Source organism: Pseudomonas sp. 58 R 12 (assembly GCF_900005865.1).
GTDB lineage: Bacteria > Pseudomonadota > Gammaproteobacteria > Pseudomonadales > Pseudomonadaceae > Aquipseudomonas > Aquipseudomonas tritici.
Genome location: NZ_CVTP01000021.1, coordinates 170,268 through 226,508, shown reverse-complemented (window position 1 = coordinate 226,508; position 56,241 = coordinate 170,268). Strand labels below are relative to the sequence as shown.

The following is a 56,241-nucleotide window of genomic DNA, read 5'->3' as shown; positions in this document are numbered from 1 at the left end:
CGCTTGGTCCCACGACGTTTTTCCGCTGGCAAGTCCTTCGGCCAATCATCCGGAATCAACAACTCCACCGGATTGATGCGCTCCAACTCCGCCAGCAGATTCTCCCAGCCCTTGATCTCCAGCACAGTGAAGTTGCCACTGGTGATATCCAGCACCGAAAGCCCGAACAGACGCTCATCACCCAGCACCGCGGCGATCAGGTTATCGCGACGCTCATCCAGCAGCGCTTCATCACTCACCGTCCCCGGCGTAATAATGCGCACCACCTGACGCTCAACCGGCCCTTTACTGGTGGCCGGATCGCCGATCTGCTCACAGATCACCACCGACTCGCCCAGCTTCACCAGCTTGACCAGGTAGCCTTCCAACGAATGGTAAGGAATCCCACACATCGGAATCGACTGCCCCGCCGACTGCCCACGCGCGGTCAGGGTGATGTCCAGCAACTTGGCGGCCTTCTTCGCGTCTTCGTAGAAGATCTCGTAGAAGTCGCCCATGCGATAGAACATCAACTGATCAGGGTGCTGGTTTTTGAGGCGCCAGTACTGCTGCATCATCGGGGTGTGGGAGGACAGATCGGAGGTGTTTTTACTCATTGGGTAATAGGCAAATTCGTTGAAAGTGATGGGGCAAACGTGGGGCACTCGGCCCAGCTGATTTTGCAATGGGCGCAAGGTTAACACGCGAGGTTGGGGGTTCGCAGTCCACATCAATATAGGTAGGTCGGCCCGGTAAATGCACGATTTATGCATAAGAATGCAAATTAGCATTTGCCAACCCCAAAAACTCTCGTCACTATCCCCGTTATGCAAAAACGCAACGTTTCTATCGTCTTAAGAGAACTGCTGGACCGCGACCGGATCTCCCCCACGGAGCTTCACCGGCGCACTGGCGTGCCTCAATCCACTTTATCCCGGATCCTCAGCGGCAAGATCGTTGATCCGTCGGACAAGCACATCTCGCGCATCGCCGAGTACTTCCGCGTGAGCACCGACCAATTGCGCGGGCGTGCGGCAGTGGGGGCTTTGCGCGATGATGGGCGCGACCCGATGCACTCGGAACTCAAGGACATAAGCCTGTGGGACGACGACACGCCCGTTAATGATGACGAGGTGTCGATCCCCTTTCTGCGCGAGGTTGAATTGGCTGCTGGATCAGGAAGATTCGTCATCGAGGAAAGCGAGAAGGCCAGCCTGCGATTTGGCAAGCGCAGCCTGCGGCATAACGGTGTGCAGTTCGACCAGGCCAAGTGTGTGACGGTGCGCGGCAACAGTATGTTGCCGGTGTTGCGTGATGGCGCGACGGTTGGTGTGAATGCGGGCAAGAGTGGCATTGGTGACATCGTCGATGGCGACCTGTACGCCATCAATCACAATGGCCAATTGCGCGTGAAACAGCTCTATCGCCTGCCTTCCGGGATTCGCCTACGCAGTTTCAACCGTGATGAGCATCCGGATGAGGACTACAGTTTTCAGGATATCCAGGATGAGCAGATCAGCATCCTCGGTCATGTATTCTGGTGGGGCATGTACGCCCGTTAACCGTCCTCTGTAAGACAAAGCCCACCAACGAGTGGGCTTTTTTTCGTCTGAAAAACGACAAAGCCTTTGCCTGCAGGGCTTCAAATGCATCTGTGCATTTTATGCGCAGAAATAAATGCATTTATGCATTGACTGTATATGCATACATGCATATTCTCCATCTCAAGCCAGCCAACATGGTCTGGTGGAGGCGGCAAGGATGCTGCCAAGGAAGACAAGGAAGGCACGCAACATCGGCAAGGATGCCATCTGAGCGATGGCAGGGACGCCAAGTAACACCGGCAAGGATGCCGACGCTCTTTAGTTTCATCACGTTACAAGAACAGGCAGCGATGAACCGGCCTTAACGGTTCAGAGGGTTGGCAACTGACCCGGGTGTGCAGCGTAAAGCACCAGAAGCAGTTATCCGGCAGACAGGGATCGTGGTCGGAAAAACATTGAGGAAAGAACCGTACCGCGCCAGTAGCGCCGACAGTTCGAAGCGGGACCGCATTACTGAAAAGCCCGGGCAACCGGGCTTTTTGGAATGCCTACCTATAAATGGATTTACCCAGATACCGGCCCCTTGCCGGCATGCTCAGCCAGGAGGCGTGACATGACAAACGAGCAGCAAGTGTTAGCGGAAATGCCTGTCTGGCTGGTGATCGCACTGGCCCTGGTGGGTGGGGTGTCCGGCGAAATGTGGCGTGCCGACAAGGAGGGCGCTCGCGGTTGGTCGCTGATCCGGCGCCTGGCGCTGCGGTCCGGGGCGTGCATGGTCTGCGGGGTATCGGCGTTGATGCTGTGCTACGCCGCCGGCATGTCGATCTGGACCGCCGGCGCCATAGGTTGCCTGACCGCCATGGCCGGCGCGGACGTGGCCATCGGCCTCTATGAACGCTGGGCGGCCAAGCGCATTGGGGTCAACGAGCCCCCGAACTCTCGCCCGGATCAGCAGTAACCGCTGCAAGGATGCAAGCAGATGACACTTCTCGAAAAACCTTCCCAACTGCCCGTGGCGATTGCGGACGCGCTGAAAAGCGCTTTCCCACAACTGCTAGTAGGCAACCACCAGGACTTCTCCGGAACAGGAGATAAAACCGGGATTTTGATCAGCGTGGAGCGCAACGGCCCGGGCGTTCGCTCCCTTGCCGGGCGCAAGGCACACGCTTTGTCAGTTTCACTCAAGGCCATGGTCGCCAGCGGGGCTGCGCCCTTTGACGCCTGCGACCTGGCCAGCCAATTGATGGACTTGGCCCTGGATAACCGTTGGGGCCTGCCGCCCGATCAGTGCGATTTGCCCACCGCGATTGTCGCGGCACCTTCCGCACTCACCGGCGCGGAAACGGACTACGACACCTGGAGCGTGTCTTTCACCCAAAACCTCTATCTCGGCCCGTCACTGCTCGAAGATCCCACAGGTAAACCGCTGTTTGCCCGCACCTGGGAAGTCACGAATATCGACGATCCGGATCAATACCGCCCGTTGCAGGAGTAGTCCATGCATTGCTACGGGATAGCCTCGGCCTGGTCTCGATACTGCCAGATCGCAACAGTAGCTTCCAAGCCAGCCAAGGCCCCCACTGCTCGCACGAGCGGGAGGGGGCTTGGCAGATAAATAAACGGACTTGCAGATGTTGAACGAATTCAGATGCGGTAACTGCAAAAGACTTCTCGCCCGTACGGGTGGGTTTACAGAGCTCCAGATCAAATGTTCCCGATGTGGGACGCTGAATCATGTGAAGGCCACGAGCCTCGAGCAATCGCCCATGAGCGCCATACGCCCAATACAGAGGCCTGAACTTAAATCAGCTAAGTAACGGAGTTTAAAATGGAAAACGCAAATTCGGCGTCTCAAACCTTGCAAGATCTTTGGACCCAAGTGCAACCGGTGGATAACACCGGCATGCTTAGGCGCGTGGTTTTTGGGGACGGCAAGTTTTATGCGGCTGGTGGCAACGGTCTTCCCACAACCACTCAGCTTGTCAGCGGAGGCGCGACTGGTACAGCTTGGACCAAGCTTAAGGACGTCGTCACCTCTGATAGCGGAAAGGTCCTCAACGACCTGTACTGGAACGGTCTTGGGACACAGCTTCAAGCCCTTTCTCAATCCGGCAGTGTGGTCTACGGCAGCACAGCACGCCCTGAAAGGGCTTGGACAGACATTACGGCAACTGTTCGCGCGTCCGGAGACTTGCAAGGCGTTGTGTATTATCAGCCAATTAACGGCAGCAACACGACCTGGATACTGGTTGGGTCTAACGGTAAAGTCTTTTCCCGTTATGGTGATTGGTCAGGCCAGGTGGAGCGCACTACGACCTTCACTTCTAGCGAGACTGTGTACTGCGTCAACGTCATTGGCGTTTTTGTGTTGGTTGCGGGATCGAATGGGAAGCTGCTTAGCGCTGTGAAGATGGCGACAAATGATTCGCAATCATTCTCGACCGTAACCAGCACCTTCGGCACTAGCACTATCCTTTCCATGAAGCTTTGCAACGGGAAAATGTTTATCGTTGGTGCGGATGGCAAGATGGCATATTCATCCGATGGGCTTAACTGGACTGCTGTTGAAGATACCAGTTTCGGTGGAACCATCATCCGCGACATTGCTTACGGTAATGGCAAGTATGTAGCTGTCGGCGACGGCGGCAAGACAGCCGTTTCCGAGGATGGGATCGGCTGGGTTCAGCAAGTCAACACTTTCGCAGGAACCGATATCCGGAGCGTCGCCTACGGCAACGGCAATTTTGTAGCTGTTGGTGCAGGCGGCAAGATTGCTTACTGGACTCCATGATCTTCTATCTCCTTGCGTAATAGAGCCCAGCCGTCGCGCTGGGCTTTTCTCGTTATGAGGCAAGGAAAATGTCCGGCACTATCCAGTCCAGCAACTGCGTGCCGGGCGTTTCCGGCTGGAAGCTCAATACCGTCACCGGTGAGTTCGAGATTAACTCTTGCACCCGCGGCAGCGCGGCCAATGCGCCAGAGCGTCAGATGGTGTCGGTCGAAGTGGCCAGCTGGAGCAAGTACGACCTGCCCAAGAATACCGCCAACCTGCTCCAGTTCATGCAGGCCGAGCTGCAGAAGCTCCCCGAGCGGTATCGCCATGTCGCCGAATTCGAAGAGCTCGATGCGAGCTACGGCGATGAGTCGTTCAATTCCCGCCTCTTCCTAACCTACGCCCGACTCGAAACAGAAGAAGAGCTGGCCGATCGCCTGGAGAAGGCTAAGGTTGCCGGTACACGGGTCAGCATCAAGAACGGCTTGACGACTGTCATCCACGATGGTGTTGTACGGTACATGATCGGCAAGCTGGACCAGCCAGATCCTGAACCGCCTGATCCCTTCAAGGTTGATGACGCAAGGGCCTATATCAACGAGGCCACCATCTCTGACGCAACAATCGACAACAGTCTCGCAGCGAATTGGTCTATTCGAGTTAAGTTAGGCTCATATGGCCGACCATACGCAGCCGGTTTTGGCATGGGCGAGCTTGAGGGCTTCGAGTTTAACCTGGACTAACAGGTCAAAGAGGTGATCCGCTCCGAGCTTCGCCAGGGCGGACTGCTCTGGCGTTCACGCTAATTCACGGCCTGCCACTGAGCGAGCCTTTTCGTTTTCGACTCCACCACACCCATTGCTCCGAGCTGGGAGTTCTGCTGGAGCTGACTTATTTGTACAGGTCGTACCTCGGCCACTTTTCTCTATGAAGTGGCGATGGTGGTACCGGCACTGTGTTGCTGGTGGTCTGTGGTGTTGCTCCACGGCCACGCAGATGCACACACCCGCCAGATGGTGTGCCAATGACGACCATTGCCTACAAAGATGGCGTGATCACCAAGAGTCAAACCCATGCTCATGACGCTTCCCCAACTGCTTCAGGTGATGCCTGGCGCCCGTGCGCGTGCGGGCCTGTTTTTAACCGCCCTGAATGCAGCGTTCGTTCGCTACGAGATCGACCGCCCACTACGCATCGCCGCCTTCCTCGCCCAGGTCGGCCACGAATCCGCCGAGTTGCGCCATGTGCGCGAACTGGGCAGTGATGCGTACCTGAGCAGGTACGACACCGGCCCGTTGGCCGCGCGCCTGGGCAATACCCCGCAAGCCGATGGCGACGGCCAGGCATACCGGGGCAGGGGGCTGATCCAGATTACCGGTAGTCACAATTATCTGGCCTGCAGCCGGGCATTGTTCGGCGATGACCGTTTGTTGCGCGAGCCGATGCTGCTCGAGTTGCCCCAATGGGCCGCCGCCTCGGCCGGCTGGTTCTGGCAGAGCAATGGCCTGAACGAGCTGGCTGACAAGGGGCAGTTCACCACCATCACGCGGCGCATCAACGGCGGGCTCAATGGGCTGGAGGATCGCCTGCGGCTGTGGGCGCGGGCGAAGGCGGTGTTATGCGTTTCCTAAATGTGTGCCGGCTGATAGGCGTGGGCCTGCTGGTGGCGGTTGTCTGGCAGGTGCAGGCATGGCGGTACTCGGCGCGGATTGAACATTTGTCGGCAACACAGATCCAGGCCGCTCTGCACCAGCAACAGTTTGAGCACGAGCAACGGCTGGCCCTGGAGCAACAACTCAGCGCCAGCGACACACAACATGCTCGGGAGTTGAGCGATGCGCACCATCACCAGGCTGTTCTGCGCGATCGGCTGGCCACTGCTGATGTGCGGTTGTCAGTCCTTCTCGACGCTTCCAGTGACTGTTCAGTGCCAGCCACCACCCCCCCCCGGCGGCGTGGTTCATGCAGCCCCGCGAGCCCGACTTGACCCGGCGCATGCTCAGCGAATTATCGGGATCACCGACGACGGTGATAACGCCCTGATCGCCTTGCGCGCCTGTCAGGCGTACGTGCGCGCCGTCGCCCGCTAGCTTCTTGAGACAGTCCGTCACTTGCGCGTGCGATTGGCTCCTGTAGGGTAGGCAAACCCCCGCCTACGTCTGGAGACGACCGTGAAGGAAATCACTCAACTGGCTGCTGAACTGGGTCGCCGTCTACAGGTGCTCAACGCCCATGTCACCACTGCCGAGTCCTGCACCGGCGGCGGTATCGCGGAAGCTATCACGCGGATTCCGGGGAGTTCTGCCTGGTTCGAGGCGGGTTATGTCACCTATTCCAATCGACAGAAGACGCGGCAATTGAATGTGCCGGAAACGTTGTTTCCAAAAGTTGGCGCCGTCAGCCAGGAAGTGGTGGAAGCCATGGTGCGTGGCGCACAGGAAAAGAGCCTGGCGCGATTTGCCGTCGCGGTCAGCGGTGTGGCGGGGCCGGATGGCGGTTCCCGGGACAAACCGGTGGGCACTGTCTGGCTGGCCTTTGGCGTGGGCGAGGACGTCACGGCCGAACTTGAACACTTCACTGGCAACCGCGATGAGGTCCGCCGACAAACGGTAAAAGCCGCGCTAGAGGGCTTGTTGCGACGAGCTGCAGCAGAAATAGAAAATCAGGGGTAGGCGATCTCCGATCTTTGTGGAACAATACTGTCTACTTATACAGGTGTTGGCCGCCCCGGCCTTATTGATTACGTGAGGACTTTAATGGACGACAACAAGAAGAAAGCCTTGGCTGCGGCCCTGGGTCAGATCGAACGTCAATTCGGCAAGGGTGCCGTAATGCGTATGGGCGATCACGACCGTCAGGCGATCCCGGCTATTTCCACTGGCTCTCTGGGTCTGGACATCGCGCTCGGCATTGGCGGCCTGCCAAAAGGCCGTATCGTTGAAATCTACGGTCCTGAATCTTCCGGTAAAACTACCCTGACCCTGTCGGTGATTGCCCAAGCGCAGAAAATGGGCGCCACCTGCGCGTTCGTCGACGCCGAGCACGCATTGGACCCTGAATACGCCGGCAAGCTGGGCGTCAACGTTGACGACCTGCTGGTTTCCCAGCCGGACACGGGTGAGCAAGCCCTGGAAATCACCGACATGCTGGTGCGCTCCAACGCCATCGACGTGATCGTGGTCGACTCCGTGGCTGCCCTGGTTCCCAAGGCTGAAATCGAAGGCGAAATGGGCGACATGCACGTGGGCCTGCAAGCCCGTCTGATGTCCCAAGCGCTGCGTAAAATCACCGGTAACATCAAGAACGCCAACTGCCTGGTGATCTTCATCAACCAGATCCGTATGAAGATCGGCGTGATGTTCGGCAGCCCGGAAACCACCACCGGTGGTAACGCGTTGAAGTTCTACGCTTCGGTCCGTCTGGATATCCGCCGTACCGGCGCGGTGAAAGAAGGTGACGAGGTTGTGGGTAGCGAAACCCGCGTTAAAGTCGTGAAGAACAAAGTGGCCCCGCCTTTCCGTCAGGCTGAATTCCAGATTCTCTACGGCAAGGGTATCTACCTGAACGGCGAGATGATCGACCTGGGCGTGCTGCATGGTTTCGTCGAAAAATCCGGTGCCTGGTATGCCTACAATGGCAGCAAGATCGGTCAGGGCAAGGCCAACTCGGCCAAGTTCCTGGCAGACAACCCGGACATCGCCGCCACGCTTGAGAAGCAGATCCGCGACAAGCTGCTGACCCCAGCGCCAGACGTGAAAGCTGCCGCCAACCGTGAGCCGGTTGAAGAAGTGGAAGAAGCCGACACTGATATCTGAAGCAAACGATGACAGTTGTACTGGATACACTCGTCGCCGTTCGGCGCACCGCGATGGACCTGCTCGCTCGACGCGAGCATGGTCGAGTCGAGCTGACGCGTAAATTGCGTCAGCGCGGCGCGGAACCCGAGATGATCGAAACTGCCCTCGACCGTTTGACGGAAGAGGGGCTGCTTTCAGAAGCCCGTTACCTCGAAAGTTTTGTCTCCTATCGAGCCCGCTCCGGCTATGGCCCGGCGCGTATTCGCGAAGAACTGAGCCAACGTGGATTGCAGCGTGCGGATATCGATCTTGCCCTGCGTGAGTGCGGTATCAGCTGGCAGGCACAGTTGGAAGACACCTGGCGGCGCAAGTTTTCTGGCCATCTTCCGATTGATGCCAGAGAGCGTGCGAAGCAGGGACGCTTCCTGAGTTATCGCGGGTTTTCGATGGAGATGATCAGTCGCTTGTTGAGCGGTCGGGATATGGACGACTGAACACAGTTGGTGTAGTGAGCGGGCTTGTCCCGCGCTGGGTGGCGAAGCCGCCCCAAACCAGGCGACTTGGTTTTATCTGGAACTTGGCAGTGTCTTTATTGGGGTGGCTTTGCCACCCAGCGCGGGACAAGCCCGCTCACTACAATATTGTGTAGATACCTAAGCCGCCATAAGAAAGGCCCACTATGAAAATAGTGGGCCTTTTTTTTTGCTTAAAAAATCACGCCGGCTCCGGCGCCACCCGCTGCTGAGCCTTCCCCTGAGCCTGTGCCCAGTTCTCCGGCAAATTGATGTAATCCACCAGTTCCCGCAGCCGGCCCTGATCGCGCCCGTTGAAGTTGAATACCAGTCGCGTCAAGTGGCTGAACCTCGGCTCATCATGTTCCTCGCCGGTATACCCGAGCTGCTGGAAGTCCCCACTCAGCCGCAAGCTGGCAAACTCGCTCTGCAAATGGGCCAATGCCCGCTCACTGAGCGGATGATTCATGCGTACCACAAACTCACGTTTCAACCAGCGCGTGGAGTGGAAGTTGGCATAAAACTGGTTGATCTCTTCCACTGCCTCTTCGGCGCTGTACACCAGGCGTACCAGCTTGAGGTCGGTAGGCAGGATATAGCGGTTGGCTTCCAACTGACTGCGGATGAAGTCCAGGGCACCTTGCCAGAACCCGCCGCCTGGGGCGTCCAACAGCACTACCGGTACCAGCGGGCTCTTGCCGGTCTGAATCAGGGTCAACACTTCCAACGCTTCATCCAGCGTGCCGAAACCGCCTGGGCACAACACCAATGCGTCGGCTTCCTTGACGAAGAACAGCTTGCGGGTAAAGAAGAAGTGGAAGGACAGCAGGTTCTCAGTGCCATCAATGGTCGGGTTGGCATGCTGTTCAAACGGCAGGGTGATGTTGAACCCCAGGCTGTGTTCCAAGCCGGCGCCTTCATGGGCGGCGGCCATGATGCCGCCGCCACCGCCGGTGATCACCATCAGGTCCGAGCGTGCCAGCGCTGCGCCGACTTCGCGGGCCAGGGCGTACAGCGGGCTTTCCACCGGGGTGCGTGCCGAGCCGAACACTGTCACTTTGCGGCGGCCCTTGAACTGTTCGAGCACGCGGAAGGCATGGTCCAATTCGCGGATGGCTTGGAGGGTGATCTTGGCGTTCCAGCGGTTGCGGTCGTCCTGAGCCATGCGCAGCACGGTGAGGATCATGTCGCGATACAGGGGGATATTCGGGCTGTTGGGAGCGATCAGTTGGAGTTGAGCTTCGACCTGCTGCGTGAGGTCGGCCCCATTCTCTTCAAAATGTCGAAGCAGGCGGTCATTCGGTTCGTAAGGCATTCAACGTCTCCTTCTTGCAGGGCCCGGGTGGCCGACGAGAGGTTCGCCGGAGGCTACGACACTGCATGTGTCGCTGCTTGCCGCAGGGGGCAACCTTCTTTTGCCCTGAAAATGTTACAGAACAGCATGAAAAGTGCTGAGAATAAATGGCTGGAATGACTTGATCATGGGCCGAAAAACCCTTGGCTGGCAACCACTTATTGGTCGCTCAATAGGGCACTTGGTTGCCTGGAAGGAGTTGACGCGGGGGGAGTGCGCGCTGCCGGGCAGCAGCGCGCGAAGGTAAAACAGTTACTTTTTCTTTTTCGCCGCAGCCGGTGCCGGGCAATCTGCTTCAACGAATTTGACCGACGCCACGGGACGGTTGGTCTTGTTCTCGGTGATTTCGTAGCGCATCACTGCACCTTTGGCCATCAGCTCGCGGTAGCCTTTGTTCAGGCATACGCTTTGGCCAAGCTGGAAGTACACAGCCTTGGGGTTGGCGCGCATCTGTTCGGCGCGGTCGGACATCACGCTCAGGTGATCGATCAGTTGCATGCCTTCAACGGTGTAGGCCACTTCCAGGGTTTTTTCGTCGATTTCCCGGGGCAGGTCCTTATTGCTCTCAGCCGCGACGCTTTGCAGCTTCCTGTTCATTTGGGCCTCCAGCAGCGAGGCCGCCTGGGCGCACACGGGCAATACCAGCGCGAGGGCGACGGATGGGGCGACAAGACGCAGCATGGAACGCAGCATGAAACTCTCCTGATTCGGTTACTGGTGCATAGACCAGCCACTGGGCTGTGCGTTCAGTGGCGCGCAATTATAGGTGAGCCCTTGCCACTACAGCCAGGCGTATCGCTGGTAAACTGCGGCCACTTCAGCCTTCCACGAGTTTCCACCGTGTCGATTTACCCGTTTTACCGGCGCATCCGATGAGCCACGCCGTCTCCCGCCTGCGTACCCAACGTCTGGCTCGCGCCGTGCGGCCGTTCCTCAATCGTGGCTCGCGTGCCGAACGCTGCCCCGGTTGCCGGGTTATCCCGCAATACTGTCTGTGTGCCTGGCGCCCCAAGGTCGAGGCCCGATCTGCCATGTGTCTACTGATGCATGACGTGGAACCGATGAAGCCCAGCAACACCGGCTGGCTGATCGCCGACGTAATCGAGGACACCACCGCATTCGCTTGGTCGCGCACCGAAGTCGATCCGGACTTGCTCACCTTGTTGGCCGACCCGCAGTGGCAGCCCTACATCGTGTTCCCCGGTGAATTTGTGGCGCCCGAGCGCGTGGTCAGCGAAGTAAAGGTGGAGAAGGGCAAGCGCCCGTTGTTCATCTTGCTGGATGGCACTTGGAGTGAAGCACGCAAGATGTTCCGCAAAAGCCCCTACCTTGAGCATTTGCCGGTACTCAGCCTGGCGCCGGAGCAACTGTCGCGCTACAAACTGCGCCGGTCCAAGCGTGATGATCATTTTTGCACCGCCGAAGTCGCCGCCCTGTGCCTTGAACTGGCCGATGACCAGGCTGCCTGCGAAGTACTCGATGCCTACCTCGACGTGTTCAGCACGCATTACCTGGCGGCCAAATTCCAGTTACCCCTGGACCCGACGGACATCGTCCATACTCGTCTTGCGCCCTATATACACGCGGGATAGCCACACGACGTTTGCATGATGGCCCCCTAAACCCGCACGTCGCTAAAATGCCCGTGGGCGTAGTGCTTGACCCCCCAGGCTACGCTGGGCATGCTGAGCGCCGATTGGGGTGCAACCGTGAATTTTCGACGTCGTTTCAGGTGCTTTTGACGTTGAGCGTGCCCTGTGGCGACAGCTGCCTGGCTGCCGCCTTGTGTACTGGCGAGCCCTGAACCCATCAGGACTCCCATAAAAAACAGGATCATTTAATCAATGGCCACATACGAAATCCTGATAGCCGATGACCACCCGCTGTTTCGCAGTGCGCTGCATCAAGCCGTGACCCTAGGCCTTGGCCCGGACGTGCGCCTGGTCGAGGTGGCCAGCATTGCCGAACTGGAAGCCCGCCTTGCCGAAAAGTCCGACTGGGACTTGGTGCTGCTCGACCTGAACATGCCCGGCGCCTATGGTTTTTCCGGGCTGGTGCTGTTGCGCGGGCAATACCCGCAGATCCCCGTGGTGATGGTTTCGGCCCAGGAAGACGCCGATGTGGTGGTGCGCTCCAAGGAGTTTGGCGCCAGCGGTTTCATCCCCAAGTCCAGTGCCATGGAAGATATCCAGAAAGCCGTGCGCACCGTGCTGGATGGCGATGTGTCCTGGCCGCCGCAAGCGTTTGAAGAAATTAACGTGTCCGACGAAGCCAAGGCCGCCCGCGATGGACTGGCCAGCCTGACGCCGCAGCAGTTTCGTGTGCTGACCATGGTTTGCGAAGGTTTGTTGAACAAGCAGATTGCCTACGAGCTGAGCGTATCGGAAGCGACCATCAAGGCCCATGTCACGGCGATCTTCCGCAAGCTGGGCGTGCGTACGCGCACCCAGGCGGCATTGCTCCTGCAACAACTTGAGTCAATTTCGCAGCATTAAGCGTTCAGCGGTTCACGCTTTTTTGACTTGGCGTGATCTAGTTTCCCCACTTCTTTGGTTCAGTTGCCTACGTCTATGTCGCCTTTCAAGGGTCAAACCGGTATCAAACGTATCTTTAACGCAGGTGGCTATTCCCTGGATGGCCTGCGCGCGGCTTTCACGGGCGAGGCAGCATTCCGCCAATTGGTGTTGCTGAACGTCATCCTGATCCCGCTGAGCTTTTTCCTGAATGTCAGCCGCGTCGAACGCGCGTTGTTGATAGCCGTGTGCCTGCTCGCCCTGATCGTCGAGCTGCTCAACTCGGCGGTTGAAGCCGCCATCGACCGCATCTCCCTGGACCGCCACCCGCTGTCGAAGAACGCCAAGGACATGGGTAGCGCTGCGCAGTTTGTCGCGCTGACCATGATCACGCTGGTGTGGGCTGTGATCCTGATCTAAGGCTCAGGCAATGCTCGGCAGCACGATCTCGTCGCTGCGCTGGACCCCAGCGGTAAAGGCGCGGCAAAGCTCCAGGAACTCGCGCATCGCTGAGGTCTGGTACTTCTGTTTATGCCAGATGAAGTAGAACTGCCGGGCCAGGTCAAGGTCCGGGGTTTCCACGGGTACCAAACTGCCACGGCGGAACGCGTCACGCAGCGCCAGCCGGGAAATACAGCCAATCCCCAACCCTGACTCCACCGCCCGTTTGATGGCCTCAGTGTGTTCCAGCTCCAGGCGGATATTCAGCGCGCTGCGGTGATGGCGCATGGCCTGGTCAAACGTCAAGCGCGTGCCTGAGCCTTGTTCGCGCAAAATCCAGGCTTCATGAGTCAACTCTGCCATGGTCGCCACGCCACGCTTGGCCAGGTGATGCTGCGGCGCACAAAACACCACCAGCTCATCTTCCACCCAGGTTTGCACCTCGATGTCCGGGTGGCTGCAGTCGCCTTCGATTAGACCCAAGTCAATTTCGTAGTGCGCGACTTGGTGCACGATATGTGCAGTGTTCTGCACATGCAGCTTCACCTGGCTCTCGGGATGTTGCTGCATGAAGCTGCCGATCAGCAGCGTGGCGAGGTAATTTCCGATGGTCAGGGTGGCGCCGACCGCCAGGGAGCCAAACCCGGACTTGCCGTTGAGCAGGTCCTCGATCTCCTTGGCCTGGTCCAAAAGCGCCACGGCCTGGGGCAACAGCTGATGACCGAGGGCGTTGAGGCTCAGGCGCTTGCCCGCGCGGTCGAACAATTGGCAGCTGGATTGACGCTCCAGCTCGGTGATCGATGTGCTGGCGGCGGATTGAGATAAGGCCAGAAGGCCAGCAGCGCGTGAGACGCTTTCCTGCTGGGCGACGGCGACGAAGACTTGCAGTTGACGGAGAGTAAATCGCATATCGATATAACCGATAACCCTTATCTTAATAATCCAGTTAACAGATATTGTCGCCGCCATTAGAATGCTGTGCAATTGCGCATCTACACCTTTGGCGCAGACCCATTTCCAGGAGTTCCCCGTACATGAGCAACATGAACCACGAGCGTGTCCTCAGTGTTCATCACTGGAACGACACTCTGTTCAGCTTCAAGTGCACCCGTGATCCGGGCCTGCGCTTCGAGAACGGTCAGTTCGTGATGATCGGCCTGCAACAGCCCAACGGCCGCCCGCTCATGCGCGCTTACTCCATTGCCAGCCCGAACTGGGAAGAGCATCTGGAGTTCTTCAGTATCAAGGTGCCAGATGGCCCGCTGACTTCCCAATTGCAGCACTTGAAGGAAGGCGACGAGATCATCATCAGCAAAAAACCGACAGGCACCCTCGTGCTTGACGATTTGAAGCCGGGCAAACACCTGTACCTGCTCAGCACCGGTACCGGCCTTGCTCCGTTCATGAGCGTGATCCAGGACCCGGAAACCTACGAGCGCTTTGAAAAAGTGATCCTGTGCCACGGCGTGCGTTACGTCAACGAAGTCGCTTACCGCGAATTCATCACCGAGCACCTGCCGCAGAACGAATTCTTCGGCGAGGCCCTGCGTGACAAGTTGATCTACTACCCAACCGTTACCCGCGAGCCGTTCGAAAACGAAGGCCGCCTGACCGACCTGATGCGCAGCGGTAAGTTGTTCAGCGACATCGGTCTGCCACCGATCAACCCCGAGGACGACCGCGCCATGCTGTGCGGCAGCCCGAGCATGCTGGATGAAACCAGTGAAGTGTTGAACAGCTTCGGCCTGAAAGTGTCGCCACGCATGCGTGAGCCGGGTGATTACCTGATCGAGCGAGCGTTCGTCGAGAAATAAACACAGATCAAAAAATGTGGGAGCTGGTTTCTGTGGGAGCTGGCTTGCCTGCGATAGCATCACCTCGGTTCAAATGAATGACCGAGGCGTCTGCATCGCAGGCAAGCCAGCTCCCACAGAAGCAGCTCCCACAGTTGTTTTCGGCGTTTAGCTGGCTGGAAGCACTTCCAACACACAAATCAGCCCAGCCTCGGGATAGTGCCAACGCACATCCACGTCCCAGAACTGCGCGCCATACTCTCGCTCCGGCCCCGGCGTTTGATACGCCGGCCGTGGGTCCTGCGCCAGGCACTGCTCAATCAACGCCACCAACGGCTCATCCAAGCGCTGAGCATGGCTTTGCGCCTGATGCAACGCAGTCTTCAGCCATTGCACGGGAATCAGCTGCGGCGCAGCGCTGGCGATCCCGTTGGTGGCCGTGTCGACAATGTCGGCATACGGCACATATGGCTTGATATCCAGCACCGGCGTGCCGTCGAGCAGGTCTATCCCGGAAATCCACAACCGTCCTGGCTCGACCTTGTCCAGTTTCACCACCGACTGGCCAATACCATTGGGGCGATGGGTCGCGCGGGTAGCAAACACGCCCATGGAGGTGTTGCCACCCAAGCGCGGCGGGCGCACTTTCAGGCGTGGCTTGTCTTCCAGGGCCTGGTGGAACAGAAACAGCAGCCACACATGACTGACCTGCTCCAGGCCCTGCACCGCCTCACCCCCGTCGAACGGCGCCACCAATTCCAGCACGCCCCGAGCGGCGGGTGCCAGCTGCGGTTGGCGCGGGATCGCGAACTTCTCCTTGAAGCAGGAGCGCACGAAACCGACGGGCGAGACATGGTAATTCATGGCTTACGCACGAACCCGCAGCGTCAGGCCCTTGAGGAAGTTGCGCAGCAACTGGTCACCGCAGGTCCGGTAGTTGGTGTGGCCGAACTTGCGGAACAGCGCGCTCAACTCAGGCTTGGACACCGGGAACTCGGCCGCCTTGAGGATGGCGTGCATGTCGTCTTCCTTCAGTTCAAAGGCCACGCGCAGCTTCTTGAGGATGATGTTGTTGGTGATCGGGGTTTCGATCGGCTGCGGCGGACGGCTTTCGTCCTTGCCGCGCTTGAAGATCACCAGGCCATCAAGGAAGTGCGCCATGACTTCATCCGGGCAGAACACGAAGCCTTCTTCCTCATCTTTCTTGAGGTAGGTCAGCAGGTCTTCCTTGGTTACGTCCATGCCGCCGAGCTTGGTGATCTCGACCATTTTGTTGTCGCTGATGTCGAGCATGTAGCGCACGCTGCGCAGTACGTCATTGTGAATCATGGTGGGCAATCCTGGTTTTCAACGGTGGACACCGCCCAGGCAGGCGGTGTCGATAATAGGGGAGCGGCTTAGAACTTCTCTTTGCCGGACAGGTAACGCCATTGGCCAACCGGCACTTTGCCGATGGACACGCCGCCGATGCGGATACGACGAATGGCGATGACCTTGAGGCCAACCGCTTCGCAAAACAGTGCAATCACGCCCGGCTGCGGGTTTTTCATTGCAAAACGCAGGCGGTTTTCGTTCTGCCAGCTGGCTTTGACGGCCGGCAGCTCCTTGCCTTTGTAGGTCAGGCCGTGGTTCAGGCGGTTGAGGCCGTGGGCAACCATGTCACCCTCGACTTCCACCACGTATTCCTGCTCGATCTTGGCGGCATCGGCGGTCAGCTTGCGCAGGATCTTCCAATCCTGCGTGAACACCAGAAGGCCGCTGGCCTTGGCTTGCAGGTCGGCGCTGGCGGTCAGGCGCAGGAAGTGGCCCTTGAGCGGGCGCTTGCTGAAGCGATGTTCTTCCGAGAGTGTTTCGGCGCTGATCGACGCCATGGCCGTTTCGGCATCCACGCCGACAGGGGCGTGCAGCAGGATGGTCACCGGCTCGGGCACGGTGGCCTTGGCCTCGGGGTCGAGTTCGACCTTCTGGGTGGTGACCTTGAACTGCGGCTCGTCGATCACTTCACCGTCCACCGAGACCCAGCCGCCTTCAATGAACAGCTCAGCCTCCCGACGGGAGCAACCGACCAGTTCGATAAGGCGTTTGGAGAGGCGTATGGGGTCAGTCATGACAAGGGCCGTAACAAAAGGGGGCGGCTATTGTACCTGCCTGGAGCCGGTTAATCCCGGCCCCATTTCATTTAACCCTGGCGGGACTGCTGTTGCGCCTGGCGCAAACGCAGACGCAGCAACGGATAAGGCTGGCCCAGGCCATCATGCTCCGTGCGTCCGACCACCTCGAAGCCTTGCTTGAGGTAAAAGCCCAGGGCCTGGGGGTTCTGTTCGTTCACCTCGAGTTCGTCGGCGTTCATGCGTTCAATGGCATAGCGCAGCAATTGCCGGCCAAGGCCCTGGCCCCGGTGCTGCGGGTCGATAAACAGCATTTCGACCTTGCCCGCGGCCACGCCAGCGAACCCGGTGATGCATTGATGCGAGTCCCTGGTGCAGATCAGCATCACTGTGTCCAAATAGTGCGTCAGCACCAGATGCCTCAGTCGCTCGATGTAGCTCTCCGGCAAAAAATCGTGGGTGGCCCGCACTGAGGACTCCCAGATTTCAGTCAGTTTTTGATAATCGCTGGTTTTGGGGGTATGGATAACCGAATGCTGACGCATGCCGCTGCTTCCTGCCAGTGAGGGGCGATGGGCAAACGATAGACCTAAAAAAGCCCCACATCTTGATCAGATGCAGGGCTTTTGATTTTGTCGCCGATCAGTCGCGCTTTTCAGCCCACAAATCGTACTCGTCGGCGTCCGTCACGGTGCACCAGACCTTGTCACCCGGCTTCAAGCCGCTGGCATCGTCGATAAACACGTTACCGTCGATTTCCGGTGCATCGAAGAAGCAGCGGCCAACCGCGCCTTGCTCGTCGACTTCGTCGATCAGCACTTCGATTTCCTTGCCGATGCGCAGTTGCAGGCGCGCCGAGCTGATAGCCTGCTGGTGCGCCATGAAACGCTCCCAACGGTCCTGCTTGACGTCGTCCGGCACTACGGCCAGGTCCAGCAGGTTGGCCGGGGCGCCTTCAACCGGTGAGTACTGGAAGCAGCCGACGCGATCCAGTTGGGCTTCTGTCAGCCAGTCCAGCAGGTACTGGAAGTCTTCTTCGGTTTCGCCGGGGAAGCCGACGATGAAGGTCGAACGGATGATCAGCTCCGGGCAGATCTCGCGCCAGTTCTTGATGCGCGCCAGGGTCTTGTCTTCGAATGCCGGGCGTTTCATGGCCTTGAGCACTTTCGGGCTGGCGTGCTGGAACGGGATGTCCAGGTACGGCAGGATCTTGCCGGCGGCCATCAGCGGGATCAGCTCGTCCACGTGCGGGTACGGGTAAACGTAGTGTAGGCGCACCCACACACCCAGGCTGCTCAAGGCTTCGCAGAGTTCGGTCATGCGGGTTTTCACCGGCGCGCCGTTCCAGAAGCCGGTGCGGTATTTCACGTCGACGCCGTAGGCGCTGGTGTCCTGGGAGATCACCAGCAGCTCTTTCACGCCGGATTTGACCAGGCGCTGGGCCTCGTCCAGTACGTCACCCACCGGGCGGCTGACCAGCTTGCCGCGCATCGACGGGATGATGCAGAAGCTGCAGCTGTGGTTGCAGCCTTCGGAGATCTTCAGGTACGCGTAGTGGCGCGGGGTCAGCTTGATGCCTTGCGGCGGCACCAGGTCAATCAGCGGGTTGTGGTCCTGGCGTGGCGGCACCACCTGGTGCACGGCGTTGACCACCTGCTCGTACTGCTGCGGGCCGGTCACCGCGAGCACGCTTGGGTGCACATTGCGGATATTGCCTTCTTCCACACCCATGCAGCCGGTCACGATGACCTTGCCGTTTTCCTTGATCGCTTCGCCGATCACTTCCAGCGACTCTGCCTTGGCCGAGTCAATGAAGCCGCAGGTGTTGACCACCACCACGTCAGCGTCCTGGTAGGTGGACACAACGTCATAGCCTTCCATGCGCAGTTGCGTGAGGATGCGCTCGGAGTCAACCAGAGCCTTCGGGCAACCCAGGGAAACAAAGCCAACCTTGGGGTTGGCTTTTGCGATGGTGGTGGACATGTCTAACCTCGGTATTGAATGACGCTGCCGATCGTGCACGACGAGACAACGGATGGGCACTTGAAGTGTGCCTCTGATCAAAAAGTGCGCAATTCTAGCGACGGGCAGCGCACTTGACCAGCTTTATGCAGCGAAAAGCGACGAGTGCTGCGCTATGCTTCGCGCCGTTGCGCGTAGGTAAAATCCTAAGGTCAATAAAACGTCTGTTACGAGAAGTAAAACAGCGCATGCTAGGGTCAGCTTAGAGGCGTTGTTTATAAAGACCGCAGGTCATAAGGGCAGGAGTGGTTGATGGGTCAGGCAAGTAGTCCGGCGGCAGGCGCCGAGCATTCCACCGCAAAGCCGATTGGCATGCTGGTGGCAGCGGTCGGGGTGGTTTACGGCGATATCGGGACCAGCCCGCTCTACACCCTTAAAGAGGTGTTCAACGGCGGCTATGGGGTTCAGGTCAACCATGACGGTGTGCTGGGGATCCTGGCGCTGATCTTCTGGTCGCTGATTTGGGTCGTCTCGATCAAATACATGCTGTTTGTGCTGCGCGCCGACAACCAGGGCGAGGGCGGCATCATGGCTCTGACTGCACTGGCGCGACGGGCGGCGGGGGAGCGCAAGAAGCTGCGCAGCTTCCTGGTGGTGTGTGGCCTGTGCGGCGCGGCGCTGTTCTACGGCGACAGCATGATCACCCCGGCGATTTCCGTGTTATCGGCGGTTGAAGGCCTGGAGCTGGCGTTCGACGGTTTGGAAAAATGGGTCGTGCCCATCGCCCTTGTTGTGCTGGTGGCCTTGTTCCTGATCCAAAAGCACGGCACTGACCACATCGGCAAGCTGTTCGGACCTGTGATGGTGACCTGGTTCCTGGTCCTGGGCGGTCTCGGTGTGTATGGCATCACCCTGCATCCTGAGGTACTCAGTGCCATGAACCCGATGTGGGCGGTGCGCTTCTTCGAGGCTCACCCGGGCATTGGCGTGGCTATCCTTGGCGCGGTGGTGCTGGCACTGACCGGCGCCGAAGCACTGTATGCCGACATGGGCCACTTCGGCCGCAAACCCATTGCCCGCGCCTGGTTCATCCTGGTGCTGCCGGCGCTGGTACTCAATTATTTCGGCCAAGGCGCGATGCTGCTGGGTGACCCGGAAGCCGCGCGCAACCCGTTCTACCTGCTGGCACCCAGCTGGGCGTTGATCCCGCTGGTGGTGTTGTCCACCCTGGCCACGGTGATTGCGTCCCAGGCGGTGATTTCCGGTGCGTTCTCGTTGACGCGCCAGGCGATCCAACTGGGCTACATCCCGCGCATGCATATCCAGCACACCTCCAGTGCCGAGCAGGGCCAGATCTACATCGGCGCGGTGAACTGGTCGCTGATGGTGGGCGTGATCCTGCTGGTGCTGGGGTTCGAATCCTCCAACGCATTGGCGTCGGCCTACGGCGTGGCGGTAACCGGCACCATGCTGATGACGACCATCCTGGTGTCGGCGGTGATGTTGTTGCTGTGGAAATGGCCGCCGATCCTGGCAGTACCGGTCTTGGTCTGCTGCCTGCTGGTGGACGGGCTCTACTTCGCCGCCAACGTGCCGAAGATCATCCAGGGCGGCGCCTTCCCGGTTTTGGCGGGGATCGTGTTGTTCGTGCTGATGACCACCTGGAAGCGCGGCAAACAATTGCTGGTGGAGCGTCTCGACGAAGGCGGCCTGCCGCTGCCGATCTTTATCAGCAGTATCCGCGTGCAGCCACCCCATCGGGTCCAGGGCACCGCCGTGTTCCTCACCGCGCGCCCGGACGCTGTGCCCCACGCGCTGTTGCACAACCTGCTGCATAACCAGGTGTTGCATGAGCAAGTGGTGTTGCTGACGGTGGTCTATGAGGACATTCCTCGCGTACCGGCGGCACGGCGCTTCGAAGTGGATGCCTACGGCGAAGGCTTCTTCCGGGTGATCCTGCACTTTGGTTTTACCGACGAGCCGGACGTGCCTGAAGCGCTGAAGTTGTGTCACTTGGATGACCTGGACTTCAGCCCGATGCGCACCACGTACTTCCTCAGCCGCGAGACGGTGATCGCCTCTCGCATCAAGGGCATGGCGCGCTGGCGCGAGGCGTTGTTCGCGTTCATGTTGAAGAATGCCAACGGCAACCTGCGCTTCTTCAAACTCCCGGTAAACCGGGTGATCGAGCTGGGTACCCAGGTCGAAATGTAAGCTTTTGCAACACGGGAGCCGGCAATCGGCTCCCGCTTCTCTTTCTGAACCCTGTGCATTCCACCGTTGTCGACTAGGCTCTAAGCACTGTTGAACAGTGCCCATAGAACCCAGAAGAGGTGCGCCATGAGTCAACTGCTCGAACCCTATACCCTGCGCCAATTGACCCTGCTCAATCGCATCGCGGTCTCGCCGATGTGCCAGTATTCGGCGGTCGACGGCCTGGCCAATGATTGGCACTTGGTACACCTTGGCAGCCGTGCGGTCGGCGGTGCGGGGCTGATTTTTACCGAAGCCACCGCTGTCACCGCTGATGGCCGCATCACCGCTCAGGACCTGGGCTTGTGGAACGACGCACAGATCGAACCGTTGCGACGCATCACGCGCTTTATTGCGGCACAGGGCGCTGTGGCCGGCATTCAATTGGCTCACGCCGGTCGCAAGGCCAGCACCCATCGGCCCTGGATCGGCAAGCACGGCAGTGTCAAGGCGGAGGAGGGCGGCTGGGTGCCGGTAGGGCCCTCGCCGATTGCCTTCGATCCTCAGCACACTCAACCCAAGCAGTTGGATGAGGGGCAGATCCAACAAGTGATCGCCGATTTTGTCGCCGCCGCCAAGCGTGCGTTGACCGCGGGTTTTGAAGTGGTGGAAATCCACGCAGCGCATGGTTACCTGTTGCATCAATTCCTGTCGCCGATCAGCAATCAGCGTCAGGACAGGTACGGCGGCTCGTTTGAAAACCGTATCCGCCTGGTGCTGCAGGTCACAGAGGCCGTGCGTGAAGCCTGGCCCCAGGAGCTGCCGTTGTTTGTGCGGGTGTCGGCCACCGACTGGGTGGAAGATGGCTGGAACCCTGACGAAACCGTGGAACTGGCGCGACGCCTGAAAGACCTTGGCGTGGACCTGATTGACGTATCGTCCGGTGGCACGGCCGCTAACGCCGAGATCCCTACCGGCCCGGGCTACCAGACCCGTTTCGCCGAGCGGGTGCGCAAAGAGTCGGGCATGGCTACCGGCACCGTTGGCATGATCACCGAGCCGGCCCAGGCCGAGCACATCCTGCGCACCTGCCAGGCCGACATCATCTTCCTGGCGCGTGAACTGCTGCGTGACCCTTACTGGCCGCTGCATGCCGACGACGACCTGGGCGGTCGCAAGGCGATTTGGCCGGCGCAGTATCAAAGGGCGACCCATCGCGACCAGCCGATTCATGAGTCTGATCTGCGCGATTAATCCGCTGTTGGACTCGCTGACTGAAACCCACCCTGACCCGGTGGGTTTTTTTACGCGCGCAGGTGTCGGATATGTCTGTAGGTATTTGTTACCTAAGCAATTATTTAAGTTAATACTCTAAAAAAATCCCACACGAGAGCAGATTTTTTCTACCCTTAGGGTAAGCCTGATTTCTGGCCCAGGAAGTCAGTGGGTTTGCTCACTGAGGCATTGCGCTTCATGGGAGACGGGTAATGGGCAACAGGAGTATTCGATGCATATCAGGAGAACCAGTCCATGGCCAAGTCCTATGGTGTAGCGGGTGTGGTGACGTCTTTTCTGACCCGCAGGATGTCGTTGCGGGGGCGAAGGTTGAGCTCAGATGAAGTGGAATTGCTGGCGCAGTACCGCGCCCTGACCGAGAACGATCAGATGGCAATGCGCTATTTGATTGGGGCGATGAAGAGTGTGTCGCGGTTCTGAGGATCGTCGTTAAACAAGGTGGGAGCTGGCAAGCCAGCTCCCACCGGTATCACGTGTACTTACGCTGGTCCGGTGCCGGCGGGAAGTACTGATACAACCAGGTTTCACTCAAGGTGCGGTCCTGGGTACGGATAAACAGGCGCAGTTCCACCGGCTCCACGCTGTCGCTGGTCGGGTACCAGTCGAACAGGATGCGGTAGCCCTTGATGTTATCCAGCACCAGCACGCTGAAATCCTTGACCTGGCCATGGGAGCACGTCACCACTGGCTCAATCCCCGTGCCGGGTGGCAGGCGGTCCAGGCCACCGCCCTTGAAGTCCACGGCGAAACGGCGCGCCCACACCTCAGGGTAGTGCTCACCCGGTGCCCAACCTTCGATAAAGCCACCCATGCCTGAGCGGGTCGCGTCTACCTGGGCCAACGGCGTGCTCACCGGTGGCAGGGCGCTCCAGTACAGCTTGTAGCCGTAGTTCAGTGATTCGCCGGCTGCCACGGGTTTTTTTGGGGTCCAGAAGGCCACGATGTTATCGAGGGTCTCGCCGGTTGTAGGAATTTCCAACAGGTCGATGGAGCCTTCACCCCAAGCCGTGGTGGGTTCAACCCATAGGCTCGGGCGCTTGCTGTACCAGTCCACGGTGTCTTGGTAACTGGCGAACTCATGGTCGGTCTGCACCAGGCCAAAGCCTTTGGGGTCGATGTCGGCAAACGCGTTGAACTGCAGCTTGGCCGGGTTGTTCAGCGGGCGGCAGATCCATTCGCCATTGCCGCGCCACATCGCCAGGCGGTCCGAGTCGTGGATTTGCGGGTGGATGGTGTCGCACATGCGGCGCTCATGGGTACCGCAACTGAACATGCTGGTCATCGGCGCGATGCCCAGTTGTTCGATGGCGGTACGCGCATTGATGTGCGCATCGATCGCCATCACCACCTGGTTGGCCTGGCAGTCGATATCGAAGCGGTAGGCGCCGGTGGCGCTCGGCGAGTCGAGCAGGGCGTAGACCACGAAGCGGGTGGCGTTCTTGTCCGGGGTTTCGAACCAGAACTGCGTGAAATCGGGGAATTCCTCGCGTTTTTTTGCGTAGGTGTCGATGGCCAGGCCACGGGCGGAGAGGCCGTACTGGCCGGTGGAATCCACTGCGCGAAAGTAGCTCGCGCCGAGAAATGACAGCACATCATGGCGGTCCAGTTCCGGCGCCTTGAACAGCTTGAAGCCGGAGAAACCCAGGTCGCCGGTCAGCTGTTTGGTGTCGACCGTGGTTTTTTCATAGTTGAACAGCGAAGGGCGGAAATGCACCTCACGGGCTTCGCGGGTCTTGGGGTCGACGCTGTGCATGCGCACCGGCGTCTTGAACCCCATGCCGACGTGGAAGAACTGCACGTCGAGCTGGCCGTTCAATTCCTTCCACAACGAGTGGTTGCCGTCGTAGCCGATGGCGTTGAAATTCTGCGGGGTCATGGTCGCCAGGGTGGGCGGCAGCACTTGTTTCGTGTCTTTGTAAGCGGTCCCGGCGAGTTGCTTGGCCTGGGCCTTCAGCGATTCGAAATCGAACGCCACGGCCTTGCCATCGGCGGCACGGTTCCCGGCCCAGGCCTGGGCGGCAAGCAGGCCGCTGGCCGACAAACCGGTGTAAGCCGCAATGGCCATGGACGCTTTGAGCAAATTCCTGCGGTGCATAGAGACAACCTGTCGTGAGCAAATCCCGCGCCGTTCCTGGCACGTAGCGGATCAGAAATTACGGTTCGGACATGCCTTCGGCCAAACGCAACGGACATTAAACAGACGCCGGATAGCTTAAGCGGTTCGATGACGCAGGAAAATTGATTGATAGCGGGGTGATGGCGTTGCATGTGAAACAAGACATTTCCAGGTCCTTCTCAGGTCAGCTCACTTCAGCGACTGCTCGATATGCCTCATCAATCGCCGCATGCGCATACGCACTCCACGCCGCGTCCGAATTGGCAATGCTCACATGCCCCACCGGCTTTCTCGCCAGCTTCATCCATGCTTCGTTCTCATCGGCATCATCAAACAAACTGTTGGAGAAGCTCGCATAACCATGTGACCAGCGGTTGACAGTGATCGCCAGAATATCGGTCTGGTGGTTGAACCCACCCGGCCCGAGCATGCGTTGCAACTGGTCACGCAACTGCGCTTCCAGTTGCTCGAACGTCTGCCCATATAACTTGCCTCGCCCGGCGCGTGCCTGGTCGCGGGCGTTCATGCCGCTGTTGGGGCTGGTGGGTACGTAGACCATATGCAAGCCAATCGGCTGCGTCGGGTCGCGCGGGTGGTCGTAGCCGCCCATGCTCACCGGGTAGTCCAGTTTGATCCGGCTGTAAGGCTGGGTTGCCGCGTAAATTTCGTGCACGCCCAGTTTCTGGAACGACTGCCAATTGCGGATCACCACCTTGGTGTACACCAGCGGGTATTTGACGTTCTGGCTCAGGGCATGGGCTTGGGGCGCGGGCAGGTCCTTCAACAGGTAAGGAATCATCATGTTGTAGCAGGCCAGGATGCAGCGTTTGCCGCGCACCTGTGCGAGTTGTCCGCCACGGCTGTAGCCGATGTGCACGCCGTCACCGACGTTACGCACACTCACCGCCGTGCTGTTCAAACGCAGCCGCACCGCCGCCTTGGGTTGATCGAGCCTGGCGTAATCAAAGGCCGCCAGCACGATATCGTCCATGGTATGGCCCGGCGCCACACCTGGGATCAGGCTGCGCACCAGCAACCGCGCCACCGACGCATTGCCGTCCGGGAAATGGTAGATGTAGGGCTCTTCCATTTCCGCCGCCGCTTCTTCACTGATTGGCGCCAGATTCATCCCGGCAAAGCCAGGGAAACCCACGTTATAAGCGTCGGACGACGCCACCGCATCAATGCTCAGGGCCATGAAGTCATTGGTGCGGCTCTGGAAGTACTTCACCGCGCCTTCGGAAAGTCCTACGTTCTTGCGTAAAAAATCCCGGTAGCTGGTGGCTGCCAGGTAGGCGGCTTTTTCGTTGGCGGTCTTGCCCAGCAGGTAATCCTTGGGCGCTGTGTGCAGCTCGATCAGGGCCTGGCGGTCCGCAGCTGGCAACGGAAAGTCATTGATGAAATCGCCGATGGCGCGCGCATTCAGTCGGTCCGGGGCGATGTCGTCGGCCACCATCGGCGTTGGGTCGCCGGTCACCAGTTTGTCTTCGCCGAAGTTTTCCTTGTCGAAAAACACCCCGCGCGACAGGCCGAGGCCAGGGTAGAACTGGCGGTCGAAGGCGGTTTCGAAGCGCTTGATGTTCACCCCGAGCTTTTTCAACAGCCCGTTCACGTGCTGGCTGTAAAGGTGGTTGGGCGACTGGAACGCCTCGCTGCCACCGTAGCCGATGATCATGCGGCCGCCGGCCTGGAACTCGTTGCGCTTGGCGTGGCCGCCGAAGTCGTCGTGGTTTTCCAGGATCAGGATCTTCGCCTTGGGGTGCTTCTCGCGGTAGAACCACGCCGCCGACAACCCACTCAAGCCGCCACCCACGACCACTAGATCGTAATCCTCGGTGATCGGTAGTTTTTCGGTGTCGAACACCTTCTTTTCCCAGCCCATCTGGTGCGCCACTTCAAACGAGCCGACATGGCTGCCGCGCAAGCCGGTAAGGGCGGGTGGGTAGTAACGACCATCGGGAGCGGCTTGAAGCAGTTGCAGCGGGGTCATACCCGCGGCAATGGTGACAGCGACGCCGTTGAGGAAGTCGCGGCGGGTGATATCCATGGGAACCTGCGAATTATTTATTGTTATAAGAAGATCCCCTGTGGGAGCGGGCTTGCTCGCGAATACGGTGTGTCAGTCGACACATGTGTGCCGGATGTACCGCATTCGCGAGCAAGCCTGCGCCCACAGGGGGCACAGCATTAGTGCTTGAACATCACATGGCGAACGGTGGTGTAGTCCTCCAGCCCGTACATGGACATGTCCTTGCCGTAGCCGGACAGTTTCTGACCGCCGTGAGGCATTTCGCTGACGAGCATGAAGTGGGTGTTCACCCAGGTGCAGCCGTACTGCAAGCGCGCGGCCAAGCGATGGGCGCGTCCTACATCGGCGGTCCATACGGATGACGCCAGGCCGTAGTCCGAATCATTGGCCCAGCCCAGCACTTGCGCTTCATCGGTGAACTTGGTCACCGACACCACGGGCCCGAATACCTCGCGGCGCACGATCTCGTCGTCCTGCTGCGCGTCGGCCAGCACGGTCGGCTCAAAGAAGAAACCATTGCCTTCCACCGCCTTGCCGCCGGTGACCATGCGAATATGCGGTTGTGCCACGGCGCGTTCGACAAACCCGGCGACACGGTCGCGATGCTGAGCGGTAATCAGCGGGCCCAGTTCGGTGGCCGGATCATCCTGCAAACCGTACTTGATGCTGGCGACCGCGGCGCCGAGCTTCTCAACAAACGCATCGTAGATGTCCGCTTGCGCGTAGATCCGGCACGCAGCGGTGCAATCCTGCCCGGCGTTGTAGAAGCCAAAGGTGCGAATGCCTTCCACGGCAGCATCGATATCGGCATCGTTGAAGATGATCACCGGCGCCTTGCCGCCCAGCTCCATGTGCATGCGCTTAACGCTGTCGGCGGTGCTGGAAATGATGTTTGCACCGGTGGCGATGGAGCCGGTCAGCGAGACCATGCGCACTTTCGGATGATTCACCAGTGGGCTGCCGACGGTTGGCCCACGCCCGAACACCAGATTGAGTACGCCGGCCGGGAAAATTTCAGCGGCCAGTTCGACCATGCGCAACGCGGTCAGCGGGGTTTGTTCTGACGGCTTGAGCACCACGGTATTACCGGCGGCGAGCGCCGGGGCAATTTTCCAGGCGACCATCATCAGTGGGTAGTTCCACGGTGCGATGGAGGCAATCACGCCCACCGGGTCGCGGCGGATCATCGAGGTGTGCCCGGGCAAGTACTCACCGCCGGCCGAGCCGCTCATGCAACGGCTGGCACCGGCAAAGAAGCGGAACACGTCGGCAATCGCCGGGATTTCATCGTTCAGCGCGGCGCTGTAAGGCTTGCCGCAGTTGTCCGATTCCAGCTTGGCCAGCTCTTCGCCATGGGCTTCGATCACGTCCGCCAGCTTCAGCAGCAACAGCGAGCGATCCTTGGGCGCGGTTTGCGACCAGCCTTCGAAGGCGGCATCGGCAGCGCGCACGGCGGCGTCGACCTGGGCTTCGCTGGCTTCCTTGATTTCCACCAGCACGCGGCCGAGTGCCGGGTTGAATATGGCTTGGGCCGGGCCTTCGCCTTCTACCAGTTGGCCGTTGATCAGTAGCTTGGTTTGCATGGTTCAGCTCTCCTAAAGCGAGTGTTTACCCCTGAATAAATGCGATTCAAATGTGGGAGCTGGCTTGCCAGCTCCCACATTGACCGTGTTTCTTCAGAGGCAGGGTCTTGTCAGTTATTTACCGCCACTCCCCGCCACGCTTTCACCGCCGCGCGTCAGGTAATACGCACCGAGAATCGGCACCATCGTCACCAGCATCACCAGCATCGCCACCACGTTGGTCACCGGCACGTCGCGTGGGCGGCTGAGCTGGTTGAGCAGCCACAGCGGCAAGGTGCGCTCGTGGCCGGCGGTGAAGGTGGTGACGATGATTTCGTCGAAGGACAGCGCAAACGCGAGCATGCCGCCAGCCAGCAGCGCCGAGCCGAGGTTGGGCATGATGATGTAGCGAAAGGTCTGCCAGCCGTCGGCGCCCAGGTCCATCGAGGCTTCGATCAGGCTGTGGGAGGTGCGGCGCAAGCGCGCGATGACGTTGTTGTAGACGATCACCACGCAGAACGTCGCGTGGCCGACGATGATGGTGAACATCCCCGGCTCAATACCCAACGTCTTGAACGTCGCCAGCAGCGCGATACCGGTGATGATCCCCGGCAGCGCAATCGGCAGGATCAACATCAACGACACGCCTTGCTTGCCGAAGAACTCGCGGCGATACAACGCCGCCGACGCCAACGTGCCAAGCACCATCGCAATCAGCGTGGCGATGGCGGCGATCTGCAAGGACAACTTGATCGACTCCAGCACGTCCGGCCGGGCGAAGGCCACGCTGAACCACTTCAAGGTAAAGCCTTGGGGCGGAAAGCTGAACGCGGCTTCTTCGGTGTTGAAGGCGTAGAGGAAGATGATCAGGATCGGGAAGTGCAAAAACACCAGGCCGCCCCAGGCTGCGATCTTCAAACTCAAACTGGATTTTTCAGAGTGCATCGAAGGCCCCCAGGCGTTTGACGATGGACAGGTAAACCGCGATCAGCACGATGGGCACCAACGTGAACGCTGCGGCCATGGGCATATTGCCGATGGCGCCTTGCTGCGCGTACACCATGCCGCCGACGAAGTAACCCGGTGGGCCCACCAGTTGCGGCACGATGAAATCGCCCAGGGTCAGCGAGAACGTGAAGATGGAACCGGCGGCAATCCCCGGAATGGACAGCGGCAGAATCACCTGCATGAAGGTCTGGCGCGGCTTGGCGCCAAGGTCGGCCGAAGCCTGTAGCAGCGACGGCGGTAAACGCTCCAGGGACGCCTGGATCGGCAGAATCATGAACGGCAGCCAGATATAAACGAAGACCATGAACCGCCCCAGGTGCGAGGTGCTCAAGGTGCTGCCGCCCACGCCGGGAATGCCCAGCACGAACTGCAACACGGGCTCCAGCCCCAAGTGCTGCACGAACCACTGCGCCACGCCGCCCTTGGCCAGCAGCAAGGTCCAGGCGTACGCCTTGACGATATAGCTGGCCCACATTGGCATCATCACTGCGATGTAGAAAAACGCCTTGGTCTTGCCCGTGGTGTAGCGCGCCATGTAATAGGCAATCGGGAACGCGACCACCGCACTGGCAATCGACACCACAATCGCCATGCTCAAGGTGCGCACGATGATGTCGAAGTTCGACGGCTGGAACAGCGCGGCGAAGTTGGCCAGGGTCAAGTCCGGCGTGACCGCCATGGTGAAGTCGTCAAACGTATAGAAGCCTTGCCACAGCAGGGTCAGCAGCGAGCCCAGGTAGATCGCGCCAAACCAGATCAGCGGCGGCACCAGCAGCATCGCCAGGTAGAGGTTGGGCTTGCGGTACAGCAGGTTGGAAAACCTGCGCATCGGCGGTTGGGATAGGGCCAGGCTCATGTCACACCTCGCCTGCGATGTCGGTCAGCGGCGTCATGGCTTCCCGCGCCCAGCGGGCGGTGATGGACTGGCCGACCTGATGGCCGCTGCTGATGTCCAGCCACTGGTTGTTGGCCTGGCTGATGTTCAGCGCCTGGCCGTTTTCCAGCTTCAGCTCATAGCGGGTGGCGCTGCCCTGGTACTGGATATCGTGCAGCACACCGCTGACTTCCACGTCGCCGGCACCCAGCGGACCTTCGGCAAAACGCACGTGCTCCGGGCGGATCGAGAAGGGCTGCGGGTTGCCGCTGAGGCGCTGGGCCAGTTCGCCGCGAATCACGTTAGACGTGCCGACGAACTCGGCGACAAAGGCAGTGGCGGGCTTCATGTACAGGTTGCGCGGGGTGTCGACTTGCTCGATGCGACCTTTGTTGAACACCGCCACACGGTCAGACATCGACAGCGCTTCAGTCTGGTCGTGAGTCACGAAAATAAAGGTGATGCCGAGCTGGCGTTGCAGTTTTTTCAGCTCGCTCTGCATCTGCTCACGCAGCTTGAGGTCGAGGGCGCCCAACGGCTCATCCAGCAGCAATACGCGTGGGCGATTGACCAGGGCGCGGGCCAGGGCTACGCGCTGACGCTGCCCACCGGAAAGCTGCACCGGCTTGCGCTCGCCATAACCGCCGAGGGCGACCATGGCCAAGGCTTCTTCGGCGCGATTGAGGCGTTCGGCCTTGCCGACGCCCTTGACCTTGAGGCCGTAGGCGACGTTGTCGCGCACATTCATATGGGGGAACAGCGCGTAGTCCTGGAACACAGTGTTTACATCGCGCTGATACGGCGGCAAGCCGGCGGCTTCCTCGCCGTGGATACGGATCGAGCCTGCGCTCGGTTGTTCGAACCCGGCGATCAGGCGCAGGCAGGTGGTCTTGCCTGAGCCGGAAGGGCCGAGCATGGAAAAGAACTCGCCGTCCTGGATGTCGATGGAAACCCGGTCAACGGCTTTCACTTCGCCGAACTGACGGGAAACGTGGGTGAATTGGACTGCAAGGGTCATGGTGCGGTGCTCCAAAAAGGCGCGGGTCGTCGCAGCGGCCCGGCCTGGACTTCTGAAAAAGCGGGGAATCTGTGAACGCGGTCAAAAATGTGGGAGCGGGCTTGCTCGCGAAAGCGGTGGATCAGTTACAGATGTGTTGGTTGACACACCGCATTCGCGAGCAAGCCCGCTCCCACATGTTGTCCTGCGTTGTCAGGAAGGCTTAGCGGCCGCCCATGATCGCAATGTAATCCTGGGTCCAGCGGCTGTACGGCACGAACTTGCCGCCTTCAGCCTGCGGGGTTTTCCAGAAGGCGATCTTTTCGAACTGGTCAAAGCCATTGGTCTTGCAGCCTTCGGCGCCAAGCAGTTCGCTTTCCTTGCAAGCCGCCGGCACCGCCGGCAGCGAGCCGAACCAGGCGGCTACATCGCCCTGGACTTTGGGTTGCAGCGACCAATCCATCCACTTGTAGGCGCAATTCGGGTGCTTGGCCTCGGTGTGCAGCATGGTGGTGTCCGCCCAGCCGGTGGCGCCTTCCTTGGGAATGGTCGAGGCAATCGGCTGTTTCTCGTTCTGCAAACCGTTGACCTGGTACGGCCAGGCGCTGGAGGCGACCACGCCTTCGTTCTTGAAGTCACTCATTTGCACGGTGGTGTCGTGCCAGTAGCGGTGGATCAGCGGTTGCTGGGCGCGCAACAGTTCGAGCACGGCCTTGTACTGGGTTTCGGTCAGTTCATACGGGCTTTGAATGCCCAGCTCCGGCTTGGTCGACTTGAGGTACAGCGCCGCGTCGGCGATATAGATCGGGCCGTCATACGCCTGCACGCGGCCTTTGTTCGGCTTGCCGTCCGGCAGGTTCTGGGCGTTGAACAGCACGTCCCAGCTGGTGGGCGCGGTCTTGAACACGTTGGTGTTGTACATCAACACGTTCGGGCCCCACTGGTACGGGGTGCCGTAGGTTTGCTGACCGACCACGTACCACGGCGCATCCTTCAGGCGCGGGTCGATATTTTTCCAATTGGGGATCAGCGCGGTGTTGATCGGCTGCACGCGCTTGCCGACGATCAGACGCAGCGAGGCATCGCCCGACGCGGTGACCAGGTCATACCCACCCTTGGCCATCAGGCTGACCATTTCGTCAGAGGTGGCGGCGGTTTTCACATTCACCTTGCAGCCGGTTTCCTTCTCGAAACCTGTGACCCAGTCGTAGGCCTTGTCGCTTTCGCCACGTTCGATGTAGCCGGGCCAGGCGACGATATCCAGTTGGCCTTCACCCGCGCCAACAGCCTTGAGCGGTTCGGCGGCCTGTAGGCTGGCACTGGCCAGCAGCGCGGTGGTCAGGGCACTGAGCAGTGCGGTCTTGTGCGCAGACATGGGGGTTCCCTCTTCTTTAATTATGGTCGGGGCAGTGTGTGTAGCCGGTAACGCAAGAGCTTAGTTGTTGTTTTAAAGATGCTGGCCGTGGCGCGCCATGATGTGGCGCACCACGCTGTAGTCCTGGAGTGAATCGCTGGACAGATCCTTCCCATACCCCGAGCGCTTCAAGCCGCCGTGGGGCATTTCGCTGACCAGCATGAAATGGCTGTTGATCCAGGTGCAGCCGTATTGCAGGCGCGCCGCCACTTGCATGGCCTTGTCCAGGTTCTGGGTCCACACCGAGGACGCCAGGCCGTATTCCGAGTCGTTGGCCCAGTCCACCGCCTGTTCCAGTTCGTCGAAGCGGGTCACCGTAACCACCGGTCCGAACACTTCGCGCTGCACGATTTCATCGTTCTGTTTACAGCCGGCCAGCAGGGTGGGCTGGTAATAGAAGCCCGCGCCGGAATGCACGGCGGCGCCGGTGATGCGTTCGATATGCGGCTGGCCGAGGGCGCGTTCGACAAAACTGGCGACGCGGTCGCGCTGGCGCGTGCTGATCAACGGGCCCAGTTCATTGTCCGCATCGCGTTTACCGGCAAAGCGCAGGCTGCTGACCGCTGCGCCAAGTTCGGCAACCAATTTGTCGTGAATGCCGGCCTGGGCGTAGATGCGGCACGCGGCAGTGCAGTCCTGGCCGGCATTGTAGTAACCATAGGCGCGCACGCCCTCGACCACGGCTTGCAGGTCAGCATCGTTGCACACGATCACCGGCGCTTTGCCGCCCAGCTCCAGGTGCGTGCGTTTAAGGGTTTTGGATGCCGCTTGCAGGATTTTCTGCCCGGTAACGATATCGCCGGTCAGCGACACCATACGCACCTTGGGGTGGCTGACCAGATGACTGCCGACGCCTTCGCCGCCGCCACACAGAATGTTGATCACACCACGTGGCAAGAGCGCTTTAAGCACAGGGGCCAGCGCCAGGATCGACAGCGGCGTGTGCTCCGATGGTTTGAACACCAGCGTATTACCGGCGGCCAGGGCTGGAGCGATTTTCCACGCGGCCATCATCAGCGGGTAGTTCCACGGTGCAATCGAGGCCACGACGCCGATGGGGTCACGGCGCACCATGCTGGTGTAGCCCGGCAGGTATTCGCCGCTCAGTTGCCCGGTCTGGCAGCGCACGGCGCCGGCGAAGAAGCGGAACACATCGACAGTGGCGCTCAAGTCATCCTGGCGCGCCAGGTGCAAGGGCTTGCCGCAGTTCAGGGATTCCAGGCGGGCCAGGTAGTCGGCTTGTTTTTCGATGGCATCGGCGATGCCCAGCAAGACGTTCGAACGTTGCTGCGGTGTGGTGCGTGACCAGCCGGTAAAGGCGCGGTGGGCGGCGAGGATCGCAGCCTCCACTTGCTCGGTGCTGGCTTCGGCGATCTGGGTGAGGACTTCGCCGGTGGCCGGGTTGAGGATCGGCTCGACAAAACCCTGGCCTTGGACCAGTTCGCCGTCGATCAGCAACGCAGTAAGCAGCGGGGTGGGCGCGCCGGACATTTTTCGCGATCTCTTTTCTTGTATGGCCATGGGCGTTCTCTTACGAGGCACCTGACCTTTCTCTTATGGATGAGCCGAGAGTAGAGGTCAGGCGCGAGGTCAACAAATACTAAATACTGAATGCAGCATTCGATTAAATAGATGGCTTGCGTGGGTGCGGCTGTTCACGCGCAACCGTCAGGAACGGGTCGACCAGTGCCGGCCGCGCCGTGCCACGACGCCAGGCCAGGCCTACATCGAGGGTTTGGCTGAGGTCGGCAATCGGCCGCGCTTCGATAATGTCGCCTTCAAGGGACCAGGGGCGGTAGGTCATGTCCGGCTGGATCGACACGCCCAGGCCGGCCGCTACCAGGCTTCGCACGGCTTCGGTGGAGGCGGTGCGCAGGGTCACGCGCGGCTGCAGGCCCGCACCGGTCCACATGCGCTGGGCGTTGTGGCCCATTTCGTCGACGTTCAACTGAATCAACGGCTCGCGCGCCACATCGGCCAGGTTGATGCTGTCGTGTTCCAGCAACGGATGTTGCGCCGGCAGCCATAGCCGGTGAGGCGAATGGGTGAGTACTTCGGTTTGCAGGGCGTGACGGTCTTCGAGGTTGGACAGGATCAGCACGCCCACGTCGATCTCGCCGCTGACCAGCAAATGCTCGATATACGGGCGCTCATCCTCCATCACGCGGATTTCCACATTGGGGTAGGCGCGCTGGAAGCGTGTCAGCAAATCTGCGAGGTAATAGCCGGCCACCAGGCTGGTCACGCCGATGATCAACTGCCCGGCGACTTGGTCGGTGCTTTGTTGCAGGCTGCGCTTGGCGTTGTCGACGGTGGCGAGGATCAGGTGCGCCTGGCGCAGGAATTGATGGCCTTGATGCGTGAGTGTCATGCCCTTGGCGTGACGGTTGAACAGGTTCACGCCGATTTCCTGTTCCAGTTGCTGGATCGCCAGGGTCAGTGTGGACTGGGAAATGAACGCAGTTTGCGCGGCGGCGGAGATCGAGCCGGTCTCGGCCACGGCAATGAAGTGCCGGATTTGACGCAAGGTCATCATGCTGGAATTACCAGTGGGGTGTTTTTATAGATTTGCTCAAGTGTATATCGATTTAAGCGAAGGGTAGCCGCGTTACATCTGGAAGCACTCTAGGCAAAGGCTTTTTGGCACTTAGTTTTACGCTGGAGGCCTATTGGTCCTACGAACCCAAGTGTCTGGAGGCTTTGAATGAATACCCGTGGATTGCTCGATCAGTTGCTCAAGTCTGGCCAGGACATGTTGCAAAACAAGGCCGGCGGCCAGCGGAAACAGGACGATAAAGGCGCTCTTGGCGGCTTGCTCGGCGGTGGCGGCCTGGGCAGCCTGCTCGGTGGTGCGGGTGGCGGCGCGCTGGCAGCCGGCGCGATGGGCCTGTTGCTGGGCAATAAGAAGGCGCGCAATTTCGGCGGCAAGGCCCTGACTTACGGTGGGTTGGCGGCGTTGGGGGTGATTGCCTACAAAGCTTACGGTAACTGGCAAGCGCAACAGGTCAATGCCCCCCAGGGTGAGCCGCAAACCATCGACCGCCTGCCACCGGCTCAGGTTGAGCAACACAGCCAAGGCATTCTCAAGGCGCTGGTCGCGGCAGCCAAGGCTGACGGCCATGTGGACGAGCGCGAGCGCGCGCTGATCGAAGGCGAGTTCACCAAGCTGGATAACGACCGCGAGCTGCAAAGCTGGCTGCATGCCGAACTGAACAAACCCCTGGACCCTGCCGATGTGGCGCGGGCGGCCGGCACTCCGGAAATGGCCGCCGAAATGTACATCGCCAGTGTGATGCTGGTGGATGAGGAGAACTTCATGGAGAAGTCCTACCTCGATGAACTGGCCCGTCAGTTGAAACTGGAGCCTGGCTTGAAGTTGGAGCTGGAAAAACAGGTGCGCCAGGCCACACTTTAAACGCGCTTGTTAATACAAGCACCCCGGCTGCCTTGGCGGTCCGGGGTGTTTTTGCATTCCGTGCGCGCTGCGTCAAAACCCATTGATAAATGAGGGCACCCGCTCAGCTATACTCCCTCCATTTGAATGGCCCTTCGAGGAATTACTGTGAAGAACTGGACCTTGCGCCAACGGATCTTGGCAAGCTTTGCGGTCATTATCGCCATCATGCTGTTAATGGTTGTGGTCTCCTACTCACGGTTGCTGAAGATCGAAACCAGCCAGGAATTGGTGCGTGACGACGCGGTACCGGGCGTTTACCTCAGCTCGATGATCCGCAGCGCGTGGGTCGACAGCTACCTTGAAACCGTCGATATCATTGGTCTGCGCGACGAAAAAACGCTCAGCAACACCGACAGGTCGAGCTACAAGTCGTTCGAAGCGCGTATCGAACAGCAGATGGCCAACTATGAAAAAACCATTCATAGCCAGGCTGACCGCATGGAATTCGATAACTTCAAGGCGGCGCACACGACGTACAACAAAGTCCTCGCCCAGGTGCTGGAGCGCGTCGAAGCCAACGACCTGCCGGGCGCGAGCGTATTGGTCGAGGAGCAATTGACGCCGATCTGGACTGAAGGGCGCATGAAGCTCAACGACATCATCACTGAAAACAAGAACGTGTCTGACCGCGCCACGGCGGCGATCGACGAGGCAGTCCTGTCTGCCAAGATCAGCATGGCCGTGTCGCTGCTTATCGCCATCCTTGCCGCTGGCCTGTGTGGCCTGCTGCTGATGCGCGCGATCATGGCGCCGATGCAGCGCATCGTCGACATCCTTGAAACCATGCGCACTGGTGACCTGAGCAAACGCCTGAACCTGGAGCGCAAGGACGAATTCGGTGCGGTAGAGACCGGCTTCAACGACATGATGACCGAGCTCACCGCCCTCGTGTCCCAGGCCCAGCGCTCGTCGGTGCAGGTGACCACCTCGGTCACCGAGATTGCCGCCACGTCCAAGCAACAACAGGCCACCGCCACTGAAACCGCTGCGACTACCACTGAGATCGGCGCCACGTCCCGCGAAATCGCTGCCACGTCCAAGGACCTGGTGCGCACCATGACCGAAGTGTCCACCGCTGCCGACCAGGCGTCGGTCGCCGCCGGCTCTGGCCAGCAAGGCCTGGCGCGCATGGAAGAAACCATGCACTCGGTCATGGGCGCCGCCGACTTGGTGAACGCCAAGCTGGCGATCCTCAATGAGAAGGCCGGCAACATCAATCAGGTGGTGGTGACCATCGTCAAGGTTGCCGACCAGACCAACCTGCTGTCGCTCAACGCGGCCATCGAGGCCGAGAAGGCCGGTGAATACGGTCGCGGCTTTGCCGTGGTTGCCACCGAAGTTCGCCGCCTTGCCGACCAGACCGCCGTGGCCACCTACGACATCGAGCAGATGGTGCGCGAGATCCAGTCGGCGGTGTCCGCAGGGGTGATGGGCATGGACAAGTTCTCCGAAGAAGTACGTCGCGGCATGTTTGAAGTGCAGCAAGTGGGCGAGCAGCTGTCGCAGATCATCCATCAGGTACAGGCGCTGGCGCCGCGGGTGTTGATGGTCAACGAAGGCATGCAGGCCCAGGCTACCGGCGCCGAGCAGATCAACCACGCGCTGGTGCAACTGGGCGATGCCAGCAGCCAGACTGTCGACTCGCTGCGCCAGGCCAGCTTTGCCATTGATGAGCTGAGCCAGGTTGCGGTCGGTCTGCGCAGCGGCGTGTCGCGTTTCAAAGTCTGATGAGCGATCTCGCGGCTAAACGCGGTGCCGTCCCGGCAGCGAAAAAGGCCTTGTTCCTGGTGTTCCACATCGGCGACGAGCGTTTTGCCCTCAGGGCCACGGAAGTCGCCGAGGTACTGCCGCGCCTGCCGCTCAAGCCGATTGCCCATGCACCGCAGTGGGTGTCGGGCATTTTTGCCCATCGTGGCGCGCTGGTGCCGGTCATCGACCTCAGCGCCCTGGCCTTCGGCACGCCGGCCCAGGCGCGCACCAGCACGCGCCTGGTGCTGGTCAATTACCAGCCGCAGCCTTGGGTTCAAGCGCATTGGCTGGGGCTGATCCTGGAACAAGCCACCGACACCCTGCGTTGCGACCTTGGCGAGTTCAAGCCTTATGGCCTGGATAACCGCGAGGCGCCGTACCTGGGGCTGGTGCGTGAAGATGCCTTGGGCTTGATGCAGTGGATTGGGGTTAACGAATTGCTCACCGACGAAGTGCGCGCCTTGCTGTTTTCTGCAGAGCCGAGCCCATGAGCCACGACCCGCGTTTTTTTGCCTTCCTGAAAGAGCGCATCGGCCTGGACGTCGCGTCTGTGGGCGAAGCCATCATCGAGCGTGCGGTGCGCCAACGCAGCCAGGCCGTCAATGCCCAAGCGGCCGGCGAATACTGGCAGCACCTGCAAAGCTCCGAGGATGAACAGCAAGCGCTGATCGAGGCGGTAATCGTCCCCGAGACCTGGTTTTTCCGTTACCCCGAATCCTTTGCAACCCTGGCCCGCCTGGCCAAGGCCCGCCTGCTCGACATCAAGCAGATGCGCGCACTGCGCATCCTCAGCCTGCCGTGCTCCACCGGCGAAGAACCTTATTCGATTGCCATGGCGCTGCTGGATGCCGGTTTGGCGCCGCACCAGTTCAAGGTGCTGGGCCTGGATGTCAGCCCACTGTCGGTTGAGCGCGCGCGACGCGGGGTGTATGGCAAGAACTCGTTTCGCGGCGGCGATCTGGCGTTTCGCGACCGACATTTCACCGAATTCGGCGACGGCTACCACATCGCCGACCGTGTGCGCGAACAGGTGCGCCTGCAAGTCGGCAACCTGCTTGACCCGGCGCTGCTGGCCAATGAGGCGAGCTACGACTTTGTGTTCTGTCGCAACCTGCTGATCTATTTCGACCAGCCGACCCAGAAGCAAGTGTTTGCTGTACTCAAGGGCCTGACCCATGAGGACGGCGTGCTGTTTATCGGCCCGGCCGAGGGCAGCCTGCTGGGGCGCCATGGCATGCGTTCGATTGGTGTGCCGCAGTCCTTTGCGTTCAGTCGGCAGGCTGAGCCGGTCAAGCCGGAGCCAGCGTTTGTGCCTATCGCCGCGCCCATCCCGCAGCGCAGTGCGGCACCGATTCCTACCAAGCCGCGGCCGTTCAGCACGGTCAGCGCCCAAGTGATGCCAATCAAGGTGGCGCATTCCGACGCGGCTGATCTGCTCAGTCGGATCGCCACGCTGGCCAATGAAGGCAAAAGCCTTGATGCTCGCGCCGCTTGCGAGCAATACCTGAACAACCACCCGCCGGCCGCCCAAGTGTTCTACTGGCTGGGGCTGCTCAGCGACGTGGCCGGCAGCGCCCTGGAGGCCCAGGGCTATTATCGAAAAGCCTTGTACCTGGAACCCCAGCACCCGCAGGCCTTGATGCACCTGGCCGCGTTGCTTGAGTCTCAGGGTGACAGTGCGGGGGCGCGCCGCTTGCAAGCGCGGGCCGCGCGGAGCGAGCGAGCTGACAGTGAGTCCAAGCGATGAATAACACCGAGGCGCTCGACACCGCAGGCCTGGACCTGACCCTGGCTGACACCCAGGCCATCGATGACTGTTGGAACCGCATCGGCATCCATGGCGACAAGTCCTGCCCGTTGCTGGCGGACCATATCCATTGCCGCAACTGCTCGGTGTACTCGGCGGCGGCCACGCGCTTGCTGGATCGCTACGCATTGCAGCAGGACGCGCATCGCGCGTACAACGCGGTCGAATTGGGCGAGGAGGTGGTCACACGTTCCCTGCTGATGTTCCGCCTCGGCGAAGAATGGCTGGGCATTGCCACCCGTTGTCTGGTGGAAGTGGCGCCGTTGCAACCGATTCACTCCCTGCCACACCAGCGCTCCCGCGCCTTGCTTGGCGTGGCCAACGTGCGCGGCGCGCTGGTGGCGTGCCTGTCGCTGGTCGAGTTGCTGGGCCTGGACGCCACCACCCAGGGCGCCAGCGGTGGGCGCATCATGCCGCGCATGTTGATCATCGCCGCCCAGGATGGCCCGGTGGTGGTGCCGGTGGATGAAGTCGACGGTATCCATGCTATCGATGAGCGCACCCTGAAGGCCGCATCGGCCTCCGGCACCCAGGCCAGCGGCCGCTTCACCCAGGGCGTGTTGCAGTGGAAAGGCCGCAGCCTGCGTTGGCTGGACGAGGCGCAATTGTTGTCCGCCGTGACCCGGAGCCTCACATGACCCCCGACCAGATGCGCGACGCCTCGCTGCTGGAACTGTTCAGCCTGGAAGCCGATGCGCAGACCCAGGTACTCAGCGCGGGCCTGCTGGCCCTGGAACGCAACCCGACCCAGGCCGACCAGCTTGAAGCGTGCATGCGTGCGGCGCACTCGCTCAAGGGCGCCGCGCGCATCGTTGGGGTGGACGCCGGGGTCAGCGTGTCCCACGTCATGGAGGATTGCCTGGTGAGCGCCCAGGAAAGCCGCCTGTACCTGCAACCCGAACATATTGATGCGTTGCTGCAAGGCACTGATCTGCTGATGCGCATCGCCACGCCGGGCAATGACGTGGGGTCGGCCGACATCGAAGCTTATGTGGCGTTGATGGAGCGCCTGCTGGACCCGTCCCAGGCGCCGGTCAAGGCTACGCCGCCGCCAGCGCCGGCACCGGTTGTTGAAGAACTGCCGCCGGAACCCGAGCCCGCGCCGCCAGTTGCCGCCGAGCCGCCGCGTCAGAACAAACGCATGACCGAAGGCGGCGAGCGCGTACTGCGGGTGACCGCCGAGCGCTTGAACAGCCTGCTCGACCTGTCGAGCAAATCCCTGGTGGAAACCCAGCGGCTCAAGCCCTACTTGGCCAGCCTGCAGCGCCTAAAACGCATTCAGAGTCAAAGTGTCCGCGCCCTCGATACGCTGGACGGCCAGCTCAAAACCGTGGGTTTGAACCTCGAAGCCCAGGAAGCCCTGGCCGACACCCGCCGCTTGTTGAGCGAAGCCCAGGCCTTGCTGGCGGAAAAACATGCTGAACTGGACGAATTCGGCTGGCAGGCCGGGCAGCGCGCCCAAGTGCTGTATGACACCGCCCTGGCCTGCCGCATGCGACCGTTTGCCGATGTCCTCGCTGGGCAGGTGCGCATGGTGCGCGACCTTGGCCGCAGCCTGGGCAAGCAGGTGCGCCTGGAAATCGAGGGTGAAAAGACCCAGGTCGACCGCGACGTGCTGGAAAAGCTCGAAGCTCCACTCACCCATTTATTGCGCAATGCCGTCGACCACGGCATCGAAATGCCTGAGCAACGCCTGCTCGCAGGCAAGCCGGCTGAAGGCCTGATCCGCCTGCGCGCCTCTCATCAAGCCGGTTTGCTGGTACTGGAATTGAGCGATGACGGCAATGGCGTCGACTTGGAGCGCTTGCGCGGCACCATCGTCGACCGCCATCTGTCGCCGGTTGAAACCGCCCTGCGCCTGAGCGAAGAAGAGTTGCTGACGTTCCTGTTCCTGCCGGGGTTCAGCCTGCGCGACAAGGTCACCGAAGTGTCCGGGCGTGGAGTCGGGCTGGATGCGGTGCAGCATATGGTCCGCCAACTGCGTGGTGCCGTGGTGCTGGAGCAGACGGCGGGGCAGGGCAGTCGTTTCCACCTGGAAGTGCCGTTGACCTTGTCGGTGGTACGCAGCCTGGTGGTGGAAGTCGGTGAAGAAGCCTACGCGTTCCCGCTGGCCCATATCGAGCGCATGTGCGACCTGGCGCCCGACGATATTGTGCAACTCGAAGGCCGCCAGCATTTCTGGCACGAAGGCCGGCATGTCGGCCTGGTCGCCGCCAGCCAGTTGTTGCAGCGCCCGGCGGGGCAGAGTCAGTCAGACACGTTGAAAGTGGTGGTGATCCGCGAGCGCGATGCCGTGTACGGGATTGCTGTGGAGCGTTTTATCGGCGAGCGCACGCTGGTGGTGTTACCGCTGGATGATCGCCTGGGCAAGGTCCAGGACATCTCCGCCGGCGCCTTGCTGGACGACGGCTCGGTGGTGTTGATCGTCGACGTTGAAGACATGCTGCGTTCGGTGGACAAGTTGCTCAACACCGGACGTTTGGAACGTATTGCCCGGCGTAGCCAACAAACCACCGAGGCGCCGCGTAAACGGGTGCTGGTGGTGGATGACTCGCTGACCGTGCGTGAGCTGCAACGCAAATTGTTACTTAATCGTGGTTATGAAGTGGCCGTCGCGGTTGATGGCATGGACGGCTGGAACGCCCTGCGTTCCGAAGACTTTGACCTGCTGATCACAGACATTGATATGCCTCGAATGGACGGTATTGAATTGGTCACACTCTTGCGCCGTGACAGTCGCCTGCAATCGTTGCCGGTGATGGTGGTGTCCTACAAGGATCGCGAAGAAGACCGACGTCGTGGACTGGACGCCGGCGCCGACTATTATTTAGCCAAAGCCAGTTTCCATGATGACGCGTTGCTCGACGCGGTGGTGGAACTGATCGGAGGCGCGCGCGCATGAGGATCGCAATCGTCAATGACATGCCCCTCGCGGTTGAGGCCCTTCGCCGTGCCTTGAGTTTCGAACCTGCTCACCAGGTTGTGTGGGTGGCAGCCAATGGCCTGGAAGCGGTGCAGCGCTGCGCTGAGCTGACCCCGGACCTGATCCTGATGGACTTGATCATGCCCGTAATGGACGGTGTGGAAGCCACTCGGCAGATCATGGCCGAGACCCCCTGTGCCATTGTTATCGTCACCGTCGACCGCCAGGCCAATGTCAGCCGCGTGTTCGAAGCCATGGGCCATGGCGCCCTGGATGTGGTGGACACGCCGCCGCTGGGCGTGGGCAACCCCAAGGATGCGGCGGCGCCGCTGCTGCGCAAGATCCTCAATATCGGCTGGTTGATCGGCCAGCGTGGCAGCCGCCTGCGTGCCGACGCCGCACCACCGCGCGCCACCGGCAAGCGCCAGAGCCTGGTGGCTATCGGGTCCTCGGCAGGTGGCCCGGCGGCCCTGGAAATCCTGCTCAAGGGTTTGCCTCAAGACTTTCCGGCCGCCATTGTATTGGTGCAGCATGTGGACCAGGTGTTTGCCGCCGGCATGGCCGAGTGGCTGAGCAGCGCCTCTGGCCTGCCGGTGCGCCTGGCCCGCGAGGGTGAGGCACCGCAAAGCGGTGTAGTGCTGCTGGCCGGCACCAACCACCATATTCGTCTGTTGAAGAATGGCACGCTAGCCTATACCGCAGAGCCAGTGAACGAGATTTACCGGCCTTCGATCGACGTGTTTTTCGAAAGCGTGGCCAGCCATTGGAATGGTGACGCCGTTGGCGTCTTGCTGACAGGTATGGGCCGCGACGGGGCCCAGGGCCTCAAGTTGCTGCGTGAACAAGGTTATTTAACCATCGCCCAGGATCAGCAGAGCTCGGCGGTGTATGGCATGCCCAAAGCGGCGGCGGCGATTGATGCTGCTGTTGAAATTCGCCCACTGGACAGAATTGCGCCCCGATTACTGGAGGTCTTCGCAAAATGATCAAGACCCTCCAGGGTGCTGGCCAGCAGGAAAGTAATTCAGGTGATTGCACATGAATGATTTACAGATCGACGACATCAAGACCGATGAAAATGCTGCCATGGTGTTGCTGGTCGACGACCAGGCCATGATCGGAGAAGCCGTGCGACGTGGCCTGGCCCATGAAGAAAACATCGACTTCCACTTCTGCGCCGACCCGCACCAGGCGATTGCCCAGGCGATCCGCATCAAACCGACCGTGATCCTGCAAGACTTGGTGATGCCTGGCCTCGACGGCCTGACGCTGGTGCGCGAATACCGCAACCACCCGGCCACGCAAAATATTCCGATCATCGTGCTTTCCACCAAGGAAGACCCGCTGATCAAGAGCGCGGCATTTTCGGCCGGCGCCAACGACTACCTGGTCAAGCTGCCGGACAATATCGAACTGGTGGCGCGCATCCGCTATCACTCGCGCTCCTACATGACCTTGTTGCAACGGGACGCGGCTTATCGAGCGCTGCGAGTCAGCCAGCAGCAACTGCTAGACACCAATTTGGTGCTGCAACGCTTGATGAACTCCGACGGCCTCACCGGGCTGTCCAACCGCCGCCACTTCGACGAATACCTGGAACTGGAATGGCGTCGTGCCATGCGCGACCAGACCCAGCTGTCGCTGCTGATGATCGACGTGGATTTTTTCAAAACCTACAACGACAGCTTCGGCCACGTCGAAGGCGACGAAGCCCTGCGCAAAGTCGCCACCACCATCCGCGAAGCCAGCAGTCGCCCCTCGGACCTGCCAGCGCGCTACGGCGGTGAAGAGTTCGCCTTGGTACTGCCGAATACGTCGCCGGGCGGCGCACGCCTGGTGGCTGAAAAGCTACGCATGGCCGTTGCCGCGCTGAAAATCCCGCACATAGCGCCGGCTGAGGGGGCGAGCCTGACCATCAGTATCGGCCTGTCGACCATGACACCGGTGCAGGGCACGGATTGCCGACAGTTGATCATGGCGGCGGACAAGGGGTTGTATACGGCCAAGCACAATGGGCGCAATCAGGTGTGTATCGAATAACTCGAAGCACCGTAAAACCCCTGTGGGAGCTGGCTTGCCTGCGATAGCGGTGTATCAGATACAGATGTGGTAACTGACGGACCGCAATCGCAGGCAAGCCAGCTCCCACATTTGATCTCCATTGTTCTGTCGATAGCCTACAAACCCCGCCTTTTCGGCCAAGCGGACTGCCGTTTCCGGACGTTTGCCGTTATACTCGCCGGCTTTCAAAAGTTCGCCAACGAGTGCTGCCCGCCATGGAAATCAACCCGATCCTTAACACCATCAAGGACCTGTCCGAGCGCTCCGAAACTATTCGGGGGTATCTTTGACTACGATCAAAAGCATGAGCGTCTGACCGAAGTCAATCGCGAGCTTGAAGATCCTGCTGTCTGGAACAAACCTGAATACGCCCAGGAACTGGGCCGCGAGCGCGCTGCGCTGGCGCAGATCGTCGATACCCTCGACGAGTTGAACACCGGTCTGGCCGATTGCCGTGACCTGCTGGACATGGCCGTCGAAGAAAACGACGAAGGCGCAGTGGGCGATGTCGTCGCCGAGCTGGCCCGTCTCGAGGACAACCTCGCCAAGCTTGAATTCCGTCGCATGTTCAGCCACGAAATGGACCCGAACAACGCCTACCTGGACATCCAGGCCGGTTCCGGCGGCACCGAGGCCCAGGACTGGGCCAACATCCTGCTGCGCATGTACCTGCGCTGGGCTGACAAGCGCGGTTTCGAAGCGACCATCATGGAGCTGTCCGCCGGTGAAGTCGCCGGTATCAAGGGCGCGACCGTACACATCAAGGGCGAATACGCCTTTGGTTGGCTGCGGACCGAGATCGGCGTGCATCGCCTGGTGCGCAAGAGCCCGTTTGACTCCGGCAACCGTCGGCACACCTCGTTCTCTGCTGTGTTCGTCTCGCCAGAGATCGACGACAAGGTCGAAATCGAGATCAACCCGGCCGACCTCCGCATCGATACCTACCGCTCCTCCGGTGCCGGTGGCCAGCACGTAAACACCACCGACTCGGCCGTACGTATTACCCACGTACCGACCAACACCGTGGTGAGCTGCCAGAACGAACGCTCCCAGCACGCGAACAAGGACACCGCCATGAAAATGCTGCGGGCCAAGTTGTACGAGCAGGAAATGCAGAAGCGCAACGCCGCTTCCCAGGCGCTGGAAGACACCAAGTCGGATATCGGCTGGGGTCACCAGATCCGTTCTTATGTGCTTGATGCGTCGCGGATCAAGGATTTGCGCACTAACATCGAACGCAGCGACTGCGACAAGGTGCTCGACGGCGATATCGACGAATACCTGGAAGCCAGCCTGAAGTCAGGCCTGTAACCCCGTTTTAGGAGCCGGCATGCCGGCGATCCCCGGCCGCAGGCCGGGGGCAACGAACCTGATGGAATATTTAAAGACATGAGCGACCAACAACTCGACCCGCAAGCCCTGCAACAGGAAGAAAACTCCCTGATCGCCCTGCGCAAGGAAAAGCTGGCTGCCGAGCGCGCCAAGGGCAATGCCTTCCCGAACGACTTCCGCCGCGAAAACTACTGCGATGCCTTGCAGAAGCAATACGCGGACAAGACCAAGGAAGAGCTGGCAGAAGCGGCGATCCCGGTCAAGGTGGCAGGTCGCATCATGCTCAACCGTGGCTCGTTCATGGTGATCCAGGACATGACCGGGCGTATCCAGGTCTACGTCAACCGCAAGACCCTGCCTGAAGACACCCTGGCCTCGGTGAAAACCTGGGACATGGGCGACATCATCGCCGCCGAAGGCACCCTGGCCCGTTCCGGCAAGGGCGACCTGTACGTTGAAATGACCAGCGTACGCCTGCTGACCAAATCCCTGCGCCCGCTGCCGGACAAGCACCACGGCCTCACCGACACCGAGCAGCGCTACCGCCAGCGCTATGTTGACCTGATCGTCAACGAAGACGTGCGCCACACCTTCCGCGTGCGTTCGCAAGTCATCGCGCACATCCGCAGCTTCTTGATGCAGCGTGACTTCCTGGAAGTGGAAACCCCGATGCTGCAAACCATCCCCGGTGGTGCAGCAGCCAAGCCGTTTGAAACCCACCACAACGCACTGGACCTGGAAATGTTCCTGCGTATCGCGCCTGAGTTGTACCTCAAGCGCCTTGTGGTTGGCGGGTTTGAGAAAGTGTTCGAGATCAACCGCAACTTCCGTAACGAAGGCGTTTCGACGCGTCACAACCCAGAATTCACCATGTTGGAGTTCTACCAGGCCTACGCCGATTACGAAGACAACATGGACCTGACTGAAGAACTGTTCCGCGAACTGGCACAGTTGGTCCTGGGCAGCACTGACGTGCCGTACGGCGACAAGGTCTTCCACTTTGGCGAACCGTTCGTGCGCCTGTCGGTGTTCGATTCGATCCTCAAGTACAACCCCGAGTTGACCGCTGACGACCTGACCGACATCGACAAGGCCCGCGCCATTGCCAAGAAAGCCGGCGCCAAAGTGTTGGGCTTCGAAGGCCTGGGCAAATTGCAGGTGATGATTTTCGAAGAGTTGGTGGAGCACAAGCTCGAACAGCCGCACTTCATTACCCAGTACCCGTTCGAAGTGTCGCCGCTGGCCCGTCGCAACGATGACAACCCGAACGTCACCGACCGTTTCGAATTGTTCATCGGCGGCCGCGAAATCGCCAACGCCTACTCCGAGTTGAACGACGCGGAAGACCAGGCCGAGCGCTTCATGGCCCAGGTGGCTGACAAGGACGCCGGCGACGACGAAGCCATGCACTACGATGCCGACTTCGTGCGCGCCCTGGAATACGGCATGCCGCCAACCGCCGGTGAAGGGATCGGCATCGACCGCCTGGTGATGCTGTTGACTAACTCGCCGTCGATCCGCGATGTGATCTTGTTCCCGCACATGCGGCCACAAGCGTAACCGTAGCGAAATCCAGAGCCGCCTTTATAAGGCGGCTTTTTTATGCGGCGTTTATAAGCGTCAAGCAAACAGCGCCAGGTTTTGATCTATTCAAGGATGTGTGTCGTGAACCGCGTAATGGCTCAAGAAGGCGCCGCCGGCATTGCTGCTGCCGTGGCTGAAAGCGTCCAGTACCAGGGCCGTAAGGCCAGTCGACGGGGCAGTGAGCAACGCAGGCAAGACATTCTCGATGCGGCGATGCGCATCGTGGTGCGTGATGGCGTACGGGCCGTGCGCCATCGGGCAGTCGCGGCAGAGGCGGGGGTGCCGTTGTCGGCCACCACCTACTATTTCAAGGATATCGATGACTTGCTCACCGATACCTTCGCCCAATACGTCGAACGCAGTGCCGCGTTCATGGGCAAGCTGTGGGTGCGTAACGAGGGTCTGCTGCGTGAAATGGTCGCCTATGGCGACGGCAGCCCGCAGTCACGCTCGCAACTGGCCGATGATATTGCGCGTTTGACCGCTGACTACGTGTTGCGCCAACTGACCAACCGCCGTGAGCACCTGATGGCCGAGCAGGCCTTTCGACAGGAAGCGCTGCTGAACCCGCGGTTGGCTGAGCTGGTGCGTTCCCATCAGCAGATTCTGTTGCAGGGCACAGGGCAGTTTTTCCAGGTACTGGGCTCCCGCGAGCCGCAACAGGATGCCAAAGTGTTGACGGCGATAATCAGTCGGATGGAATATCAGGGCCTGCTGGGCGGCGCAGAGCCTCTGACCGGTGAAGAGATGCTTGAAATTCTCAAGCGTTATATGCATTTGGTGTTGGCCTCGGTCTGACACCGGGGGAGTCCAATGAAAACCTGGCGTGTGGCGGTAATCGCCTTGTCGTTCCTGTTGCTCAGCGGTTGCTTGGTGACGTTCAAGGACCCGCTGCCGGCTCATGAGGCGGCGCCGGATGAATTGCTGGGCCATTGGACCAGCAGGAATGCCTGGGGCGAACCGCTCAATCTGCAAATCAGCGGTGCTGGTGAGCATCGCTATAAGGCGGTGAGCTACCCTAAAGCCACACCGGCCCAGCGCGATGAATACCTGTTTACGGTTTCGCGTCATGGCAGCCGCTGGTACCTGTCGGCACCGTTGCCGGCCAAGTTCGGAGGGCATTACTTCCTGGCAGGATTCGAGTTCGACGATAAGCACGAATTGGTGGTCTATAACCTCGATCTGGAACAGATTCACCAGGCCATCGGGCAACAGGTGCTGCACGGCGACACCGTGGAAACCGTCGAAGGCGATGGGGTATTGGTCGACAGCCCCATGGACCAAGTGTTTGCCTACCTGGATGACCCGGCCAACGCCGATGTATTCGTGGAAGCCGTGCGCTACCAGCGCACGGGCAAATAACGTTTAAAGAGGAAGCACCGGGTGGACGATTACCAGCAGACGATACGCACCTTGTCTGATCGCATTGTGCTGGCGCAGACACCGATTCGCGTCCTCGACGCCGTGAAGTGGGACGACAACATTCGCCAGGGATTCCTCAAGGCCAAGGGCAAGGAAATGCCCGCGGTGGACCGCGACTACTACCGGAACCGACCGCTGTCGTTTGATTCCAGCGCGGTAAAGCTGGAGTTCCAGAACATCGAGCGCGACATTACCCGTCGCCTCGGCCAGTTCAGCCCCGTGGGGCAGATCATGCGCCGCATGTGCCGGGAATATCGCATGGTGGTGCGCATGCTCGAAGCGCGCGGTACCGAGGATTTCGGCCTGATATCCCAGGAACTGTACGGCGCCGCCTCCGATGCGTTCCACGCTGGCGACCCGACCCTGGCGGACCTGGGCCTGATGCTTTCTGACTATCTGAACAACATCGACGGCCGTGGCGATTTGAAGGATGAAGCCAAGACCCTCACCGCCAAGGACGCCGTGGCGCTGCTGCAAACACGCCTGAACAAGGTATTTGGCGAGGCCGAAGAGACTATCCGCGTGTTCGAGTCCGACGGTATTGTCGCCGACGCCGCGGCGGGCGCCGACTACATCAAGATCCGCGCCGACGCGATGTTCAATGACCGCGACGTGCGCGCCTTGGAAGTGCATGAAGGCCTGGTGCATGTTGGCACCACGCTAAACGGGCAGAACCAACCGATCTGCACATTCCTGTCCAAGGGCCCGCCGTCCTCCACCGTGACCCAGGAAGGCCTGGCGATCCTGATGGAAATCATCACCTTTGCCTCCTACCCGAGCCGCCTGCGCAAACTGACCAACCGCACCCGTGCCATCCACATGGTGGAGGAGGGCGCCGACTTCCTGCAGGTGTTTGAGTTCTTCCGCGAGCAAGGCTTTGAGATGGGCGAAAGCTATGGCAACGCCAGTCGCGTATTCCGTGGCTCGGTGCCGAACGGTCTGCCGTTTACCAAGGATCTGTCCTACCTCAAGGGCTTTATCATGGTCTACAACTACATTCAGCTCGCCGTGCGTAAAGGCAAGCTGGAGCAAGTGCCGCTGCTGTTCTGCGGCAAGACCACCCTGGAAGACATGCGCACCCTGCGTCAGCTGGTTGACGAAGGCCTGGTGGTGCCGCCCAAGTACTTGCCGGAGCAGTTCCGCGATATGAACGCGCTGGCGGCGTGGATGTGCTTCTCCAACTTCCTCAACCACTTGAGCCTGGATCGGATCGAGGCAGATTATTCGAATATCCTTTGAGGAAACCGGATCAAACAGGTGGGAGCAGGCGAACCAGCTCCCACATTTGATCTCATTTGTTTTTGAGAAATGAGTACAACCTTCCAGCGAGGCTTCAACGGATGAGAATCCTCGGCATTTTGTGCCTGCTACTCACTTTGAACGGCTGCAGCTCCCTGCTGTTCTACCCCGAGCCCGGCCTGCCGTTCACGCCGGAAAAAGCCCGCCTGCAATACCGCGACGTCACCTTGACCACCGCCGATGGCGTGAAGCTTCACGCCTGGTGGCTACCGGCCAAGCCCGGCGTGCCGCTCAAGGGCACGGTGCTGCACTTGCACGGCAACGGCGGCAACCTCGCCTGGCACCTGGGCGGCAGTTGGTGGTTGCCTGAGCAGGGTTACCAAGTACTGCTGCTGGACTATCGCGGTTATGGGCTGTCGGAAGGCAAGCCATCATTACCCGCGGTCTATCAGGATGTTGATGCGGCGTTCAGCTGGATCGACAAGGCGCCCGAAACCCAGGGCCAGCCGCTGATCGTTCTGGGCCAAAGCCTGGGTGGCGCGCTGGCGGTGCACTACCTGGCAGCCCATCCGGAACGTCAATCCCGGCTCAAGGCGCTGGTGCTGGACGGCGTGCCCGCCAGTTATCGTGACGTAGGACAATTCGCCCTCAGTACTTCCTGGTTAACATGGCCGTTTCAAGTGCCCCTGTCCTGGCTGGTACCGGACGCCGACAGTGCGATCCGCGCCATGCCTCAGCTGACGGGTGTGCCGAAACTGTTGTTCCACAGTCTGGATGACCCCATTGTGCCAGTGGCCAATGGCATCCGCCTGTACCAGGCCGCGCCGCCGCCAAGGGTGCTGCAGTTGACCCGGGGCGGCCATGTGCAAACCTTTGCCGACAAGACCTGGCAAACCGTGATGCTGCGCTATCTGGACGACCCGCAACACTTCAACGGCCTACGTCGCCTGGGCGAAATTCCGAACTATCCCACTCGAAAAGTTGATTCATCAGAGAGCCCGCAATGAGCGAAGAACGCAATATGATCCCGCTGATCCTCACCGGTATTGGCACTATCATCGGTACCGTCGGTTGCCTGTGGTTCTACGGTTACCTGCACTTTGCCAAACCCGAAGATGCATTGCTGCTCAGCGATTTCACCCTGCTCAAGACCGTGCCCGGCGAGGACTACAAGATCTCCCTGACCCCGGCCGCGCAAGTGGCGCAATGCGTGGATGGCGTGCTGGTGATGTTCGACACCGAGCAGAAAGGCCTCAGCGGTGTGCTGGTGAACAACAAGAAGCAGGCCGTGCGATGCATGGGGCAAGAAACCCCGCAATTGCAGGAGTGAACGCTGTTTTCAGCGCTGTGGGAAAGCTCCGTTTTGCGTACCGTTTAATGATTTAACGCCTGTCAGGCGTTCAGCCGGCCGGAACCAGCCTGGCGCGCTCACCACAGATTATGGGCTGATTGGCGATGCTGATCGGCCCATTTTTTTCATTAGTCTGGAGTGAGCATATATGGCGGGTATAAACGGAGTGTCGGGCGTAGGGAGCATGGGCGCTGGTGCCAATGTTGGGGGCGCCCAATCAAACCAAGGCCTCGATCAGCAGATCCGAGACGTTCAAAATAAAATCAAAGAAATGCAGGCACAAGGTGCTAAAGGCGGTCAAGGTAGCGAGGGCGGAGCTGGCCTCGACGAACTGATGAAACTGCTGGAGAAGCTGCTGGCACAGAAGGCTCAGGGTGCACAGGGCGCGCAAGGCGATCAAGGCGCACAAGAGGGTCAGGCTGGCAGTCAGGGCCAAATCCAAATGCCGGAGACACAGGGCTCAGGCAAGGTCGGCGGGTAATTCGCGCTCCCTCAAAAAACCGCCTCTATTGGGCGGTTTTTCATGTTGAGTTAGACCGACAATCCGCAACGGAGCAGGCGGTGTGACGCGTGGCACACGCAAGTCACGTAGCGGCATGGGACATTCGCAGAGGAAATGTCTGGAACCGTTTCGGCTCAAGCTCCCACATAAAAAGGTGCAACCTACTCAGATTGGGTCGAGGATGAAAATACATATTCCTGTATTGGAAAACATGTTGGCCATGGCAAGACAGCATGTGGCGCTGGAACAGGAAGCTGCTCGCAGGTACAAGCGCGATCAACGGATGGATGAACCGGCCAGCGCAAAGATTGAACTGCCAGCCGAGGATACGAATCGCACCATTCAGTTTGACGAGCCGAAAAAAAACCCACCGTGAGGTGGGTTTTTTTATGCGGCGCCAATCAATCAGTTAGCAACGGAAGACCGTGGCTTGACCGGTTGGTTGTCGTTGGAGATGGTCACTTCAACGCGGCGGTTCATTGCACGGCCCGACACGCTGGTGTTGTCGGCAACCGGGTATTCCTTGCCATAGCCTTGGGTCACGATGCGCGAGATGTCCACGCCTTGCTGAGCCAGTGCGCGTTGCACGGAGGCTGCACGGCGCTCCGACAGGCTCTGGTTGTACGAGTCGGAACCGGTGCTGTCGGTGTAGCCTTCGACGATCACCTTACGGTCCGGGTTGTCGCGCAGGAACTGAGCCAGCTTGGTGATGTTAACCAGGCCGCTGGATTTCAGATCAGATTTGTTGGTGGCGAACAGCACGTCACCGAAGGTCACCAGGGTGCCGCGATCGGTCTGCTTGGCGTTCAAGCTGTCTTGCAGCTGCTTGATCTGCGCATCACGAGCATCCAGCAAAGCGCGAGCGCGTTCGTCGCCGGCGTTTTTCAGCTTGGCTTCGGATTCGCGCAGCACGATGGTGTCTTTGGCCACTTCAACACGCTGGTTGGTCAGGTAGGCCAGTTGGTCGACTTTCTTCTGGTCTTCGTTGTCGCGGTAAGCCTTGTCAGCCTTGTCCAGCCATTCGCTGGCTTCCTTGGTTTCCAGCGCCGCGAGCTTGGTCGCTTGCGGGTTGGTTTGCAGGGACGAGAAGTTGGTCCGTGCATTTTCCAGGTTCGCGTTCGGCGGAGTGGAGCAAGCCGCCAGTGCAACGCTCATCGCCAGCAGGGCAGGGATCATCAATTGTTTACGCATAGTCGTGTCGTCCTTTCAATTCTTTATCGGGTGCGATTCGGTCACAGGAAGCGTCTTACTTCTGCTGGATAGCAGCCGGGCGCATGCCTTCCTTACGCAACTCATCAACAGCCTTCTGGGAATCCTTCACAGCCTGTTCAGCCTTGGCAGCCTGGGATTTGCGCTCTGCAACGCGAGCGTCCCACTCGGCTTGTTCGGCCAGGCGACGGGCTTCGTCGTAATTTTTGTCGTGCATGGCAATCTCAGCTTGCTTGAGCTTGTCCTGGGCCGACTTCATTTCTACAGCCGCGTACTCGGTGCCGCCGGCGCTGACAGCGCTGTTCACCGCAGACTGGGTGACTGCATATTGCTCGGTCGGAGGGTTGCCGGCGCAGCCAGCCAAAACGAAGCTGGTGCCGATTGCCAACGCGGCCAACTTGAGCCCGCGCAGAGGGTTAAACGAGGATTTGGCAGTGCTGGTCTTCATCGTCTTCAACTCCATTAGATAACTCCTAATAACATCAAAATCCATCTCAGGTGGTCAGCGGCGGCGGACTAGCTTTAAAGCTGCGGACGCCTATTCAAACGGCTGTTCCAAGTGATGGCTTACTCGGTGTGACCCGAGGCTTTTTTGAATAGTTCAGCAAAGATGGCGAATTGCCTAAAAAATTTTTTTGACTGATTGGTCAGGGCAAAAAGTTGGAACTTTCTGCTGCACGAACGGTATGCCGGGCTCGATAAAAGCCCGGAATACTTGGGTGAAAAGGAAGTTTTGAAGAGGGGGTCAGCGTTGCGGGTCTTCGTCGCTGGCAGACTGGTCGTGCAGAAACCGCCGCGAAAGTGACAGGAAGCGAGGGGTTGGACCGACATCTTCGTAAAGGGGGTCGCCCTCTTCGTCGGTGGCAATCACATGCTCGCCCTTGACGTACGGAAAGCTCTCTTCAAGCTCTTCCAGGGCCGCGCCGATCAACTCGCCCAGTAATTCTTCGGTCTGACGCTTGGGGTACATTTCGGCGATGGCCGCCAGCCTCGCGGCCGCCTCTACATCCAGATGAATCGCGTACTCGGTTTTGGTCAGGCGACCCTTGGCGTTCTCTTCCCAATGCTGGGCCAATTCTCGGATTTTCATGGCAACCTCAATAAAGCCTGCGTTGGCAGGCGGTGATGAGCAACCAGTCGCCTGCGTAGGTAAACGCGACGACTCAACCTTGAGACTAGCTGCAACTCACAAGGTTTAAAGTCTTGTCATAAATGGACGCTGGCGGCACTCTGGCAGACCTGCGCGTCCCGGATTTCTGGCTGGAGATTGGCTGATGAGTGATATCGATGCACGCTTGCGTGAGGATGTTCACCTGCTGGGTGAGCTGTTGGGCAACACCATTCGAGAGCAGTACGGCGATGATTTCCTCGACAAGATCGAGCAGATCCGCAAAGGCGCAAAGGCTGATCGCCGCGGCGCTGGCGATGAACTGAGTACCCGCGTGAATCAGCTGCAGGAAAACGAACTGTTGCCGGTGGCCCGTGCGTTCAATCAATTCCTCAACCTCGCCAACATCGCCGAGCAATACCAACTGATTCACCGACGCGATGAGTCGCAACCCGCGCCGTTTGAATCCCGCGTATTGCCGGAGTTGCTCGCCCGCCTGCAAAGCGAAGGCCATAGCAACGAATCCCTGGCCCGCCAGTTGGGGCGCCTGGAGATTGAACTGGTCCTCACCGCTCACCCTACGGAAGTGGCGCGCCGTACCCTGATCCAGAAATACGATGCCATTGCTGCCCAACTGGCCCTGCAGGATCACCGCGACCTCACGACCGCCGAGCGCGAGCAGATCCGCCAGCGCCTGCAACGGCTGATCGCTGAAGCCTGGCACACCGAAGAAATCCGCCGTACCCGGCCCACCCCGGTGGACGAGGCCAAGTGGGGCTTTGCGGTGATCGAGCATTCGCTGTGGCACGCCATCCCTAATTACCTGCGCAAGGCTGACCAGGCGTTGCACGCCGCCACCGGCCTGCGCCTGCCCCTGGAAGCGGCGCCGATCCGCTTTGCGTCCTGGATGGGCGGCGACCGTGACGGCAACCCGAATGTCACTGCGCCGGTCACCCGCGAAGTGTTGTTGTTGGCGCGCTGGATGGCGGCCGACTTGTACCTGCGTGATATCGATCACCTGGCCTCGGAGCTGTCGATGCAACAGGCCAGCCCGGCGTTGCAGGCCAAGGTCGGTGACAGCGTCGAGCCTTATCGTGCGTTGCTCAAGCAACTGCGCGAACGCCTGCGCGCCACGCGCCAATGGGCACACGCGGCGTTGAGCAGCAGCACCCCGGCGCCGGCCGAGGTGTTGCAGAACAACCATGACCTGCTGGAGCCGCTGGAATTGTGCTACCAGTCGCTGCATGAGTGCGGCATGGGCGTGATCGCCGATGGCCCGCTGCTCGACTGCCTGCGTCGGGCCGTGACCTTTGGCTTATTCCTTGTACGCTTGGACGTGCGCCAGGACTCCAGTCGCCATTCGGCGGCGATGACCGAGATCACCGATTATCTGGGGCTGGGACGTTACGAAGACTGGGACGAAGACGCGCGCATCAGCTTCCTGATGAAGGAGCTGGCCAACCGTCGACCGCTATTGCCGAGCTATTTCAAACCGTCAGCCGATACCGCCGAGGTGCTTAACACTTGCAAGGAAGTCGCCGCCGCCCCGGCTGCCTCCTTGGGTTCGTATGTCATTTCCATGGCGGGCGCGGCGTCCGACGTGCTGGCAGTGCAACTGCTGCTTAAAGAGTCAGGCGTGCAACGGCCGATGCGCGTGGTGCCGCTGTTCGAAACCCTGACCGACTTGGATAACGCCGGTCCTGTGATCGAGCAACTGTTGCTGCTGCCGGGCTATCGCGCGCGTTTGCAGGGCCCGCAAGAAGTGATGATTGGCTACTCGGACTCAGCCAAGGACGCCGGCACCACCGCCGCTGCCTGGGCGCAGTACCGGGCGCAGGAACGGCTGGTGGATATATGCCGCGAACAACAAGTGGAATTGCTGTTGTTCCACGGTCGTGGCGGCACGGTCGGCCGTGGCGGCGGCCCGGCGCACGCGGCGATCCTGTCGCAGCCACCGGGTTCGGTGGCGGGGCGGTTCCGTACCACTGAGCAGGGCGAGATGATTCGCTTTAAATTCGGCCTGCCGGATATCGCCGAACAGAACCTCAATCTTTACCTGGCGGCGGTACTCGAAGCCACGCTGTTGCCACCGCCGCCGCCTGAACCGGCCTGGCGCCATTTGATGGATGAATTGGCGGCAGACGGTGTCAGCGCTTACCGCGCCGTTGTGCGGGAAAATCCGCAGTTCGTTGAGTACTTCCGCCAGTCCACGCCGGAACAGGAACTGGGCCG

56 protein-coding genes and 1 pseudogene (2 of these 57 running past the window's edge) are annotated in these 56,241 nt (G+C 60.1%); 36 read left to right on the top strand and 21 right to left on the bottom strand.

Annotated elements, in window-relative coordinates; genetic code table 11:
- On the bottom strand, positions 1-596 hold the 5' end (the start) of the coding sequence (mutS, locus tag BFP95_RS18415; RefSeq protein ID WP_065872509.1) for a DNA mismatch repair protein MutS. The gene continues 1,996 nt to the left of window position 1, outside the view; the window shows 596 of its 2,592 coding nt (coding positions 1-596); it begins with the start codon at positions 594-596; its stop codon lies beyond the left edge, outside the window.
- Positions 597-806: 210 nt separating this feature from the next.
- Here mutS and BFP95_RS18410 point away from each other — a divergent pair, with 210 nt between their 5' ends.
- The 11 genes and pseudogenes from BFP95_RS18410 to recX all read left to right on the top strand — a co-directional run bounded on the left by BFP95_RS18410 (position 807) and on the right by recX (position 8,587).
- Positions 807-1,541, top strand: a complete 735-nt coding sequence (locus tag BFP95_RS18410; RefSeq protein WP_005785382.1) for a LexA family transcriptional regulator — start codon at positions 807-809, stop codon at positions 1,539-1,541.
- A gap of 595 nt (positions 1,542-2,136) precedes the next feature.
- On the top strand, positions 2,137-2,481 hold the full coding sequence (locus BFP95_RS18405; protein WP_065910512.1) for a phage holin family protein: 345 nt from the start codon (positions 2,137-2,139) through the stop codon (positions 2,479-2,481).
- Positions 2,482-2,502: 21 nt separating this feature from the next.
- Positions 2,503-3,018 carry a hypothetical protein gene (locus tag BFP95_RS18400; RefSeq protein WP_065872507.1) on the top strand — a complete coding sequence of 172 codons (516 nt, stop codon included), beginning with the start codon at positions 2,503-2,505 and terminating at the stop codon, positions 3,016-3,018.
- A gap of 136 nt (positions 3,019-3,154) precedes the next feature.
- Complete coding sequence (locus tag BFP95_RS29075) at positions 3,155-3,340, top strand: zinc finger domain-containing protein (protein WP_083207058.1); 186 nt, start codon at positions 3,155-3,157, stop codon at positions 3,338-3,340.
- An 11-nt stretch (positions 3,341-3,351) separates the two neighbouring features.
- Positions 3,352-4,314 (top strand): hypothetical protein, encoded by a 963-nt coding sequence (locus BFP95_RS18395; RefSeq protein ID WP_065872506.1) that lies wholly within the window; start codon positions 3,352-3,354, stop codon positions 4,312-4,314.
- 68 nt (positions 4,315-4,382) lie between these two features.
- Positions 4,383-5,039: a DUF1983 domain-containing protein gene (locus BFP95_RS18390; protein ID WP_139115314.1), complete on the top strand. Its 657-nt coding sequence runs from the start codon at positions 4,383-4,385 to the stop codon at positions 5,037-5,039.
- Between the two features lie 330 nt (positions 5,040-5,369).
- Positions 5,370-5,927, top strand: a complete 558-nt coding sequence (locus BFP95_RS18385; protein WP_065872505.1) for a glycoside hydrolase family 19 protein — start codon at positions 5,370-5,372, stop codon at positions 5,925-5,927.
- Positions 5,915-6,386 (top strand): annotated as a pseudogene (locus BFP95_RS29070) (lysis system i-spanin subunit Rz). Before BFP95_RS18385 ends, BFP95_RS29070 begins: the two are co-directional and overlap by 13 nt.
- A gap of 81 nt (positions 6,387-6,467) precedes the next feature.
- Positions 6,468-6,968, top strand: coding sequence for a CinA family protein (locus BFP95_RS18375; protein ID WP_065872503.1), 501 nt, complete (start codon positions 6,468-6,470; stop codon positions 6,966-6,968).
- Positions 6,969-7,052: 84 nt separating this feature from the next.
- On the top strand, positions 7,053-8,111 hold the full coding sequence (gene recA, locus BFP95_RS18370) for a recombinase RecA (RefSeq protein WP_048720087.1): 1,059 nt from the start codon (positions 7,053-7,055) through the stop codon (positions 8,109-8,111).
- Between the two features lie 8 nt (positions 8,112-8,119).
- Complete coding sequence (gene recX / locus BFP95_RS18365) at positions 8,120-8,587, top strand: recombination regulator RecX (protein ID WP_016977936.1); 468 nt, start codon at positions 8,120-8,122, stop codon at positions 8,585-8,587.
- A 220-nt stretch (positions 8,588-8,807) separates the two neighbouring features.
- On the opposite strand, the gene BFP95_RS18360 is transcribed toward recX, so the two are convergent.
- Positions 8,808-9,920: an LOG family protein gene (locus BFP95_RS18360; protein WP_065890139.1), complete on the bottom strand. Its 1,113-nt coding sequence runs from the start codon at positions 9,918-9,920 to the stop codon at positions 8,808-8,810.
- A gap of 291 nt (positions 9,921-10,211) precedes the next feature.
- Complete coding sequence (locus tag BFP95_RS18355) at positions 10,212-10,652, bottom strand: PA3611 family quorum-sensing-regulated virulence factor (protein WP_049709734.1); 441 nt, start codon at positions 10,650-10,652, stop codon at positions 10,212-10,214.
- Between the two features lie 179 nt (positions 10,653-10,831).
- Here BFP95_RS18355 and BFP95_RS18350 point away from each other — a divergent pair, with 179 nt between their 5' ends.
- The 3 genes from BFP95_RS18350 (at position 10,832) to BFP95_RS18335 (ending at position 12,892) form a co-directional block, all read left to right on the top strand.
- Positions 10,832-11,551, top strand: coding sequence for a tRNA-uridine aminocarboxypropyltransferase (locus BFP95_RS18350; protein WP_065910510.1), 720 nt, complete (start codon positions 10,832-10,834; stop codon positions 11,549-11,551).
- 252 nt (positions 11,552-11,803) lie between these two features.
- A complete protein-coding gene (gene erdR / locus BFP95_RS18340; RefSeq protein ID WP_065872500.1) occupies positions 11,804-12,454 on the top strand; it encodes a response regulator transcription factor ErdR in 651 nt (216 codons plus the stop codon).
- Between the two features lie 75 nt (positions 12,455-12,529).
- Positions 12,530-12,892: a diacylglycerol kinase gene (locus BFP95_RS18335; protein ID WP_003172176.1), complete on the top strand. Its 363-nt coding sequence runs from the start codon at positions 12,530-12,532 to the stop codon at positions 12,890-12,892.
- A gap of 3 nt (positions 12,893-12,895) precedes the next feature.
- Here BFP95_RS18335 and BFP95_RS18330 read toward each other — a convergent pair whose 3' ends face one another.
- A complete protein-coding gene (locus BFP95_RS18330) occupies positions 12,896-13,822 on the bottom strand; it encodes a LysR family transcriptional regulator (RefSeq protein ID WP_049709730.1) in 927 nt (308 codons plus the stop codon).
- 125 nt (positions 13,823-13,947) lie between these two features.
- Between BFP95_RS18330 and fpr the strand changes: the two genes are divergently transcribed.
- On the top strand, positions 13,948-14,727 hold the full coding sequence (gene fpr / locus BFP95_RS18325) for a ferredoxin-NADP reductase (RefSeq protein ID WP_003189055.1): 780 nt from the start codon (positions 13,948-13,950) through the stop codon (positions 14,725-14,727).
- 147 nt (positions 14,728-14,874) lie between these two features.
- On the opposite strand, the gene tsaA is transcribed toward fpr, so the two are convergent.
- The 5 genes from tsaA to rimO form a co-directional block, all read right to left on the bottom strand.
- A complete protein-coding gene (gene tsaA, locus BFP95_RS18320; RefSeq protein ID WP_065872499.1) occupies positions 14,875-15,570 on the bottom strand; it encodes a tRNA (N6-threonylcarbamoyladenosine(37)-N6)-methyltransferase TrmO in 696 nt (231 codons plus the stop codon).
- 3 nt (positions 15,571-15,573) lie between these two features.
- Entirely contained in the window at positions 15,574-16,035 is a 462-nt protein-coding gene (locus BFP95_RS18315; protein ID WP_049709728.1) for a DUF1456 family protein, read from the bottom strand.
- A 68-nt stretch (positions 16,036-16,103) separates the two neighbouring features.
- Entirely contained in the window at positions 16,104-16,814 is a 711-nt protein-coding gene (locus tag BFP95_RS18310) for an rRNA pseudouridine synthase (protein ID WP_065872498.1), read from the bottom strand.
- Between the two features lie 71 nt (positions 16,815-16,885).
- Positions 16,886-17,359 (bottom strand): GNAT family N-acetyltransferase, encoded by a 474-nt coding sequence (locus tag BFP95_RS18305; RefSeq protein ID WP_065910508.1) that lies wholly within the window; start codon positions 17,357-17,359, stop codon positions 16,886-16,888.
- A gap of 97 nt (positions 17,360-17,456) precedes the next feature.
- Positions 17,457-18,797: a 30S ribosomal protein S12 methylthiotransferase RimO gene (rimO, locus tag BFP95_RS18300; RefSeq protein WP_046384502.1), complete on the bottom strand. Its 1,341-nt coding sequence runs from the start codon at positions 18,795-18,797 to the stop codon at positions 17,457-17,459.
- Between the two features lie 291 nt (positions 18,798-19,088).
- On the opposite strand from rimO, the gene BFP95_RS18295 reads away from it, so the two are divergent.
- The 3 genes from BFP95_RS18295 to BFP95_RS18285 all read left to right on the top strand — a co-directional run bounded on the left by BFP95_RS18295 (position 19,089) and on the right by BFP95_RS18285 (position 22,685).
- Positions 19,089-20,990, top strand: coding sequence for a potassium transporter Kup (locus BFP95_RS18295; protein ID WP_065872496.1), 1,902 nt, complete (start codon positions 19,089-19,091; stop codon positions 20,988-20,990).
- 126 nt (positions 20,991-21,116) lie between these two features.
- Positions 21,117-22,223 carry an NADH:flavin oxidoreductase/NADH oxidase gene (locus BFP95_RS18290; RefSeq protein WP_065872495.1) on the top strand — a complete coding sequence of 369 codons (1,107 nt, stop codon included), beginning with the start codon at positions 21,117-21,119 and terminating at the stop codon, positions 22,221-22,223.
- A gap of 276 nt (positions 22,224-22,499) precedes the next feature.
- The gene (locus BFP95_RS18285) at positions 22,500-22,685 is read left to right on the top strand and encodes a hypothetical protein (RefSeq protein WP_049709721.1); all 186 of its coding nucleotides are present in this window, start codon (positions 22,500-22,502) and stop codon (positions 22,683-22,685) included.
- 49 nt (positions 22,686-22,734) lie between these two features.
- Here BFP95_RS18285 and BFP95_RS18280 read toward each other — a convergent pair whose 3' ends face one another.
- From BFP95_RS18280 to BFP95_RS18240, 9 genes are all read right to left on the bottom strand, one after another.
- Positions 22,735-24,360: a glucan biosynthesis protein D gene (locus tag BFP95_RS18280; protein WP_065910507.1), complete on the bottom strand. Its 1,626-nt coding sequence runs from the start codon at positions 24,358-24,360 to the stop codon at positions 22,735-22,737.
- Positions 24,361-24,565: 205 nt separating this feature from the next.
- Positions 24,566-26,428 carry an NAD(P)-binding protein gene (locus BFP95_RS18275; protein ID WP_065880095.1) on the bottom strand — a complete coding sequence of 621 codons (1,863 nt, stop codon included), beginning with the start codon at positions 26,426-26,428 and terminating at the stop codon, positions 24,566-24,568.
- Positions 26,429-26,568: 140 nt separating this feature from the next.
- Positions 26,569-27,993 (bottom strand): gamma-aminobutyraldehyde dehydrogenase, encoded by a 1,425-nt coding sequence (locus tag BFP95_RS18270; RefSeq protein WP_065910506.1) that lies wholly within the window; start codon positions 27,991-27,993, stop codon positions 26,569-26,571.
- Positions 27,994-28,107: 114 nt separating this feature from the next.
- Positions 28,108-28,917: an ABC transporter permease gene (locus BFP95_RS18265; protein WP_049709717.1), complete on the bottom strand. Its 810-nt coding sequence runs from the start codon at positions 28,915-28,917 to the stop codon at positions 28,108-28,110.
- Positions 28,907-29,836: an ABC transporter permease gene (locus BFP95_RS18260; RefSeq protein ID WP_016977918.1), complete on the bottom strand. Its 930-nt coding sequence runs from the start codon at positions 29,834-29,836 to the stop codon at positions 28,907-28,909. The genes BFP95_RS18265 and BFP95_RS18260 overlap by 11 nt, the downstream gene beginning before the upstream one ends.
- Before the next feature lies 1 nt (position 29,837).
- Complete coding sequence (locus tag BFP95_RS18255) at positions 29,838-30,872, bottom strand: ABC transporter ATP-binding protein (RefSeq protein WP_065872491.1); 1,035 nt, start codon at positions 30,870-30,872, stop codon at positions 29,838-29,840.
- A 202-nt stretch (positions 30,873-31,074) separates the two neighbouring features.
- Entirely contained in the window at positions 31,075-32,226 is a 1,152-nt protein-coding gene (ydcS, locus tag BFP95_RS18250) for a putative ABC transporter substrate-binding protein YdcS (protein ID WP_065872490.1), read from the bottom strand.
- Between the two features lie 72 nt (positions 32,227-32,298).
- Positions 32,299-33,756, bottom strand: a complete 1,458-nt coding sequence (locus BFP95_RS18245) for a gamma-aminobutyraldehyde dehydrogenase (protein WP_065872489.1) — start codon at positions 33,754-33,756, stop codon at positions 32,299-32,301.
- Between the two features lie 133 nt (positions 33,757-33,889).
- Entirely contained in the window at positions 33,890-34,801 is a 912-nt protein-coding gene (locus tag BFP95_RS18240) for a LysR family transcriptional regulator (RefSeq protein ID WP_003209548.1), read from the bottom strand.
- Positions 34,802-34,969: 168 nt separating this feature from the next.
- On the opposite strand from BFP95_RS18240, the gene BFP95_RS18235 reads away from it, so the two are divergent.
- The 17 genes from BFP95_RS18235 (at position 34,970) to BFP95_RS18150 (ending at position 52,068) form a co-directional block, all read left to right on the top strand.
- Positions 34,970-35,680, top strand: a complete 711-nt coding sequence (locus BFP95_RS18235; RefSeq protein ID WP_065910505.1) for a tellurite resistance TerB family protein — start codon at positions 34,970-34,972, stop codon at positions 35,678-35,680.
- 147 nt (positions 35,681-35,827) lie between these two features.
- Positions 35,828-37,450, top strand: a complete 1,623-nt coding sequence (locus BFP95_RS18230; RefSeq protein WP_065890126.1) for a methyl-accepting chemotaxis protein — start codon at positions 35,828-35,830, stop codon at positions 37,448-37,450.
- Complete coding sequence (locus BFP95_RS18225) at positions 37,450-37,962, top strand: chemotaxis protein CheW (RefSeq protein WP_065880091.1); 513 nt, start codon at positions 37,450-37,452, stop codon at positions 37,960-37,962. Before BFP95_RS18230 ends, BFP95_RS18225 begins: the two co-directional genes overlap by 1 nt.
- Positions 37,959-39,218, top strand: coding sequence for a CheR family methyltransferase (locus BFP95_RS18220; RefSeq protein WP_065872485.1), 1,260 nt, complete (start codon positions 37,959-37,961; stop codon positions 39,216-39,218). Before BFP95_RS18225 ends, BFP95_RS18220 begins: the two co-directional genes overlap by 4 nt.
- The gene (locus BFP95_RS18215) at positions 39,215-39,916 is read left to right on the top strand and encodes a chemotaxis protein CheW (RefSeq protein ID WP_065872484.1); all 702 of its coding nucleotides are present in this window, start codon (positions 39,215-39,217) and stop codon (positions 39,914-39,916) included. The genes BFP95_RS18220 and BFP95_RS18215 overlap by 4 nt, the downstream gene beginning before the upstream one ends.
- Complete coding sequence (locus tag BFP95_RS18210; protein WP_065872483.1) at positions 39,913-42,180, top strand: hybrid sensor histidine kinase/response regulator; 2,268 nt, start codon at positions 39,913-39,915, stop codon at positions 42,178-42,180. The genes BFP95_RS18215 and BFP95_RS18210 overlap by 4 nt, the downstream gene beginning before the upstream one ends.
- Positions 42,177-43,187, top strand: coding sequence for a chemotaxis response regulator protein-glutamate methylesterase (locus tag BFP95_RS18205; protein ID WP_065872482.1), 1,011 nt, complete (start codon positions 42,177-42,179; stop codon positions 43,185-43,187). Before BFP95_RS18210 ends, BFP95_RS18205 begins: the two co-directional genes overlap by 4 nt.
- Positions 43,188-43,239: 52 nt before the next feature.
- On the top strand, positions 43,240-44,241 hold the full coding sequence (locus BFP95_RS18200) for a response regulator (RefSeq protein ID WP_065872481.1): 1,002 nt from the start codon (positions 43,240-43,242) through the stop codon (positions 44,239-44,241).
- Positions 44,242-44,477: 236 nt separating this feature from the next.
- Positions 44,478-45,573, top strand: a protein-coding gene (prfB, locus tag BFP95_RS18190) for a peptide chain release factor 2 (RefSeq protein WP_139113184.1) whose coding sequence is annotated in 2 segments (ribosomal slippage) — positions 44,478-44,549 and positions 44,551-45,573 — 1,095 coding nt in all. Because the reading frame shifts where the segments join, the coding sequence is not laid out codon by codon here.
- Between the two features lie 78 nt (positions 45,574-45,651).
- Positions 45,652-47,154 carry a lysine--tRNA ligase gene (lysS, locus tag BFP95_RS18185; protein ID WP_065872480.1) on the top strand — a complete coding sequence of 501 codons (1,503 nt, stop codon included), beginning with the start codon at positions 45,652-45,654 and terminating at the stop codon, positions 47,152-47,154.
- A 105-nt stretch (positions 47,155-47,259) separates the two neighbouring features.
- Positions 47,260-47,976 carry a TetR/AcrR family transcriptional regulator gene (locus BFP95_RS18180; protein WP_083207060.1) on the top strand — a complete coding sequence of 239 codons (717 nt, stop codon included), beginning with the start codon at positions 47,260-47,262 and terminating at the stop codon, positions 47,974-47,976.
- Positions 47,977-47,991: 15 nt separating this feature from the next.
- The gene (locus tag BFP95_RS18175) at positions 47,992-48,540 is read left to right on the top strand and encodes a hypothetical protein (protein ID WP_065872478.1); all 549 of its coding nucleotides are present in this window, start codon (positions 47,992-47,994) and stop codon (positions 48,538-48,540) included.
- Between the two features lie 21 nt (positions 48,541-48,561).
- On the top strand, positions 48,562-49,839 hold the full coding sequence (locus tag BFP95_RS18170) for a flavohemoglobin expression-modulating QEGLA motif protein (RefSeq protein ID WP_065872477.1): 1,278 nt from the start codon (positions 48,562-48,564) through the stop codon (positions 49,837-49,839).
- Positions 49,840-49,940: 101 nt separating this feature from the next.
- Positions 49,941-50,846 carry an alpha/beta hydrolase gene (locus tag BFP95_RS18165; protein WP_065872476.1) on the top strand — a complete coding sequence of 302 codons (906 nt, stop codon included), beginning with the start codon at positions 49,941-49,943 and terminating at the stop codon, positions 50,844-50,846.
- Positions 50,843-51,169, top strand: a complete 327-nt coding sequence (locus tag BFP95_RS18160; protein ID WP_064451038.1) for a hypothetical protein — start codon at positions 50,843-50,845, stop codon at positions 51,167-51,169. The genes BFP95_RS18165 and BFP95_RS18160 overlap by 4 nt, the downstream gene beginning before the upstream one ends.
- A gap of 205 nt (positions 51,170-51,374) precedes the next feature.
- A complete protein-coding gene (locus BFP95_RS18155) occupies positions 51,375-51,671 on the top strand; it encodes a hypothetical protein (RefSeq protein ID WP_175402980.1) in 297 nt (98 codons plus the stop codon).
- A gap of 202 nt (positions 51,672-51,873) precedes the next feature.
- Complete coding sequence (locus tag BFP95_RS18150) at positions 51,874-52,068, top strand: hypothetical protein (protein WP_065872474.1); 195 nt, start codon at positions 51,874-51,876, stop codon at positions 52,066-52,068.
- A 29-nt stretch (positions 52,069-52,097) separates the two neighbouring features.
- Here BFP95_RS18150 and BFP95_RS18145 read toward each other — a convergent pair whose 3' ends face one another.
- The 3 genes from BFP95_RS18145 to BFP95_RS18135 all read right to left on the bottom strand — a co-directional run bounded on the left by BFP95_RS18145 (position 52,098) and on the right by BFP95_RS18135 (position 53,991).
- Positions 52,098-52,883 carry an OmpA family protein gene (locus BFP95_RS18145; protein ID WP_065910504.1) on the bottom strand — a complete coding sequence of 262 codons (786 nt, stop codon included), beginning with the start codon at positions 52,881-52,883 and terminating at the stop codon, positions 52,098-52,100.
- 55 nt (positions 52,884-52,938) lie between these two features.
- A complete protein-coding gene (locus tag BFP95_RS18140) occupies positions 52,939-53,349 on the bottom strand; it encodes a DUF4398 domain-containing protein (protein WP_175402981.1) in 411 nt (136 codons plus the stop codon).
- 297 nt (positions 53,350-53,646) lie between these two features.
- Positions 53,647-53,991 carry a pilin assembly protein gene (locus BFP95_RS18135; RefSeq protein ID WP_065872471.1) on the bottom strand — a complete coding sequence of 115 codons (345 nt, stop codon included), beginning with the start codon at positions 53,989-53,991 and terminating at the stop codon, positions 53,647-53,649.
- A 184-nt stretch (positions 53,992-54,175) separates the two neighbouring features.
- Here BFP95_RS18135 and ppc point away from each other — a divergent pair, with 184 nt between their 5' ends.
- On the top strand, positions 54,176-56,241 hold the 5' portion of the coding sequence (gene ppc / locus BFP95_RS18130) for a phosphoenolpyruvate carboxylase (RefSeq protein WP_065872470.1). Its footprint extends 562 nt past the window's final position; 2,066 of the gene's 2,628 nt are visible here — the first part of the coding sequence; its start codon is at positions 54,176-54,178; its stop codon lies beyond the right edge, outside the window.

Excerpts from the sequence above, each read along its gene's own strand:
- BFP95_RS18410 (WP_005785382.1), top strand. The coding sequence starts at position 807 with ATGCAAAAACGCAACGTTTCTATCGTCTTAAGAGAACTGCTGGACCGC.
- BFP95_RS18405 (WP_065910512.1), top strand. The coding sequence starts at position 2,137 with ATGACAAACGAGCAGCAAGTGTTAGCGGAAATGCCTGTCTGGCTGGTG.
- BFP95_RS18400 (WP_065872507.1), top strand. The coding sequence starts at position 2,503 with ATGACACTTCTCGAAAAACCTTCCCAACTGCCCGTGGCGATTGCGGAC.
- BFP95_RS29075 (WP_083207058.1), top strand. The coding sequence starts at position 3,155 with ATGTTGAACGAATTCAGATGCGGTAACTGCAAAAGACTTCTCGCCCGT.
- BFP95_RS18395 (WP_065872506.1), top strand. The coding sequence starts at position 3,352 with ATGGAAAACGCAAATTCGGCGTCTCAAACCTTGCAAGATCTTTGGACC.
- BFP95_RS18390 (WP_139115314.1), top strand. The coding sequence starts at position 4,383 with ATGTCCGGCACTATCCAGTCCAGCAACTGCGTGCCGGGCGTTTCCGGC.
- BFP95_RS18385 (WP_065872505.1), top strand. The coding sequence starts at position 5,370 with ATGCTCATGACGCTTCCCCAACTGCTTCAGGTGATGCCTGGCGCCCGT.
- recA (WP_048720087.1), top strand. The coding sequence starts at position 7,053 with ATGGACGACAACAAGAAGAAAGCCTTGGCTGCGGCCCTGGGTCAGATC.
- recX (WP_016977936.1), top strand. The coding sequence starts at position 8,120 with ATGACAGTTGTACTGGATACACTCGTCGCCGTTCGGCGCACCGCGATG.
- BFP95_RS18360 (WP_065890139.1), bottom strand. The coding sequence starts at position 9,920 with ATGCCTTACGAACCGAATGACCGCCTGCTTCGACATTTTGAAGAGAAT.
- BFP95_RS18355 (WP_049709734.1), bottom strand. The coding sequence starts at position 10,652 with ATGCTGCGTTCCATGCTGCGTCTTGTCGCCCCATCCGTCGCCCTCGCG.
- BFP95_RS18350 (WP_065910510.1), top strand. The coding sequence starts at position 10,832 with ATGAGCCACGCCGTCTCCCGCCTGCGTACCCAACGTCTGGCTCGCGCC.
- erdR (WP_065872500.1), top strand. The coding sequence starts at position 11,804 with ATGGCCACATACGAAATCCTGATAGCCGATGACCACCCGCTGTTTCGC.
- BFP95_RS18335 (WP_003172176.1), top strand. The coding sequence starts at position 12,530 with ATGTCGCCTTTCAAGGGTCAAACCGGTATCAAACGTATCTTTAACGCA.
- BFP95_RS18330 (WP_049709730.1), bottom strand. The coding sequence starts at position 13,822 with ATGCGATTTACTCTCCGTCAACTGCAAGTCTTCGTCGCCGTCGCCCAG.
- fpr (WP_003189055.1), top strand. The coding sequence starts at position 13,948 with ATGAGCAACATGAACCACGAGCGTGTCCTCAGTGTTCATCACTGGAAC.
- tsaA (WP_065872499.1), bottom strand. The coding sequence starts at position 15,570 with ATGAATTACCATGTCTCGCCCGTCGGTTTCGTGCGCTCCTGCTTCAAG.
- BFP95_RS18315 (WP_049709728.1), bottom strand. The coding sequence starts at position 16,035 with ATGATTCACAATGACGTACTGCGCAGCGTGCGCTACATGCTCGACATC.
- BFP95_RS18310 (WP_065872498.1), bottom strand. The coding sequence starts at position 16,814 with ATGACTGACCCCATACGCCTCTCCAAACGCCTTATCGAACTGGTCGGT.
- BFP95_RS18305 (WP_065910508.1), bottom strand. The coding sequence starts at position 17,359 with ATGCGTCAGCATTCGGTTATCCATACCCCCAAAACCAGCGATTATCAA.
- rimO (WP_046384502.1), bottom strand. The coding sequence starts at position 18,797 with ATGTCCACCACCATCGCAAAAGCCAACCCCAAGGTTGGCTTTGTTTCC.
- BFP95_RS18295 (WP_065872496.1), top strand. The coding sequence starts at position 19,089 with ATGGGTCAGGCAAGTAGTCCGGCGGCAGGCGCCGAGCATTCCACCGCA.
- BFP95_RS18290 (WP_065872495.1), top strand. The coding sequence starts at position 21,117 with ATGAGTCAACTGCTCGAACCCTATACCCTGCGCCAATTGACCCTGCTC.
- BFP95_RS18285 (WP_049709721.1), top strand. The coding sequence starts at position 22,500 with ATGGCCAAGTCCTATGGTGTAGCGGGTGTGGTGACGTCTTTTCTGACC.
- BFP95_RS18280 (WP_065910507.1), bottom strand. The coding sequence starts at position 24,360 with ATGCACCGCAGGAATTTGCTCAAAGCGTCCATGGCCATTGCGGCTTAC.
- BFP95_RS18275 (WP_065880095.1), bottom strand. The coding sequence starts at position 26,428 with ATGGATATCACCCGCCGCGACTTCCTCAACGGCGTCGCTGTCACCATT.
- BFP95_RS18270 (WP_065910506.1), bottom strand. The coding sequence starts at position 27,993 with ATGCAAACCAAGCTACTGATCAACGGCCAACTGGTAGAAGGCGAAGGC.
- BFP95_RS18265 (WP_049709717.1), bottom strand. The coding sequence starts at position 28,917 with ATGCACTCTGAAAAATCCAGTTTGAGTTTGAAGATCGCAGCCTGGGGC.
- BFP95_RS18260 (WP_016977918.1), bottom strand. The coding sequence starts at position 29,836 with ATGAGCCTGGCCCTATCCCAACCGCCGATGCGCAGGTTTTCCAACCTG.
- BFP95_RS18255 (WP_065872491.1), bottom strand. The coding sequence starts at position 30,872 with ATGACCCTTGCAGTCCAATTCACCCACGTTTCCCGTCAGTTCGGCGAA.
- ydcS (WP_065872490.1), bottom strand. The coding sequence starts at position 32,226 with ATGTCTGCGCACAAGACCGCACTGCTCAGTGCCCTGACCACCGCGCTG.
- BFP95_RS18245 (WP_065872489.1), bottom strand. The coding sequence starts at position 33,756 with ATGTCCGGCGCGCCCACCCCGCTGCTTACTGCGTTGCTGATCGACGGC.
- BFP95_RS18240 (WP_003209548.1), bottom strand. The coding sequence starts at position 34,801 with ATGATGACCTTGCGTCAAATCCGGCACTTCATTGCCGTGGCCGAGACC.
- BFP95_RS18235 (WP_065910505.1), top strand. The coding sequence starts at position 34,970 with ATGAATACCCGTGGATTGCTCGATCAGTTGCTCAAGTCTGGCCAGGAC.
- BFP95_RS18225 (WP_065880091.1), top strand. The coding sequence starts at position 37,450 with ATGAGCGATCTCGCGGCTAAACGCGGTGCCGTCCCGGCAGCGAAAAAG.
- BFP95_RS18220 (WP_065872485.1), top strand. The coding sequence starts at position 37,959 with ATGAGCCACGACCCGCGTTTTTTTGCCTTCCTGAAAGAGCGCATCGGC.
- BFP95_RS18215 (WP_065872484.1), top strand. The coding sequence starts at position 39,215 with ATGAATAACACCGAGGCGCTCGACACCGCAGGCCTGGACCTGACCCTG.
- BFP95_RS18210 (WP_065872483.1), top strand. The coding sequence starts at position 39,913 with ATGACCCCCGACCAGATGCGCGACGCCTCGCTGCTGGAACTGTTCAGC.
- BFP95_RS18205 (WP_065872482.1), top strand. The coding sequence starts at position 42,177 with ATGAGGATCGCAATCGTCAATGACATGCCCCTCGCGGTTGAGGCCCTT.
- BFP95_RS18200 (WP_065872481.1), top strand. The coding sequence starts at position 43,240 with ATGAATGATTTACAGATCGACGACATCAAGACCGATGAAAATGCTGCC.
- lysS (WP_065872480.1), top strand. The coding sequence starts at position 45,652 with ATGAGCGACCAACAACTCGACCCGCAAGCCCTGCAACAGGAAGAAAAC.
- BFP95_RS18175 (WP_065872478.1), top strand. The coding sequence starts at position 47,992 with ATGAAAACCTGGCGTGTGGCGGTAATCGCCTTGTCGTTCCTGTTGCTC.
- BFP95_RS18165 (WP_065872476.1), top strand. The coding sequence starts at position 49,941 with ATGAGAATCCTCGGCATTTTGTGCCTGCTACTCACTTTGAACGGCTGC.
- BFP95_RS18160 (WP_064451038.1), top strand. The coding sequence starts at position 50,843 with ATGAGCGAAGAACGCAATATGATCCCGCTGATCCTCACCGGTATTGGC.
- BFP95_RS18155 (WP_175402980.1), top strand. The coding sequence starts at position 51,375 with ATGGGCGCTGGTGCCAATGTTGGGGGCGCCCAATCAAACCAAGGCCTC.
- BFP95_RS18150 (WP_065872474.1), top strand. The coding sequence starts at position 51,874 with ATGAAAATACATATTCCTGTATTGGAAAACATGTTGGCCATGGCAAGA.
- BFP95_RS18145 (WP_065910504.1), bottom strand. The coding sequence starts at position 52,883 with ATGCGTAAACAATTGATGATCCCTGCCCTGCTGGCGATGAGCGTTGCA.
- BFP95_RS18140 (WP_175402981.1), bottom strand. The coding sequence starts at position 53,349 with ATGAAGACCAGCACTGCCAAATCCTCGTTTAACCCTCTGCGCGGGCTC.
- BFP95_RS18135 (WP_065872471.1), bottom strand. The coding sequence starts at position 53,991 with ATGAAAATCCGAGAATTGGCCCAGCATTGGGAAGAGAACGCCAAGGGT.